General features: G+C 59.4%; 56 protein-coding genes, 1 tRNA gene and 2 pseudogenes. 28 read left to right on the top strand and 31 right to left on the bottom strand.

What is annotated here, in order from left to right; genetic code table 11:
- The first annotated feature begins 155 nt into the window (after positions 1–155).
- Positions 156–677 (top strand): DUF4142 domain-containing protein, encoded by a 522-nt coding sequence (locus AD659_RS12035; protein ID WP_053121476.1) that lies wholly within the window; start codon positions 156–158, stop codon positions 675–677.
- Between the two features lie 90 nt (positions 678–767).
- On the opposite strand, the gene AD659_RS12030 is transcribed toward AD659_RS12035, so the two are convergent.
- On the bottom strand, positions 768–1553 hold the full coding sequence (locus tag AD659_RS12030) for a pyrroline-5-carboxylate reductase family protein (RefSeq protein WP_053121473.1): 786 nt from the start codon (positions 1551–1553) through the stop codon (positions 768–770).
- Complete coding sequence (locus AD659_RS12025; protein WP_053121471.1) at positions 1543–2247, bottom strand: TetR/AcrR family transcriptional regulator; 705 nt, start codon at positions 2245–2247, stop codon at positions 1543–1545. Before AD659_RS12025 ends, AD659_RS12030 begins: the two co-directional genes overlap by 11 nt.
- A gap of 454 nt (positions 2248–2701) precedes the next feature.
- Between AD659_RS12025 and choW the strand changes: the two genes are divergently transcribed.
- From choW to AD659_RS12000, 5 genes are all read left to right on the top strand, one after another.
- Complete coding sequence (gene choW / locus AD659_RS12020) at positions 2702–3550, top strand: choline ABC transporter permease subunit (RefSeq protein ID WP_053121469.1); 849 nt, start codon at positions 2702–2704, stop codon at positions 3548–3550.
- Entirely contained in the window at positions 3547–4770 is a 1224-nt protein-coding gene (choV, locus tag AD659_RS12015; protein WP_053121467.1) for a choline ABC transporter ATP-binding protein, read from the top strand. Before choW ends, choV begins: the two co-directional genes overlap by 4 nt.
- 64 nt (positions 4771–4834) lie before the next feature.
- The gene (locus AD659_RS12010; RefSeq protein ID WP_053121465.1) at positions 4835–6091 is read left to right on the top strand and encodes an aromatic ring-hydroxylating oxygenase subunit alpha; all 1257 of its coding nucleotides are present in this window, start codon (positions 4835–4837) and stop codon (positions 6089–6091) included.
- A 9-nt stretch (positions 6092–6100) separates the two neighbouring features.
- Positions 6101–7237, top strand: a complete 1137-nt coding sequence (locus tag AD659_RS12005; RefSeq protein WP_053121463.1) for an FAD-binding oxidoreductase — start codon at positions 6101–6103, stop codon at positions 7235–7237.
- A gap of 84 nt (positions 7238–7321) precedes the next feature.
- Positions 7322–8236: a LysR substrate-binding domain-containing protein gene (locus AD659_RS12000; protein WP_053121461.1), complete on the top strand. Its 915-nt coding sequence runs from the start codon at positions 7322–7324 to the stop codon at positions 8234–8236.
- Positions 8237–8249: 13 nt separating this feature from the next.
- Here AD659_RS12000 and AD659_RS11995 read toward each other — a convergent pair whose 3' ends face one another.
- Positions 8250–8690: a hotdog fold domain-containing protein gene (locus AD659_RS11995; protein WP_053121459.1), complete on the bottom strand. Its 441-nt coding sequence runs from the start codon at positions 8688–8690 to the stop codon at positions 8250–8252.
- A 163-nt stretch (positions 8691–8853) separates the two neighbouring features.
- Here AD659_RS11995 and AD659_RS11990 point away from each other — a divergent pair, with 163 nt between their 5' ends.
- From AD659_RS11990 to AD659_RS11980, 3 genes are all read left to right on the top strand, one after another.
- The gene (locus tag AD659_RS11990; protein ID WP_053121457.1) at positions 8854–9486 is read left to right on the top strand and encodes a TetR/AcrR family transcriptional regulator; all 633 of its coding nucleotides are present in this window, start codon (positions 8854–8856) and stop codon (positions 9484–9486) included.
- A gap of 168 nt (positions 9487–9654) precedes the next feature.
- Positions 9655–10602: a glycosyltransferase family 2 protein gene (locus AD659_RS11985; RefSeq protein WP_167352867.1), complete on the top strand. Its 948-nt coding sequence runs from the start codon at positions 9655–9657 to the stop codon at positions 10600–10602.
- Between the two features lie 115 nt (positions 10603–10717).
- On the top strand, positions 10718–11464 hold the full coding sequence (locus tag AD659_RS11980) for an NAD-dependent epimerase/dehydratase family protein (protein ID WP_197676977.1): 747 nt from the start codon (positions 10718–10720) through the stop codon (positions 11462–11464).
- 56 nt (positions 11465–11520) lie between these two features.
- On the opposite strand, the gene AD659_RS11975 is transcribed toward AD659_RS11980, so the two are convergent.
- From AD659_RS11975 to AD659_RS30190, 4 genes and pseudogenes are all read right to left on the bottom strand, one after another.
- Complete coding sequence (locus AD659_RS11975; protein WP_053121453.1) at positions 11521–13686, bottom strand: glycosyltransferase; 2166 nt, start codon at positions 13684–13686, stop codon at positions 11521–11523.
- Positions 13679–14365: a 2OG-Fe(II) oxygenase gene (locus tag AD659_RS11970; protein WP_053121451.1), complete on the bottom strand. Its 687-nt coding sequence runs from the start codon at positions 14363–14365 to the stop codon at positions 13679–13681. Before AD659_RS11970 ends, AD659_RS11975 begins: the two co-directional genes overlap by 8 nt.
- Positions 14359–15720 (bottom strand): annotated as a pseudogene (locus AD659_RS30195) (polysaccharide pyruvyl transferase family protein); the annotation flags it as partial. The pseudogene AD659_RS30195 and the gene AD659_RS11970, both read right to left, overlap by 7 nt.
- A gap of 141 nt (positions 15721–15861) precedes the next feature.
- Positions 15862–17082 (bottom strand): annotated as a pseudogene (locus tag AD659_RS30190) (ABC transporter ATP-binding protein); the annotation flags it as partial.
- 185 nt (positions 17083–17267) lie between these two features.
- On the opposite strand from AD659_RS30190, the gene AD659_RS11960 reads away from it, so the two are divergent.
- The 13 genes from AD659_RS11960 to AD659_RS11905 all read left to right on the top strand — a co-directional run bounded on the left by AD659_RS11960 (position 17268) and on the right by AD659_RS11905 (position 33287).
- Positions 17268–18086, top strand: a complete 819-nt coding sequence (locus AD659_RS11960) for an ABC transporter permease (RefSeq protein ID WP_053121447.1) — start codon at positions 17268–17270, stop codon at positions 18084–18086.
- A gap of 147 nt (positions 18087–18233) precedes the next feature.
- Positions 18234–20681 (top strand): glycosyltransferase, encoded by a 2448-nt coding sequence (locus AD659_RS11955; protein WP_053121445.1) that lies wholly within the window; start codon positions 18234–18236, stop codon positions 20679–20681.
- 192 nt (positions 20682–20873) lie between these two features.
- Entirely contained in the window at positions 20874–23282 is a 2409-nt protein-coding gene (locus AD659_RS11950; protein ID WP_231987727.1) for a phospholipid carrier-dependent glycosyltransferase, read from the top strand.
- A gap of 12 nt (positions 23283–23294) precedes the next feature.
- Positions 23295–24317 carry a glycosyltransferase family 2 protein gene (locus AD659_RS11945; RefSeq protein WP_053121440.1) on the top strand — a complete coding sequence of 341 codons (1023 nt, stop codon included), beginning with the start codon at positions 23295–23297 and terminating at the stop codon, positions 24315–24317.
- 92 nt (positions 24318–24409) lie between these two features.
- Positions 24410–25096 (top strand): class I SAM-dependent methyltransferase, encoded by a 687-nt coding sequence (locus tag AD659_RS11940; protein WP_231987728.1) that lies wholly within the window; start codon positions 24410–24412, stop codon positions 25094–25096.
- Entirely contained in the window at positions 25093–25500 is a 408-nt protein-coding gene (locus AD659_RS11935) for a GtrA family protein (RefSeq protein ID WP_053121436.1), read from the top strand. The genes AD659_RS11940 and AD659_RS11935 overlap by 4 nt, the downstream gene beginning before the upstream one ends.
- Positions 25501–25502: 2 nt before the next feature.
- On the top strand, positions 25503–26786 hold the full coding sequence (locus tag AD659_RS11930; protein WP_082343545.1) for an NAD-dependent epimerase/dehydratase family protein: 1284 nt from the start codon (positions 25503–25505) through the stop codon (positions 26784–26786).
- Positions 26776–28362, top strand: a complete 1587-nt coding sequence (locus AD659_RS11925; protein ID WP_053121432.1) for an FAD-dependent monooxygenase — start codon at positions 26776–26778, stop codon at positions 28360–28362. Before AD659_RS11930 ends, AD659_RS11925 begins: the two co-directional genes overlap by 11 nt.
- Complete coding sequence (gene wecB, locus AD659_RS11920; RefSeq protein ID WP_053121430.1) at positions 28359–29468, top strand: non-hydrolyzing UDP-N-acetylglucosamine 2-epimerase; 1110 nt, start codon at positions 28359–28361, stop codon at positions 29466–29468. Before AD659_RS11925 ends, wecB begins: the two co-directional genes overlap by 4 nt.
- A complete protein-coding gene (locus AD659_RS11915; protein ID WP_053121427.1) occupies positions 29459–30565 on the top strand; it encodes a glycosyltransferase family protein in 1107 nt (368 codons plus the stop codon). Before wecB ends, AD659_RS11915 begins: the two co-directional genes overlap by 10 nt.
- A 59-nt stretch (positions 30566–30624) precedes the next feature.
- On the top strand, positions 30625–30888 hold the full coding sequence (locus tag AD659_RS11910) for a hypothetical protein (protein WP_003203536.1): 264 nt from the start codon (positions 30625–30627) through the stop codon (positions 30886–30888).
- 81 nt (positions 30889–30969) lie between these two features.
- Positions 30970–31056, top strand: a complete 87-nt coding sequence (locus tag AD659_RS30625) for a small membrane protein YohP (RefSeq protein WP_442087941.1) — start codon at positions 30970–30972, stop codon at positions 31054–31056.
- 209 nt (positions 31057–31265) lie between these two features.
- Positions 31266–33287, top strand: a complete 2022-nt coding sequence (locus tag AD659_RS11905) for a DKNYY domain-containing protein (protein WP_053121426.1) — start codon at positions 31266–31268, stop codon at positions 33285–33287.
- On the opposite strand, the gene AD659_RS11900 is transcribed toward AD659_RS11905, so the two are convergent.
- The 11 genes from AD659_RS11900 to thrS all read right to left on the bottom strand — a co-directional run bounded on the left by AD659_RS11900 (position 33284) and on the right by thrS (position 43998).
- Positions 33284–34324, bottom strand: a complete 1041-nt coding sequence (locus AD659_RS11900; protein WP_053121424.1) for a zinc-dependent alcohol dehydrogenase family protein — start codon at positions 34322–34324, stop codon at positions 33284–33286. The two genes, AD659_RS11905 and AD659_RS11900, sit on opposite strands and share 4 nt — an antisense overlap.
- Positions 34325–34423: 99 nt before the next feature.
- Positions 34424–36268, bottom strand: coding sequence for a hypothetical protein (locus AD659_RS11895; RefSeq protein WP_053121422.1), 1845 nt, complete (start codon positions 36266–36268; stop codon positions 34424–34426).
- Between the two features lie 265 nt (positions 36269–36533).
- Positions 36534–36610: transfer RNA gene (locus AD659_RS11890), tRNA-Pro, on the bottom strand.
- Between the two features lie 89 nt (positions 36611–36699).
- On the bottom strand, positions 36700–37056 hold the full coding sequence (locus AD659_RS11885) for a MerR family transcriptional regulator (protein ID WP_003179985.1): 357 nt from the start codon (positions 37054–37056) through the stop codon (positions 36700–36702).
- Positions 37037–37339, bottom strand: a complete 303-nt coding sequence (gene ihfA / locus AD659_RS11880) for an integration host factor subunit alpha (RefSeq protein ID WP_002553164.1) — start codon at positions 37337–37339, stop codon at positions 37037–37039. Before ihfA ends, AD659_RS11885 begins: the two co-directional genes overlap by 20 nt.
- Before the next feature lie 3 nt (positions 37340–37342).
- On the bottom strand, positions 37343–39721 hold the full coding sequence (gene pheT, locus AD659_RS11875; protein WP_053121419.1) for a phenylalanine--tRNA ligase subunit beta: 2379 nt from the start codon (positions 39719–39721) through the stop codon (positions 37343–37345).
- Between the two features lie 35 nt (positions 39722–39756).
- Positions 39757–40773, bottom strand: coding sequence for a phenylalanine--tRNA ligase subunit alpha (gene pheS, locus AD659_RS11870; protein ID WP_003203624.1), 1017 nt, complete (start codon positions 40771–40773; stop codon positions 39757–39759).
- 109 nt (positions 40774–40882) lie between these two features.
- Complete coding sequence (gene rplT, locus AD659_RS11865) at positions 40883–41239, bottom strand: 50S ribosomal protein L20 (protein ID WP_053121417.1); 357 nt, start codon at positions 41237–41239, stop codon at positions 40883–40885.
- A gap of 30 nt (positions 41240–41269) precedes the next feature.
- Positions 41270–41464, bottom strand: coding sequence for a 50S ribosomal protein L35 (gene rpmI, locus AD659_RS11860; protein WP_002553160.1), 195 nt, complete (start codon positions 41462–41464; stop codon positions 41270–41272).
- 60 nt (positions 41465–41524) lie between these two features.
- The gene (gene infC, locus AD659_RS11855) at positions 41525–42076 is read right to left on the bottom strand and encodes a translation initiation factor IF-3 (RefSeq protein WP_169432615.1); all 552 of its coding nucleotides are present in this window, start codon (positions 42074–42076) and stop codon (positions 41525–41527) included.
- Positions 42076–43998 (bottom strand): threonine--tRNA ligase, encoded by a 1923-nt coding sequence (thrS, locus tag AD659_RS11850; protein WP_014337550.1) that lies wholly within the window; start codon positions 43996–43998, stop codon positions 42076–42078. The genes infC and thrS overlap by 1 nt, the downstream gene beginning before the upstream one ends.
- A 371-nt stretch (positions 43999–44369) precedes the next feature.
- On the opposite strand from thrS, the gene AD659_RS11845 reads away from it, so the two are divergent.
- A complete protein-coding gene (locus AD659_RS11845) occupies positions 44370–44672 on the top strand; it encodes a hypothetical protein (RefSeq protein ID WP_053121415.1) in 303 nt (100 codons plus the stop codon).
- A gap of 289 nt (positions 44673–44961) precedes the next feature.
- Positions 44962–45174, top strand: coding sequence for a cold-shock protein (locus AD659_RS11840; RefSeq protein ID WP_003179963.1), 213 nt, complete (start codon positions 44962–44964; stop codon positions 45172–45174).
- 66 nt (positions 45175–45240) lie between these two features.
- Here AD659_RS11840 and AD659_RS11835 read toward each other — a convergent pair whose 3' ends face one another.
- A complete protein-coding gene (locus tag AD659_RS11835; RefSeq protein WP_053121413.1) occupies positions 45241–45555 on the bottom strand; it encodes an I78 family peptidase inhibitor in 315 nt (104 codons plus the stop codon).
- Between the two features lie 155 nt (positions 45556–45710).
- Positions 45711–46016 carry a hypothetical protein gene (locus AD659_RS11830; RefSeq protein ID WP_053121412.1) on the bottom strand — a complete coding sequence of 102 codons (306 nt, stop codon included), beginning with the start codon at positions 46014–46016 and terminating at the stop codon, positions 45711–45713.
- Between the two features lie 129 nt (positions 46017–46145).
- On the opposite strand from AD659_RS11830, the gene AD659_RS11825 reads away from it, so the two are divergent.
- Positions 46146–46343 (top strand): hypothetical protein, encoded by a 198-nt coding sequence (locus AD659_RS11825; protein ID WP_053121410.1) that lies wholly within the window; start codon positions 46146–46148, stop codon positions 46341–46343.
- Between the two features lie 45 nt (positions 46344–46388).
- Here AD659_RS11825 and AD659_RS11820 read toward each other — a convergent pair whose 3' ends face one another.
- From AD659_RS11820 to AD659_RS11790, 7 genes are read right to left on the bottom strand one after another with little or no spacing between them, the layout of a single operon-like run.
- A complete protein-coding gene (locus AD659_RS11820) occupies positions 46389–47417 on the bottom strand; it encodes a nucleoside hydrolase (RefSeq protein ID WP_003203636.1) in 1029 nt (342 codons plus the stop codon).
- Between the two features lie 30 nt (positions 47418–47447).
- A complete protein-coding gene (gene rbsD / locus AD659_RS11815; RefSeq protein ID WP_053121408.1) occupies positions 47448–47852 on the bottom strand; it encodes a D-ribose pyranase in 405 nt (134 codons plus the stop codon).
- Positions 47849–48763, bottom strand: coding sequence for a ribokinase (gene rbsK / locus AD659_RS11810; protein WP_053121407.1), 915 nt, complete (start codon positions 48761–48763; stop codon positions 47849–47851). Before rbsK ends, rbsD begins: the two co-directional genes overlap by 4 nt.
- Before the next feature lie 23 nt (positions 48764–48786).
- The gene (locus AD659_RS11805) at positions 48787–49806 is read right to left on the bottom strand and encodes a LacI family DNA-binding transcriptional regulator (RefSeq protein WP_053121405.1); all 1020 of its coding nucleotides are present in this window, start codon (positions 49804–49806) and stop codon (positions 48787–48789) included.
- A gap of 3 nt (positions 49807–49809) precedes the next feature.
- Complete coding sequence (locus tag AD659_RS11800) at positions 49810–50787, bottom strand: ABC transporter permease (RefSeq protein WP_053121403.1); 978 nt, start codon at positions 50785–50787, stop codon at positions 49810–49812.
- A complete protein-coding gene (locus AD659_RS11795) occupies positions 50784–52337 on the bottom strand; it encodes a sugar ABC transporter ATP-binding protein (protein ID WP_053121401.1) in 1554 nt (517 codons plus the stop codon). Before AD659_RS11795 ends, AD659_RS11800 begins: the two co-directional genes overlap by 4 nt.
- Positions 52338–52392: 55 nt before the next feature.
- Entirely contained in the window at positions 52393–53352 is a 960-nt protein-coding gene (locus AD659_RS11790) for a sugar ABC transporter substrate-binding protein (RefSeq protein ID WP_053121399.1), read from the bottom strand.
- A gap of 246 nt (positions 53353–53598) precedes the next feature.
- On the opposite strand from AD659_RS11790, the gene AD659_RS11785 reads away from it, so the two are divergent.
- Complete coding sequence (locus AD659_RS11785) at positions 53599–53898, top strand: DUF1654 domain-containing protein (protein ID WP_053121397.1); 300 nt, start codon at positions 53599–53601, stop codon at positions 53896–53898.
- Positions 53899–53903: 5 nt separating this feature from the next.
- Positions 53904–54593, top strand: a complete 690-nt coding sequence (locus AD659_RS11780) for an endonuclease (RefSeq protein ID WP_053121395.1) — start codon at positions 53904–53906, stop codon at positions 54591–54593.
- 90 nt (positions 54594–54683) lie between these two features.
- Here AD659_RS11780 and AD659_RS11775 read toward each other — a convergent pair whose 3' ends face one another.
- Entirely contained in the window at positions 54684–55049 is a 366-nt protein-coding gene (locus AD659_RS11775; protein WP_053121394.1) for a sporulation protein, read from the bottom strand.
- Positions 55050–55296: 247 nt separating this feature from the next.
- On the opposite strand from AD659_RS11775, the gene csrA reads away from it, so the two are divergent.
- Positions 55297–55491, top strand: coding sequence for a carbon storage regulator CsrA (csrA, locus tag AD659_RS11770; protein ID WP_003179932.1), 195 nt, complete (start codon positions 55297–55299; stop codon positions 55489–55491).
- Between the two features lie 190 nt (positions 55492–55681).
- On the opposite strand, the gene AD659_RS11765 is transcribed toward csrA, so the two are convergent.
- From AD659_RS11765 to AD659_RS30185, 3 genes are all read right to left on the bottom strand, one after another.
- The gene (locus tag AD659_RS11765; protein ID WP_053121392.1) at positions 55682–56137 is read right to left on the bottom strand and encodes a DUF2214 family protein; all 456 of its coding nucleotides are present in this window, start codon (positions 56135–56137) and stop codon (positions 55682–55684) included.
- 314 nt (positions 56138–56451) lie between these two features.
- Entirely contained in the window at positions 56452–57258 is an 807-nt protein-coding gene (locus AD659_RS11760; RefSeq protein WP_231987738.1) for an IS3 family transposase, read from the bottom strand.
- A gap of 26 nt (positions 57259–57284) precedes the next feature.
- Positions 57285–57593: a transposase gene (locus AD659_RS30185; protein ID WP_231987638.1), complete on the bottom strand. Its 309-nt coding sequence runs from the start codon at positions 57591–57593 to the stop codon at positions 57285–57287.
- Positions 57594–57671: the final 78 nt, after the last annotated feature.

Here is a 57671-nt window from a genome sequence, read left to right as displayed (position 1 = left end):
GGCCTCGTCGGCGGGGTTCTGTCGACCGTCAATCCGACCAGCGGTGACCGTTCGTCGTACCGGATCGCTTGGCGATCAAACCTTTGCCTGGGCGCAACCCTCCATTGATCAGAGACGACAAGAATCGCTCGTTCAACGTGGATGGAGACTTACCTATGGACACATTTATCCTGCGTCAACTCGGCCTGGCAGTGGCCCTGAGCACCAGCATGGGCATGGCCTGGGCCGCGTCTTTCAACGACTTCGTCGACAGCGCGGCGGTCGGTGGCATTGCGGAAATCGAAACCAGCAAACTGGCCTTGGAAAAGAGCCAATCGGCAGACATCAAGGCGTTCGCCAACACGATGATCACCGACCACACCAAGGCCAATGACGAGTTGAAGGCGCTGGCGCAAAAACATGACATCGAAGTACCCGACGACACCACGCTGATGAAGAAAGCCAAGGAGAAAATCCTTGAGGTGCGCGATGAATCCTTTGATGCGGCCTACGCCAACAACCAGGTCAAGGCCCACGAAGAAACCATCGAACTGTTCAAGAAAGAAGCCAACACCGTTACCGACGACAAGAAGGCTGGCAACACCGAACTCAAGGCGTTCGCCCAGAAGATGCTGCCGGCCCTGCAACACCACCTGGAGGAAGCCAAGAAACTTCAGGCGGCCCATCCAAGCAAGTAACGGCACCCCCCCTTGAGCGGCCACAGGACTCGCTCAAGAAAAAACGGCGCTTCCACAAGGACGGCGCCGTTTTCGTATCCCGAACCTCTATCAGGCCTGAAGCCCCTTGCGAGCAACCGCAGCACCTGCCTGCAACGCCCTTCCAACCTGCTCGTCGAAATCCCCCTGTCTCATCACCTGCAAGGCGGCGGCCGTGACACCCCGGTAGGCCACCAAGGCGTCGATCATTTGCTGGGCATCGTGGCTCGCCAGCAACTGGCTGCTGTTGACCACGACATTTTTCGCCGCCAACTGTGCGATGTCCCCAGGTATGCCGGCCAGCATCGCCTGATTGGCCAGCGCCGTCATCAACAAGGCCGGAAAGGCCGGGCCGGTGCCCGAGAGCGCAGAGAGGTAATCGATGAAGTCCTCTTCCTGGACCTCGGCAGCAGTGCCTACACATTCAAACAAACGCTGCACGAGACTTTTCGTTGTCGCCTCTACCCCGCCCGAACAATACCAAGGCGTAAAGGACTGCCCGATCTCCACCGCCGCGTTGGGCATCGCCCTTACGACCGCTGAAGCCAAGGTCTTTGCAGTAATTGACTGCGCCGTGATCCCGGCCATCAAGGAGATCAACGTTTTACCCGTCGCATTGATGTGCAAACTGGCGAAATGCTCGGGACGAACCGCGATGATCACCAGGTCGCTGCGATCCACCAGGTCCTGGTTGTCCGTGACCAGGCAAGCACCTTGTTGCGCCAATGGATATTTGCCCGAGCGATTGGAAATGATCAGTTTTCCCGCCGACACCAGTCCCTTCGCCAGGACCGCCTCGGCAATCGCCCCTCCCAACCAGCCGGTGCCGCCAATGATCCCAACGGTGTCATTGATCATCGGCCTGGCCTTCGAACGTGTCTGTCAAAGGAACAAAGACCCCGGGCTCTTTTTCGGCATAGCCGAACTTCCCGTAGAAACGATCCAGTTCACGCTGCTTGGGGACTTTGCCGGTGAAGATGCTCACGTAATGCGGGATGCGCTGGAAGCGCACGGTGATCAGCTCTGTGGTGTTCATGGTGATGTAGCCGATCTGCGTCAGGTAGATCGTTCGGGCCCGTGCGTCGGCCCCCTGACTGTCGTAGCCAAAGCGCTTGAACATGCTCGCCAGGGCGTTCATTCGCTGCTCGTCCACGACCGCCACCTCCTGGGCCACTTCAGCGGACTGAAGCGCCCAGCTGCGCACGGCGAACTCGAATTGCGAGTCGAACAATTGCGGGTTGAGCCAGCACTCGAACACATTCAGGATCGCCTCGGAAATGCTTTCGGCATAACTTTCACTTTGCCGTATCAGCCCCCCCGTATTGGTTTCCCGCCAGCGTGACAACAAGGCGGCGAGCAGCTGTTCGCGGTCCTCGAAGAACCAGTAGAAGCTGGTTCGCGATAACCCCAGGCGCTTGGCCAGCGGCATGACCCGAACCGCATCGATGCCCGACTCCTTCAACGCCTCGTAGGCCGCTTCCAGCCAGCCTTCCGGCGAGCCGCGCCAACCTGCGTCCTGGGCCTTGCCACGTGCCTTCCCTACCTGGGGCATCCTGCTTACCTTCTTTAAATAATGCGTAACGCGAATGTACTTGGATGACTGCCAAATGTACACATGAGTACATTTGATTGACTTTTCACCCTCTCAACCGATGATGAATTAATGAGAAAAACTCATCAAACGTCGACATAAAATGGTTTGTCAGCCTAATGCGCCTGGATAAATATCTCCCACAGGCAACGGACTCCAAACCACAACAACAACGAGCCGCCACTATGAACCCTGCAGTGCACCTTCCAGAAAGACCTTCGACAACCGGCCAAAGAACGCCGGAGCGACCGGCGTTGTCACGCGCTTCTTTTGTCACTTATCCCCTGCCCAAACTTCGATAACTGCTCATGCGACGCCTCGCGCAGTCGCTTTGTGTCGCCTGAAAACCTGGCGCACAACGCTGCGCCAGGGGATTGCTGACGCGCGGTTTCTTTCCATCAGCCGGATCAGTGATATGTGGATGACACAACAGAAGCTTCCACTGGGTGAACACATCGCCCGGTATGTCGAATGGTTGACTCAACATGGCGCAGGTATTTTCGACGCCATCTCGCTTTCACTGTCGGGCGTCATCACCGCGCTTACCAGCGTGCTCCTTTGGTTCAACCCCCTGGCGTTGATCGCCGTGTTCGCCTTGTTCGCCTATTACATCCAACGCAAGGTGAGCCTCACGCTGTTCGTGGCCCTCGCCTTCCTGCTGATATTCAATCTGGGTTATTGGCAGGAAACCCTGGAGACCCTGGCCCAGGTGACCTTCGCCACGCTTGTCTGCGTGGTGATCGGTGTGCCGCTGGGCATCGTCGCGGCACATCGGCCCTGGTTCTATGCAGCCTTGAGGCCGGTACTCGACTTGATGCAGACCGTGCCCACGTTCGTCTACCTCATCCCAACCCTGACGCTCTTCGGCCTGGGGGTCGTTCCGGGGCTGATCTCCACGGTGGTATTCGCCATCGCCGCCCCCATTCGGCTGACCTATCTAGGCATCTGTGACGTACCCGCAGAACTGATGGATGCCGGCAAGGCCTTTGGCTGTTCGCGTCGCCAATTGTTGGCGCGCATCGAGCTGCCCCACGCCATGCCCAGCATCGCCGCCGGCATCACCCAATGCATCATGCTGTCACTGTCCATGGTGGTGATCGCCGCGCTGGTGGGCGCCGATGGCCTGGGCAAACCCGTGGTCAACGCACTGAACACCGCCGATATCTCGATGGGTTTCGAAGCGGGCCTGGCGATCGTGCTGCTGGCGATCACGCTCGACCGCATCTGCAAGCAACGTGAAACCCTGAAAAGAGGTGACGCATGAGCATCATTCGTTTTGAAGACGTCGACGTCATCTTCGCCGCCCGTCCAAAGCCAGCCCTGGATCTGCTCGACCAAGGCTTTTCGCGTCCGGAGATTCTTCAGAAAACCGGTTTGATCGTCGGCGTGGAGAAAGCCAGCCTGGAGATCAACAAAGGTGAGATCTGCGTGCTGATGGGCCTGTCCGGCTCCGGCAAATCCAGCTTGTTGCGTTGCATCAACGGGCTGAACACGGTGAGTCGCGGCAAGCTGTTCGTCGAACACGAAGGCCGGCAAATCGACATCGCGTCTTGCACCCCCGCCGAGCTGAAAATGATGCGCACCCAGCGCATCGCCATGGTGTTCCAGAAGTTCGCCCTGATGCCCTGGCTGACGGTGCGCGAGAACATCAGTTTCGGCCTGGAAATGCAGGGTCGGCCGGAGAAGGAACGCAAGCAGTTGGTGAATGAAAAACTCGAGCTGGTGGGCCTGACCCAGTGGCGCAACAAGAAGCCCGACGAACTGTCTGGCGGTATGCAGCAACGGGTCGGCCTGGCCCGCGCCTTGGCGATGGACGCCGACATCCTGCTGATGGATGAACCGTTCTCCGCCCTCGACCCACTGATTCGCCAAGGCTTGCAGGACGAGCTGCTCGACCTGCAGCGCAAACTGCAGAAAACCATCGTGTTCGTCAGCCACGACCTCGACGAAGCCCTGAAGCTGGGCACACGCATCGCCATCATGAAAGACGGCAAGATCATCCAGTACAGCAAGCCCGAAGAGATCGTGCTGAACCCGGCCGACGACTATGTGCGCAACTTCGTCGCCCACACCAATCCGTTGAATGTGCTGTGCGCGAAAAGCTTGATGACCCCGCTGGGCCAGTGTGTTTTCGCCCGCGACGAATATTGCCTGGATACGCTTCAAAACCTGTGGATGGTGGTCAGCGCGCAGCGTCATTTGACCCACGTTCGGAAAGGCGCCACAGCCGCACCTGTCCAACCGTGGAATCCGACCAGGCCAATCGAGACCTTGGCTCGACAGCCCACGTGCGTGCCGCCAGCGACCAACATGCGCGACGCCTTGCGGATTCGTTACGAAACGGGCCATCCCCTCATCGTGCAGGACGAGGCCGGAACCGTCCTGGGCATATTGGGCGACGGCGAACTGTATCGGGCCCTGCTGGGACACAACCTGACGCAGCCCGTGCCATCTGACCCCATAAAAGAATTTTCGCTGGCGTGATGCGCCAGCCAACGGCTTCGCACCCACCGCCACCACCCCGTTTGAGTTTGAGCGAGATCGGAAAATGACCCTTAATACCGTGAAAACCCATCGTGAACTTCTGACCGATCGCACGCCCGGCCATGGCATGCCGGGTGGTTTGTTTGGTCGCCAGGATATTTTTGAAACCGACGTCGATATCTTTTTCACCAAGCACTGGATTCTGGTGGGGGTCACCAGCGATGTCCCCGAACCGGGTGATGTTTCCACCCTCGACATCGGCAAATCCTCCATCCTCCTGGTGCGCGATGACGACGAGCATGTGCAAGCATTCCGTAACGTCTGCCGCCACCGTGGCGCGCGCTTGAAACAGGCCGGCAAGTCGACGGTGGGCATGCTGGTCTGCCCCTACCATCAGTGGACCTACGACCTGGATGGCAGCCTGAAGCATGCCGCGCACATGGGCCAGGCCTTCGACCCCAAGTGCAAAAGCCTGATTCCCGTGCACACTCGGGTTGTCGGCACCCACGTCTTCGTCTGCCTGGGCGACGAACCGCCAGAAGACATCCTGTACCTTGACCAGGCCATGACACCGCGCTTCGCTCAATATGACATCGCCCATTCAAAGATCGCCTTCGAATCGGAAATCATCGAGAACGGCAATTGGAAACTGGTGATCGAGAATAACCGCGAGTGTTATCACTGCGCCGCCACCCATCCGGAATTGACCGCGTCTTTCCTGCCGGAAGATTTCGGTTTCTGCACCGATGGGCTGGGGGAGGACTCACTCCAGGCGCTGGCGGAGTATCACCGCCGCAATGCCGAGACCAAGGCCAACTGGGAGCGCGAAGGCTATCTCTGCGATGCCATCGAACACCTGGGTGAAGACGCCGTGACCCAGTTTCGCTCGCAGCGACTGGCCATCGCCGGCAACGGCGAATCCCAGACCCTCGACACCCGCGTGGCGTGCACCCGGCTGTTTGGCGACCTCACCCGCCGCGACCTGGGCGACGTGCATCTCTGGACGCACAACTCGTGGACCCATGTCATGAGCGACCATGCCGTGGTCTCCTACATCATCCCTCTGGCGCCCGATAAGACTCTGGTGCGCACCAAATGGCTGGTTCATGCCGATGCCGTCGAAGGCGTCGACTACCACGTCGACAAGCTGACCGAAGTCTGGGTCGCGACCAACCTGCAGGACGCCAGTCTCGTCGGCATCACCCACAGCGGCACCCAGGATCCGGCCTACAGGCCCGGGCCGTTCTCGGCCTTTACCGAAACCTATGTCGACCAGTTCTCGCGCTGGTACGCGGCGCGCCTGGCCGCCCACGGCGTGTGAGGAATGAACATGACGACTTATGAAAACCTGACGCGCCCTGGAAACGCCAGCGCGGTCCAGCGTTTTACCGACCCGACCACCTGGGGCACGTTCGGCGCGCAATGGCACAGCGGTGAACAGAAAACCCTGCAATGTTGTGCCGTGCACCAGGAAACCCATGACGTCAGGACTTTCATTTTTCGCTGTGCGGACTTCAGCGCGCTGAGCTTCGAGCCCGGTCAATTCATCACCATCTCACCGGTCATTGGCGGGCAAACCATTGCCCGCTGCTACACCCTGTCGTCCTCCCCGACGCGGCCCTTTGCGTTCTCCATAACGGTCAAGCGCGTGCCCGGGGGCGTGGTGTCGAACTGGCTGCATGACAACCTCAAGCCCGGCGATAGCCTGAAGGCGTCCGGCCCGGCCGGCAGCTTTACGCCGGTCGGCCATCCTGCGACGAAACTGTTGTACCTGTCGGCCGGCTCCGGCGTAACACCGCTGATGTCGATGACCCGCGCCGCCTGCGACATGGCCGGCAATCTCGACATCGTGTTCGTGCACAGCGCCCGTACGCCCACCGACATCATTTTCCACGCCCAATTGACACGCATGCAGGCCGCCATGCCGGGGCTGCGGTTCATCAGCATTTGCGAAGGGCTTGGCGACACCCCTCAATGGCAGCAGCCGATAGGCCGGCTCGACTTGTCGTTGCTGAGCCAGCACGTACCGGACTACCAGGACCGGGAAATCTTTACCTGCGGTCCCCAGGGGTACATGGAAGCGGTCAAGTCGCTGCTCAGGGACGCGGCGTTCGATTTCGCCCACTACCATCAGGAAAGCTTCGACATTGCCGCGCTGAATGAGGAGCCGTTGATCGAACAGGCCGCGTCGCTCGACCAGCAAGCCCTGTTCACGGTGACCCTGTCGCGCTCAGGCAAGAGCTTCAGCATGTCGGCCGACCAGACCGTGCTGTCTGCCGCGAAGAAAGCCGGCGCGATCGTGCCCTCCTCCTGCAGCCAAGGCGTTTGCGGCACCTGCAAGACCACCCTGCTGCAGGGTACGGTGGACATGAATCACAACGGCGGCATCAGGCAACGGGAAATCGACAAGGGCCTGCGTTTGCTCTGCTGCAGCAAGCCCACCTCCGACCTGGTCCTTGATCTTTAGCTTTGCCTCGCTTAATCAGGTAGTCACTGCACACCGGCTTCTGCACAATCTCCGTGCGCTTTAACCAACAAGGCAGTGACCCAGATGAAACCGCAACCCTTGCCGCCACTCAACAGCCTGGTGGCGTTCGAGGCCGCCGCCCGCCACCTGAGCTTCACGGTGGCGGCACGGGAACTGAACGTCACCCAGGGCGCCATCAGCCGCCAGGTACGCTTGCTCGAAGACTATCTGGGCACAGCGCTGTTCACCCGCACGACCCGGGAAATCAACCTCACCGCCACCGGCAGCCAGTATTACGAGAGCGTGCGCGACACGCTGCTGCAAATCGCCCAGGCCACCGCGGGAATACGCCATTGGCAAGGCGCGCAGCAAATCACCGTCGTCACCAGCACGGCAATGGCGTCGCTGTGGCTGCTGCCGCTGGTGTCGGAGTTCCAGCGCCAGAACGAGGAGATTGACCTGCGTATCATCGCGACGGATCAAGTCAGTGATTTTTCCCGGCTGGACTGTGACCTGGCGCTGTATTACTGCAGCACGCCGCCAAAAAACATGAAAGTCACGCCGCTGTTCAACGAAGAGATTTTCCCGGTGTGCAGCCCTGCCTATCTGGCGCAACACCCTGGAATAGATACGTTGGAGCAATTGGGTGGATGCACCTGGTTGTGGCTGGAAGACCAGCACCGGGACTGGATCGGCTGGAAAGAATGGTTCCGACGCCTAGGCTACCCGCCGCCAGAACCTCGGCGGCGCATCAACATCAACAGCTATGCCATGCTGATCCAATCGGCCCTGGCTGGCCAAGGAATCGCCCTGGCCTGGTCGGGTCTGCTCAGCAATCACTTGCAAACCGGCAACCTGGTGCGGCCGACGCAAGCCATCCTGCGTACCGACGCGCAGTTCTGCCTGCTGGAACCCCAAGGCCGGGCCCCGAACAGACAAAGCGTCAACCGCTTCCGCCAGTGGCTGATGGCCCATCTGGCAGAAACGGTCGACGCTTGATGGACCCGGCAACCTAGCCGATTTTCACATTCATGGTGATGCGCGCCGTGAAGACCTTCACCCCGGCCTCGTCGAAGATCTCGACCGGAACAATCTTGTCGCCCGAAGTCTGCCAGTCGATGTCGCTACCGTCGGCAATGGCGTGGATGGACGTCTTGGCCTTGGCCAAATATTCGACGGTCATGCCTTTGGGAATCCAGCGGGCACCGCTGGGGATGGACACCTCGGTCATCATGCCGCCGGCCAGTTCTGCCGCGTTGCACAGCGCGATCGCGTGAACGGACGCCAGGTGATTGGTGATTTCCTTGCGAAACGGCACCTTCACTTCACCGCGACCGGGAGCCAACACCGAAATTTCCGGGTTGATGGTGCCGAAGTATGGGGCCATCTGGCAGGCCATATTGCTGAAGGCGGACGGACCGACGCTTTGGTACATGCTGAGAGTCTGGCTCATGGGGTATCTCTGATCAGGTGGGCTGGAGTCATGAACGGAGCATGACTGATTTACAGAATATTACTCTGTTACAGAACAATATTCTGTAACTATCCACCCTGTCAATCACTCGTGCCGAGCCTTCGTTTCAATTACCATGGCCCCTTTTTGCCTGGGCCGAAAAATGGAACCTGTCGATCTCCTCGAGCGCTGCTACCCAGGGCGTCGTGCCGAGTCCAAGCGGCACATCCTTCGATGTGCCCTGACGTTGTTCAATCAACAGGGCATAGAAGCGACCACCATCGATATCATCCGTGCCGAAAGCCAGATGAGCGTGGGCGCCATCTATCACCATTTCGAGAACAAGGAAGGTTTGGTCGCGGCGTTGTACATGACCGCCCTGGATGACCAGGCGCGGCTCAGGGACAGCTACCTCGGCGCTGTCACGTCGACCCGGGACTGGGTGCATGCCCTGGTGTTCAGCTACGTGGATTGGGTGGTCAGCCAACCCGATTGGGCGCGGTTCCAGTACCAGGCGCGCTTTGCGGTCGCGCGCAGCAGCTTCAACGAGCGGCTCGCCGAGGCGAATCTCGCCAGGAACGCCGAACTCAAGAAATGGTTCAGCGACCCCGCCCACCGGCAGGATTTGCAGGACCTGCCTTTCGAGCTGATCCCGTCACTGATCATCGGCTCGGCGGAAAGCTACTGCCGCGCCTGGCTCTCTGGCCGCGTCAAACGCAGCCCTGAAGGCTACCGGCAGCAGTTGGCCGAGGCCGCCTGGCGCGCCGTTGGCAGGCCACCCAGCGCCTCGTCTTGATGTTCTGATCCACCCGAACAGATTCACTCGATAGCGGCCAGCCTCCGTCATGCACCATCGTCATGGGTGATGACCGGAACTGGTAGAAGGCTGCGGACCTGCTATCGTGGATAAAGACCTGAGTAGTTGCGACCCCATACGTATCCAGGTTCCGTGCATGGAGAGATGATGTTGGAAGCAGTGGAACTGCTCGCCATAGATGAATGGGCCAAGCCCTCGCCACACGGCGAGTGTGATGTGATCATCGTCAATTACAACGCCGGTGAACTGTTACTGGAGTGTGTCGAGTCGGCGTTTGTCGCCGGCGCTTCCAGAGTGATTGTGGTGGATAACGACTCCCACGATGACAGCCTGACGCGGCTGGAGCGAATCCACCCTGCCGGCGGCTCGCTTCAGATCGTACGCAATGCCGCCAACCTCGGCTTCGCCGTGGCGTGCAACCAAGGTGCTCGCCTGTCAGCGGCTCCCAACTTGTTTTTCTTGAACCCGGACAGCAAGCTGGCCGCTAATGCCATCGACCGCTTGTTGCTGGCGTTGCGCAGCGCGCCGGAAATCGGCATGGTCGGCGGGTTCCTGTGCAATCCGGACGGCAGCGAGCAAGCCGGTGGACGCCGGGTGTTCCCGACACCCAGGCGCGCCTTCATGCGGGCCTTCGGGCTTTCGCGGCTCTCGGCGCTTTTCCCGTCGGTGTTGTCGGATTTTTTATTGCACAAGGAGCCACTCCCCAACGTGCCCATTGCCGTTGAAGCCATCTCCGGGGCTTGCATGCTGGTCAAGCGCGAAGCGATCGAGAGCGTTGGGTTGTGGGACGAAGACTATTTCCTTCATTGCGAAGACCTGGACTGGTGCATGCGCTTCCATCAGGCCGGCTGGCGCGTGCTGTTCGTGCCGGACGCCCGGGTGATGCATGTGTTCGGTGCCTGCAGTCGTGATCGCCCCTATTTCGTCGAATGGCATAAACACCTGGGATTCCTGCGTTTCTATCGCAAGTTTTTCCGTCGCAAATACCCTGCCGCCCTGTGGATCAGCGTAGTGATCGGGGTCTGGTTTCGATTCGGCCTGGTGGTCCTTCGCCACGCGATTACCCGGCTCAAACAGGCATGGAGTCCATGGTAAGAGCGCTCAATTGCGAATAGGAATATTGGGCGCTTCGAGCTTCCTGGGCGAGCGCACCTTGCCATTGCTGGCTCACGCCGGTCACTCGACGAGCGCCTTCACTCGAAGCCCGCCCATGACCTCCTGCCCCGCCGTGTCGTGGCGACAGGCTGATGACTGGCGTGGGCTGACGCTGGACACCTTCCTGTCATTGGCTCCCCTCTGGGTGTTGCCCGACTATCTGGAGCGCCTCGCCAGCACCGACATCAAACGCGTTGTCGTCCTGTCTTCCACCAGCCGCTTTGCCAAACAAGCTTCGCCTGACGCGCGGGAAAGGGACGTGGCGCAACGCTTGATACGCGCAGAAGAGCAGCTTGCGCAGTGGGCGAACGAACGGCAAATCGAATGGGTGATCCTGCGACCGACCCTGATCTATGGCTTTGGCCGCGACAAGAACATTTCGGAGATCGCACGTTTCATTCAACGCTTCGGGTTTTTCCCGCTTATTGGCGGCGCGACAGGATTGCGCCAACCCGTGCATGGCGATGATGTGGTCCAGGCCTGTCTGTCGGCGCTGAGCATGCCTGGCTTGCCCAGTGGCGGCTATGAACTGTCAGGGGGGGAGGTTTTGCCTTATCACACGATGGTGAGCCGGATATTCCAGGCCATGGGACGCCCGGAGCGAACACTGCCCCTTCCCGCCAGGGCACTCAGCCTGGGCGTTTCGATCCTGCGCTGTTTGCCGCGGTACCGGCATCTTTCAAGCGCACTGGTGGGGCGGATGAATCAGGATCTGGTGTTCGATCATTCGGATGCCAGTGATCGGCTTGGTTTCGCTCCCAAGGGGTTTCATCTGAGTAGCGATGACTTGCCTGCGCGCTGAGGCGCCTGGCGGTGGGTCAGTTGCATGGATGTTGAATCGACCGGCCCCATCGCGAGCTAGCCCTTCTCCCCCGTCTCCACACCCGCCTCGTTGCGATGGACGTGGGCTTGCCAAGCGCCCCATTTGCTTTCGAAGTACGCCTGGTTCTTGTCCCAGAGGGCCTGGTACTCGCCACTGGCGATCAGTTTCCTGAACGAGGCCTGCCCGTAGTGATGGATAAACGCATCTTCGGCGCAGACCGTCCGGTAGCCGGCCGCCTGCACGCGACGGCTATAGTCGTCGTCTTCGAACATCCCGATCCCGAAAGCTTCATCCAGATACCCCACCTCTTCGAGAATGCCTCGGCGAAAAGCGACACAGAACATCGCGAGCATCGAGATATCGAACGAGCGTCCCTTGTGGGCTTCGGTGTAGTGGTCCGCGAACGCTTGCATCTGTTGAATATCAGTGTAGGAAACTTCAATTTTCGCTTCGTTTCCTACCGTATTCGTGACCGGTCCGACCAGGCCGATACTCGGATCCCTCAGACGCATGATCAGCGGATCCAGCCAGCCACCCGGCACGACCGTGTCGTTATTAAGCAACAACAGGATTTCACCGTCGGCTTCGCGTAAACCCTGGTTATTGGCCGCGGCGAAACCCCGGTTGTCCGGGTTGAGGATGACCTTTGCCATCGGCACCTCCTGGCGCAGGCGCTCCAGATAATCCCGCGTCCCATCCTCCGAACCATTGTCGACGACAATGAGCTGGTAATGGGGCCAGGTGGTATTGCGCAGGATGCTGTTTACACATTGGACCGTCAGATTGAGGTTGTTGTACGTCACAAGCACGATGGAGACTTTTTCGTACAGCCCGGCAATAGCCTGTTGCATGCTGTTGAATCGATCCTTCCAATCATTGGCCCGGGCGAGTTCCACCCGTCGCTTGTACAAGGCCAGGTCGCGCTCGGCCAAGGCACGTTCGATCTGCTCGATGAACTCATCGACCCCGGTTGCAAAGTACAGCAGGTCTTTATAGAGGCCCATTTCCGCCAGTGGCGTGGAAACGACCGGCTTGCCTGCGCTGACGTACTCGTAGAACTTCACCGGATCGACCGCATGAGTCACGTTGTAGAGCCTGAAGGGAATCAGGCAGGCATCGAAGTGATCCAGGTACAGCGGCATTTGCGAATACGGCTTGTGACCCAACAACTGCACATTGGGCTTGTGCTCAAGACCCGCCAGGTCGTCGACAAAAATATCCCCCACCAGGATGAAGTTCCAATCCGGTCGCCGATCCGCCAACGCCGCCAGCAAGGGATAATCAAGCCACTCCGCCAGGGCGCCGTAGTAACCAATGACAGGCCCGGTAAGTCCGCTCAACACATCATTGGTAAAACAATGCTGCCGGAAAAAAGCGAAATCCACCGCGTTCCGGACCAACACGCAACGTGGGGTGTAGGCGCACCATTTCTGGTAAAGCAACGCGGCGGAAACGGTCAGCAGGTCGGCCTGGGCAATCAGGGTCTTTTCCTCGCTCAGCAGCGGTTCGCCGATGTTCGGGAAACCATCCCAGTCATCCATGCAGTCATAGTGAATGCGCCAGCCATGCAGGGCGCGCAAGCTGAGTGCCACGGGGCTCCAGTAAGCGATATGCACCACCGAGAGGGCGGTTCTGATCTGCATGTCGGCGACCAATGCCGCCAGGGCGCGCAGCAGCGCCTGATGATTCTCAGGCGTCACGGTTTTTTCGTAATACGCCTCTTGGGCCCCGCGCTGCAGGGCGACTTCAAAGATATTGGGCGCCACTGACGTCAATCGATACAGCTCCCCCTGTTCTGGCACGCTGGAGGGGACGATGTAGAAAACCCGATAACCGTTGCTCGCAAACTGACTCATCAATTGCTGCGGTCGCTGGAAACGTGCGGCCCACTCGATGTTGGCGAAGCAGAGAATATCCAATCGCCCTTTCGTAGTGAAATCAGGTTCCGCCTCAACGTTCGGCAACGGCTCCGGGGCTGCCGGGTAGACAAGCGCCGCGGCCGGCTCGGGCAATTCCTCGGCGGCGGCAAAACCATGACGCATCACTCGGAAAAGCGAGCGCAGCGGCCGGGTAAAGCGCCACGACCGGGTGTTTTGCAGGAAGTCGACTTTTGCCAGGGCGATATCGCGCTCATTGATGGCCGCGTCTCTTTGGGCCAACGCGGCGTCGCGGTCGATCAAGGTGCGGTCGAGCTCAAGCACGTGGATACCCGTGCAGCGGAGTGCTGTCGCCCGGCGGCCACATGGAACTGAGGGAGCCCGGCCGGTAGAACGTGGCAGTCAGGCTGCGGCGGGAAGAATGGCATCCGCTCACCACAGGTGTGACGGCATGCCAGGAATGATCCGAGCGCACCAGGATCGCCGAGTTGCCCACCAGCGGCTCGATCTCGGCCGCCACGGCGGTGGGATCGTTGCGGTGCAGGATGTTCAGGCACCCACCGTCGTTACGGTCCCAGGACTCATTGAAATACAGGATATGGGTGACCAGTTTATCCGGCAGGTCCGGATGGGGCCCCAGGCTCGCACCGGGACCGTAATGAAAAACGTTGACTTCCATCGGAACGGTACGCAGATCAATCCCGGTCAGCTCTGACATTGCCTCTCGATAGCCAGCCGACCCAAGGTCCTGCGCGAGCTTCAGCCACACCTCGCTCAGTTCTTCAGGGAACGCAATGGTGTTGGTGCCCATGCCCACCAGGGCGCGGGCCTCATAATCATAATTCTTCTCACCACCATAACCGCTCACCGTCTTGAAGTGATCATGGGGAAAGGACGCCGCCAACGCGGCGGCATCCTCGACCGAATACAGGCCGCCAATTTCCGCCCATGAGAACGGATGAGTCTTTAGCGCCGCTGGCGTGAGACGAGTGAGATCTAGCATTGTCTGTTCTTGTTCGCTGTCAGGTTTCGGATACCACGGGCGATGGAACGCAGTGGCGCGGTCACTCGGAATGAGTTGGAGTTCTGCAACTCTCGCATCCTGGCATCACTGAGGGCCAGTTGCTGGCTGAGCTGGACAATTCGTTGTTGCTGGGTGAGCTCCTGTGCCGCCACGTTTTGTGCCGGTGAGATGATGTCCGGCTCCGGCACGACGGGGCTTGCTGGCGATTCAGCCGGTACTGGCTCACGCCCCTCGGCGGCGGCTTCGAGCAGAGTGGGCAGGTGCTGTAGAAAAGCCCCCAATACCGGCTGGGATGAGGTTTTACCCTGGCGAATGATCGCCGCGACCCGATCCCAATGCTCGACCAGTCGATCCGCCGCCGCAAGCGCCGCCGGGGATGGGCGGGTCTTGCCCACACGGGCGATGAACCATTGCGGGTCGACCGTCGCCACGTCCGGCAGCGCGTGAAGCGAGTCGAACCCAGCCAACGCCGTGTATTTGCCCGTGGCCAGGTCCGCCGAGCAAAACACCGGGACGCCAAACGCCAAGGCAGTGATCGCCAGGTGGTAGCTATGGCCGATCACCGCTTGGGCCTGGCTGAGCAGTTCCGCCATGAGCAACGGTTCCGGCCAGAACGACAAGGTAACGGCCCCGGGCAGGCGCCCGGCAATGACCGATGGATCGTCCCCCAGGACGGGACCGATCGGCACCACCAGGAACTGGTAGTCCTGGAACGCCTCGGCGTGGTCTTCGAACAGTTTTACAAAGGATTCCACCACGTGAATGGCGTGGATCACGATGTAGGGCCCGGTCAGTCCGGCGTGCTCGCGCAGGCGAATGAACTCGGCCGAGGGTCGCCGTTCATCGATCAGGCGGGGCAAGCCAAACGCGGTATCGGGCAGCACTTCGATCTCGGCCTGCCGGGTGAGCGCAGCGAGGGTGTCGCGTGTCAATGCGTCACGAACGCTCACGTACGGGCTTTGTTCAAGGGCCATTGTCAATAACGGCCTGGCCCAGTCGGGAATATTGTTGCAATGCATCCCGGGGGCATTCCACATCACCGGAATCCCGTGCTGCAACGCGATCAGCGCAGGCGTCAGCCAATAACCGGTTGGATGATGGATATCGGCGCTTGCCGGACCATAGCCGTGGGCAACGACTTTATCGAATCGGATCAGGAAACCGCCGCCGATCAAGACGCCATCCAGGCCCGCCGCTACACGAGGCAGTTCCGTCAGCGACGTCACCCCGTAGGGCCATTCAGGTCGGCTTTTGCCATGATAGGAAAACCGATGCAGCTCGACTGACCCCAAGCGTCGGGCCAGCTCCGCCTCGGCAATGATCGGGAACAGCAGGTCGCCGTAGTTTTCGACGTCAAAGGTGCCGAATATGGCGACCTGCCACGTGCGCTCGTCCAGGTGTTCCGTCAACGCTTCCTCTCCTCGAGTCCGACAGGCCTTGGCAAGTGGCTCAACCGGCCACGCATCGATCCGCCGCAGTCCCAGGTCCACCATGCCCAGGAAATCCCTGTGGTTCGGCAACATGTCGAACGCCAGGGGCGCGACCTGTTTCTCGATCAGCTGCGAGGTATCTTCCGTCGCGCCGTGCAGCAACTTGAGGGTGACATGATAGCGCCCCTGCGCGAGGTTGCCCGGGAAGCGCACCGTGATCTCGGTACGCCGCCAGCCGTCTTCGACGGGGCCCGGTTGCAGCGCGAAGTTGCCCCCACCAATCACCAGCAGCCTCGCCTCCTGGATGGTGAAGCTGATGCTGGGTTGAACGATCGACTCATGCAGCAACGCCTCGACGCGAATCTCGATGTCGTCGCCATACAGGTAACTGGACGACAGTTGCTGGGTGTTGGTGAAACAGGCAGCGCTGATGTGCCCCTCTTCAGTCCCAAAGGCAATCCCCTCGTGCTCGCCCATGAATGGCTTGCGCGTCACCGGTGTGACACCGCCACTGGCCCAGCGACGTTGCTCGTCGCGCATGTCAAGCAAATGCAGTTCGGCCATTTCATCGGGCGAGCCGCTGGCCACGATCCGGCCCGCACGCAGGTAGATGACCCGGTGGCAGAAACGCTTGACCATGCTCATGTCATGGGAAACGAACAGCAGCGTCGTGCCTTTGGCAGACAGTTCTTCCAGCCGATTCAGGCATTTGAATTGAAAGGATGCATCGCCGACGGAAAGTGCCTCATCGACGATCAGGATCTCCGGCTCCACACAAACCGAAACGGCGAAGGCCAGCCGTACCAGCATCCCGCTGGAGTAGATTTTGGTGGGCTGGTCGATGAAGTCGCCGATATTGGCGAAAGCGATGATGTCATCGAAGCGAGCGTCGATCTCCGAGCGACTCAAGCCCAGCACCGCCGCGTTCACGTAGACGTTTTCCCGACCGGTGAACTCCGGATTGAAACCGGACCCCAGCTCCAGCAACGCGGCAATCCGGCCATGCGCCTGGACGCTGCCCCGGGTCGGCATCAACGTGCCGCAGATCAGTTGCAACAAGGTGGATTTGCCACTGCCGTTACGGCCGATGATACCGACGGTCTCCCCCCTGGCGATGCTCAGGGAAACATCGTCCAGGGCCCAGAACTCGCGGTAGAAACGCTTCCTGCCGCGCACCAGCATCTGCAACAGGCGGTCCTTGGGTGCATCATAAATCTGGTAACACTTGCTCAGGTTTTCGGCGCGGATGGCCACTTCAAACGACATCGGCAAAACCCTTCCATGAATCACGGCCATTATTGCGGCGCTACTCAATCAGTCCTTCGTTGGGCGCTGCGAATGAGTTAAGCACAGATGGAAAAAAACCTTCGAATGAATCTGCTCGTGGTCTACCCTCCAATGAGGACGCGACTCCGAGAGCATCCGAATATTGCCTTAAGGATCAAGCATCAATGCAGTCGTTCAGCACGTCCCCCTCCGCCATGATCAAGAGTGTTCTGGTCAATCGAGCCCTGATCTACGTATTGATCCGCCGAGAAGTCATCGGTCGCTACAAAGGCTCGATACTCGGCATCTTATGGTCATTCTTCACGCCGGTTTTCATGCTGGTGGTCTACACGTTCGTGTTCAGTGTCGTCTTCAAGGCCCGCTGGTCTGGCGGCGGTGAGTCCAAGAGCGAGTTCGCCCTGGTGCTGTTCGCGGGCCTGCTGGTCTTCAACCTGTTTTCCGAATGCGTGAATCGTGCGCCGGGCCTGGTGCTGGCCAATACCAACTACGTCAAGAAGATCGTGTTTCCACTGGAAACCCTGCCCCTGGTGTCCCTTGGCGCCGCACTGTTCCACATGGCTATCAGCGTGCTGGCCTGGCTGGTCTTCTACGTCGCCCTGTTCGGCACCCCACCGATCACCGCTCTTCTGCTGCCATTGGTACTGTTTCCATTGGTGTTGCTGACGCTGGGGCTCTCCTGGTTTCTCGCCTCGATCAGCGTCTACCTGCGCGATATCGGTCAGTTCATCGGCATCATCATCACGGCAATGCTGTTTCTGTCACCGATCTTCTACCCACGCTCGACGCTTCCGCAAAGCTATCAGGCCGCCCTGCAGGCAAACCCGCTGACGCTGCCGGTAGAAATGGTTCGCGATGTACTATTCTGGGGCAGACCGCCGCAATGGGAACACCTGACCACTTACTCGGCGATCGCCGTGCTGATTGCCTGCGCCGGGTTTGCCTGGTTCCAGAGGACACGCAAAGGCTTTGCCGACGTCATATGAGGGTATTGGCGTGGCGCCCCGTCCAGCAGACGCTATGCTTGATTCATCCCACGGTCGGAGCTGGGGCCGGCATATGATTGCAGACAACATCGATCCTGAAAGACCGAGTGAGCGTTACCGTATTTGACCAAAGGACCAGAAAACCGCATGGACCAGATCAACCGTCTTGTTGATTGCATTGACCAACTGACTCGCTCAACACAATCCAAATCCATTGAAGCCTTGCAGTTGATCAGGGAAATCGAAAATCGAGATCGGCTCATCAAACAACTGAACCTTGGTTCACAAGCGCTTCGCACACGCCTGTCACTTCAAGAAGGCAAGACCGTGCGGCTGCGCGAGCAACTGCGGGTGGCCGAACAGCGCCTCAAGGATGCCGAGGCATTACTGCGGACAAAACACAGCGAGGCGGTCGCGCTTTCCGATTGGGCGGTGGATCTGCGCGCCAAACTGGCGGCGAAGCAGGCTGAGTTGTTCAAGCTGTCGGACTGGGGCAACGCCATCGAACGCGCGCCACTGCGTTATTCGATACGCAAGCAGCTGTATAAATTATCGCGCCGGGTCTACGCCTGGTTACCGCTCACCGCACACCAGAAGAGCAAGCTGGCGCATCGGCTTCGAAGCTGGTTGAAACCCACCAGGACAACGCCAGGCGAGCCAGCGCCCCCCAGCGCCACCCCACCGCAACCCTTGCTACCGCCCGTAAACCTTGCCGTGCCGTCTGAACACGGGCAGCCCATGGTCCTGATGTTCGGTGTGATTGACTGGCACTTCCGCATCCAGCGCCCACAGAACCTGGCCAAGGAATTGGCCCGGGCCGGACAAACCACACTGTATGTCTCGAACCACTTCATCGACGATGACGCCCCCGGTTTCGAAGCGGAGCCCTTGGAGGGCTCCAAACGGCTGTTCCAGATCCGTTTCAAGGTACGTGGCGCACCGGCCATTTATCACGCCCCGCCATCGGCGGCCGCGATCCGCCAGTTGCGCGAAGGCCTGGCCATGCTCCTGCAATCGGCGAACGTCGCTGCCGTGGATTGCATCGTCCAGCATGCCTATTGGTTTCCGCTGGCCAGGCGTGTCCCCAACTCCACGCTGGTCTATGACTGCATGGACCATCACGAAGGCTTCGGCAACGTCGCCCAGGAACTGCTCGACCTTGAAATCGCCTTGATGCGCAGGGCCGATCTGCTGGTGGCGACATCCGACTGGATCGAACAGCACGGCAAACGGGAAAACCGCAACGTGGAGGTGATCCGCAACGCCTGCGAATTCAGCTTCTTCAGCCAACGCCCCGACAGGGTCTACCAAGACCCCGCCAAGAGAAAGATCATCGGCTACTACGGCGTCATTGCCGAGTGGTTCGATCTGAACCTGGTCAAGCAAGTCGCCCAAGCCTTCCCGCAGCACCTGATCCTGTTGATCGGCAGCGATACCGTCCAGGCGAAAAAGCACTTCAAGGCCTGCCCGAATGTGCTTCTGGAGGGCGAGGTCCCATACGCCTCCCTGCCCTACTATCTGCACGCCATGGACGTGTGCCTGCTGCCGTTCAAGGTCATGCCTTTGACGCTCGCCACCAACCCGGTCAAGGTCTATGAATACTTGAGCGCTGGAAAACCGGTGGTGTCGGTGAAACTGCCGGAGTTGAGCCAGTTCGGCCAACTGGTCTGGACAGTTGAAAAGCCGCCTGAGTTCATCTCGGCCATCCGCAATGTCCTGAACACGTTGCCAGAGGCCGGCGCCATGCTGCAGGCGCGTCAATCGTTCGCCCGGGGCCAGACCTGGCAGCATCGGGCCACCCGCTTGCGCCAGGCCATCGCGACATTGCCGCTGCCTAAAGTCAGCGTGGTGGTGTTGACCTATAACAACCTCGAGTTGACCAAGGCCTGCCTCGACAGCCTGTTGACCCAGAGCCATTACCCGAACCTTGAAATCATCGTCGTCGACAACCACTCCAGCGACCAGACCCCGGCCTACCTCTCCGCCTGGGCCAAGGGACATCCGGACCGGATCGTCATCCTCAATTCAGACAACAAGGGATTCGCCGCCGGCAACAACCAGGGCCTCGCGGCGGCCAGTGGTGACTACCTGGTTATCCTCAACAACGACACGGTCGTCACCGCCGGTTGGATCAAGGGCTTGATCCGTCATCTACAGGACCACAAGGAAATCGGCATCATCGGCCCGATCACCAACAACATCGGCAATGAAGCCAAGGTCAGCACCCGCTATGACCGCATGGAAGACATGCCCGCCGAAGCCGCGCAAATGACCCGCGCGCGCATGGGCGAGTGGTTCGAAATCAATACCCTGGCGTTTTTCTGCGTGATGTTCCCACGCTCGACCTACGAGCAGATCGGTGGCCTGTGCGAAGAGTACGGCCTGGGATTCTTCGAAGATGACGATTACTGCCGCCGCGTGCAGCGTCGTGGCATGCGCGCGGCCTGCGCCGAAGATGTCTTCGTCCACCATCATTTGTCCGCCTCGTTCAACACCTTGGGTGCCCGGAAAAAACAGGCGCTTTTCGAAAGAAACCGGGCGATCTATGAGAGCAAATGGGGATCCTGGGTCCCGCACACGTACCGAGACGTATAAACAGCCCTTTGCACGCAACGCTATTTGCTTAAGGGAGCAGATGAATTTGTGGCGAGGGAGCTTGCTCCCGCTGGGCTGCGTAGCAGCCCCTTTTTATGAGCGCTTCGCACTCAAGCGGGAGCAAGCTCCCTCGCCACGGATATTTCGATGGCCCTAAGTGAGTAACGTTGTCCCTTTAGCCGAGACAATATTTTGCCCAGATACGACCTGAAGTACGCAGTGGTGTTGTTGGTTTTACTGGCGAGTACGGTGGTCGGCGTGTACGGGTTTTCGACGCTTGAGCTGGCGTCCATGAACAGCGGCACCCGGACCCTGTTGCTCTCAGTCGCGGTCCTGACTGCCCTCACCGTCTTCACTCGCAGGCCACCGGTCACGCTTTGCCTGGGTTTGTTGGCGTGCCTGTCCATTGCCTGCGCACAAGCTTGGCCAGTGATTGTGGTCGCGGTCTTCGCGCTGTCTGCCACCGTGCTCGGCAGGTGGATGCTCAGGCAAGCAACCTCGGTCGACTGGAGCGTCCATCTGCTGGTAGGAGCCGGTACGTTCGGTACGCTGACAGGGCTGGCCGCGTACGTTCCGATCAACTACCCCTGGCTGTATGGCGCGCTGCTGTCATTGCCGCTGTTACTCGGGCACAAACATCTCGCATCCACAGGTCGTGAACTGCTGCGGCACATCCAGGCCACCCGCTCAGCGCAACCCCCCCTCCAGACAGGGCTCGACGTACTGATCTGCAGCTTCGCCTGCCTTTACGTGTTGGTCGCCTTCATGCCAGAGGTCGGGCACGACGCATTGGCGATGCACCTCTTCGTCCCTTCACACCTGGCCCAGCGGCATCAATGGTCATTCGATGCAAGCACCTATGTGTGGGCGGTCATGCCCATGCTGGCCGATTGGATCTACAGCATCGTCTACATGCTGGCCGGTGAAACGGCAGCGCGCCTGAGCAACAGCGCATTCACCTTGCTGCTGGCGTGGCAGATCCGCAACATGACCCTCTGGGCCGGAGGCTCTGCCACCAGTGCCCGTTGGGCAAGCCTGATCTTTCTGTCGACGCCCCTCGCCTTCGCCGAAAGCAGCAGCCTGCACATCGAGTCGGCGTGGACCGCCTTCATGATGGCCGGGACCCTGGCGATCCTGAAGGTCTCACGCTTCACGCCGGATCCCAGGGAGCGCCTGTCGCAATTGCTCCTGGCCGGCGTCCTGCTGGGCTTTGCCCTGGCGACCAAGGCTGTGACCCTGAGCGTCCTGCCGGTCCTGCTGGTGATTCTGCTGCTGCAGCTCAAGGCCTGGGCTATTCCAGGCATCGCCAAGACGCTCCTGCTGGGCAGTGCCGGCCTGACACTGGCCGGTGCAACGCCTTACCTCTCTGCCGGATACTTGACCGGCAACCCGGTGTTCCCGTTTTTCAATGCCGTTTTCCATTCGCCACTCTGGCCGAACTTCAATTTCGAACCGCCGGCCACCTTCGGCACAGGGATGACCTGGGACACCCTCTATCGAATGGTCTTCAAGTCGCCTCAGTTCATCGAGGGGCGAGTCGGCGCGGCCGGCTTTCAATGGTTGCTGCTGCCCACGGCGGCCGTCGCCGTGCTGTTGAGTGGCAACAAAAAAGCCCTGTGCATCCTCCTGGTCGGTGCCGGCGCGATGTTCATGACGTTCCATTCAACGGCCTACCTGCGTTATGTGTTCCCCTCCTTCGCGCTGTTCTCAGTGATCCTCGCCCTGCCCTTTTCCGACGCCAGGATCTTCCCCCGCAGCCTCGCCATTGTGGCCGGCGCCGTGTTGGTCCTGACCAATACCCGTTTCATTCAGGCCGCGACTTATTACGGCGACATAAATCCCTCGGCACTGTCGAGCCAGGCAGGTCGGGACGCCTATCTGTTGGAACGCTTGCCTATCCGAAAAATGGTCGACACTGTCAACGCCTTGAACAGCGGTTATCAGCCCGTGGCGGTCTTTGCGTCGCCGCTGATGGCCGGCTTGCACGGCGATGCCCTTTACGCCTCCTGGTACAACCTGAAGTGGAAAAACGCATTCGATGCGGCGACCTCACCATTGGCGCTCACCCAGCACTTGCGCCAGCGTCAGGTGAAATGGCTGGTGATCGACCTCAAGTCCCTACCCCAGGCGCAACTCGATCGGCTGCTCACGGTGTCCACATCGTATGCCCGGCTGGGTGACCTGGACCTGCGCAAACTCAATGTCACGCACGATGAACGCCTGCTCAACCCGGAGCTGTCCAGCCTAGAGGGCTGGAGCCTGACGTCCCCCTCGACCTATGACGCGTCGCGCAAGATCCTGACCGTCAATGTCAAGACACCGGCCACACAGCGGGTCGAAGTGACGCCGGGGCTGACCTACATCAACAGCGTGTCTGCACGTTGCGCAACGACCGCCACCGCCGGAAGAGTCCAGGCCAACTGGATGGACGACCAAGGTGATTTCATTACCGCCAGCATCGAGACGTTTGACTGCACCAAGCAATGGGAGACCCATGAGATGAGCGTTGTTGCCCCTGCAAATGCCACGTCCGTGATCATTTATGCATCCGGCCATACCGACACTCCCTTGGAATTCAAGTCACTTTCCTTCAGGCAATAGTGGGCGATATCGATGAACTCAAAAACTGAGCTTTTCACGGATGAACAGCGAGTCGCCGTCGTCATCCCCAGCTATCGGGTCACCGCGCACATTGTCGGTGTCATCGACGCCATAGGGCCGGAGGTCTGGCGCATCTATGTCATTGACGATGCCTGCCCGGACGATTCCGGGGGGCATGTCCTGGCCTCTTGTGACGATCCCCGGGTCAAGGTGCTACCCCATGACGTCAACAAAGGCGTGGGCGGCGCGGTCATGACCGGCTATCGAGCAGCCCTCGCCGATGGTGCGAGCATCATTGTCAAAGTCGACGGGGACGGTCAGATGGACCCGGCCCTGATCCCGCTGTTCATCGAGCCGATCCTGGCCGGTGAAGCCGACTACACCAAGGGCAATCGGTTTTTCGATCTGGAAGAAGTCCAATCGATGCCACGGCTGCGCCTGTTCGGCAATGCCGTGTTGTCGCTGATGGCCAAACTGTCGACGGGTTACTGGGACCTGTTCGACCCCACCAACGGCTACACAGCGATTCACCGCGACGTTGCCCGGTTGCTCCCCCTGGACAAGGTCAGCCAACGCTACTTTTTCGAGACCGACATCCTGTTCCGCCTGAACACCGTGCGCGCCGTAGTGGTGGATATTCCAATGGAAGCCCGATACGGCGACGAGGTCAGTCACCTCAAGATCTCGAAAATCGTTGGCGAATTCCTGTTCAAACACCTGCGCAACTTCACCAAGCGCGTGCTCTACAACTACTATTTACGCGACATGTCCCTGGCTTCGATCGAACTGCCGATCGGCATCCTCATGTTCTTGTTCGGCATCGTCTTCGGCGGTTATCACTGGTATGAATCGGCGCAGAATGGCATCGCGACGCCAGCCGGCACCGTGATGCTCAGCGCACTGCCAATGCTCATGGGATTGCAACTGATCATGGCGTTCCTCGGTTACGACATCGCCTCGGTACCCAGCAGGCCACGGCAATCCAGGCGGGGTAAAACAACGTCATTGCGGGAAGAAAACTCATTAAAGCGCTAAGAGATTTTTTATCCGACCCGTCGCTCAAGACTTTGGATGTCGATGGCAGCGAACGCCTCGAACTTCACGGCAAAGTGCTTGAACGCAAGCGAATGCTGCGGGAAGTCTTCGTGGAGTTCCACCACGCGTTTCATCGCCTGGCCGACCGCTACTTCAAGGTCGAAGGCCATGAGGTGGAGTTGGGAGCGGGCATCGCGCCCATGCGCAATTCATACCCTGAAGTACTGGCCACGGACATTGTCGCCACCGAGCAACTGGACATGGCGCTCAATGCCGAAGCAATGAGCCTGGACGATCATTCGACCAGGGCCTTTTATGGCCAGAATTGTTTTCACCACTTCCCTCATCCCGATCGGTTTTTCATGGAATTGGAAAGAACGCTCAAGATTGGCGGCGGGGCCATTTTGATCGAGCCTTTCCACGGCCCCTTTGCCGCGTTCCTCTATAAGCGCCTGTTCAAGTCCGAAGGCTTCGACATGCACTTCCCATCTTGGGAAACACCCTCGACCGGTCCTATGAACGGCGCCAACCAGGCTCTCAGCTACATCATCTTCGTGCGCGACAGGCAGGTGTTCGAGCGCAAGTACCCAGGCCTGGAAATCGTCCATCAGGAAATCTGCGGCAACTATCTGCGTTACCTGGTTTCCGGCGGCTTGAACTTTCGCCAACTCCTGCCAGACGTGTTGATCCCGGTGCTCAAGGTCATCGAAAAACTGCTGTATCCGTTGCGACGGGTATTGGCGCTGCATCACATCGTGGTGATCCGGAGGACGTCTTGACCTTTATCCGGTATGGCGCCATCCAAGTTATGGCCTATGCATTGGACATGGGGGCCTTTTTGCTGTTGATCGCGCTATTCGACAGTCAACCCGTCCTGGCTAACATTGCCGGAAAAGGCGTGGCTGGGGTGTTCGCGTTCTTTTTGCATCGACACTTCACGTTCCAGTCGACCGGCGGCAGCAGCAAGGCTCAAGCCGTGCGTTATTTTTCATTGCTCGCCATCAATATCCCGGTCGCCTCGGCGCTGTTCGGCGTGGGGCTGTATGTCGTCGACAGCCCTGCCCCGGTGAAATTTGTCTGCGACGTGGTCTGCGTGGCCCTGACCTACTGGATCAGCAAACTGTTCGTGTTTCATTCCGACGCCCGCCCGCCCGCTCCCGCTGACCGCGCCGAGGGCGCTTGAGCATGAAACTGGTAGTTACCGGAGCGACCGGCTACATCGGACAACGTTTGTCAGCGCTCGCGGCGGCACGCGGACACGAGGTCATTTGCGCCACGCGCCAGCCATGTCCCACTCCTTATGCCTGGCTTCCCTATGACCTGCGAGGCCCTGCCCCCGAGTGTCCCGTCGGCACTCAGGCGCTGATCCATTTGGCTGCCGACACAGCAGGCACTGCCCACAGCGGCGCGGACGACGAAGTCAGGGCGGCCCAGGCGCTGCTGCGTTGCGCCGAACAAGGCTCAGCCAAGTTCATTTTCATCTCCAGTCAAACCGCCGAGGCAACAGCCACTGGTGCTTATGGCCGGACCAAGTGGCGTATCGAACAACACGTGCTGGCCGCCTTCGGCACGGTGATCCGCCCCGGCCAAGTGTATGGCGGCCCCGAACGCGGGCTCTTTGGCCTGTTGTGCAGGCTGGTTCGCCGAAGCCCGTTCATACCAATCCTCATGCCGGCGCCTTGCGTGCAACCCATTCACGTCGACGATCTCGCGGCCGCGATACTGGCCGTCGTCGAACGGGACGACATTCATGCCGAAATCTTCAATCTGGGGGCCGTGCAGCCGATTGCCTTTGGCCACTTCATGATGTCAATTGCGACCCACCGGGTCCGTGCCGCTCGCCTGCCAATCCCGGTGCCGGTGGGATTGCTCAGGCTAATGCGCCGGTCAGTCGGACTATCCTTGAGCACAAAACTGGGCCTGGAGCGGATTTTTTCCCTCATCCACCTGCCGCCCATGGACAGCGAGCGTTCCCTGCAAAAACTCGGCATCCAGTTGCGCGTCCTTGCCCACGGCCTGCATCGCTCCGGCCACGGGCAACGTCGTGGGCTTCTGCAAGAAGCCGCGGTGCTCTTGCACTACCTGCTCAAACGCCCGCCACAAAGAAGCCTGGTCAGTCGTTACGCCAGGGCGTTGGAAGGTGCGGGCAAAACCCGTCCCGTCATTCATTCACGCTTGCTGATGGGCTGGCCAATACTCCTGACACTCCTGGACAACCCCGGCGTCCTGCGCAAGCCCAACGGCCAGGAACTGGCCTGGCGCCTGCAGGTTGCGCTCGGTATCGCCGAAGCCAGCCCCCAGGGCGCGCAGGTGTTTCTTGGCGTCCAACAATCGCGCAGCCCTGTCGCCACGCTGGTTGCGCTGGGACTCTCCGCGGTCAAAGCGTTGGCGTGGAAGACAGTGGCGTTGTTAGGCCGCCCCGTTGCCCGGCGGCTGTTGCTTGGAAGCGAAACTCACCGTGAAGCCTGAATTCGATGTGATCATTGTTGGCAGTGGCCCGGCCGGGACGTCGGCGGCCTATCCGCTGGTCAAGGCGGGCCTCAAAGTCCTCATGGTCGATGCCCAGGCCGACACGAGCCCCTCGGTGCTACCAACCCGCCCGTTCCTCAGCGCCAGGGCCGACGACGCGCATCAGTGGAAATGGATGATCGGCGAAAATTTCCACGCCTTGAACCAGTTGGACGCGGTATCGCCCAAGCTGAAGACGCCGACCCACGCCCATGTCTTCGAAGGGTTCAGCGCCGGCAACCGCATCGAGACCGACAACTTTGTCGGCATTGGCTCCCTGGCCACCGGAGGCCTGTCCAATGCCTGGGGCTGCGGCGTGGCGACGCTGGGTACCAGCGACTTTGCCGGGCTGCCCATCGATTATGCCGAGATGCAGACGTCCTACGAAACGGTCGCCCGCCGGATCGGCATCAGTGGCCGGATCGACGATGATCTTTCAAGCTACTTCGGCCTCGATGAGTGGTCGCAACCGCCGCTGCCGCTGGATGCCCTGCACCAACGCCTGCTCGAACAGTACAACCGACGCCGACCGGGGTTTCCCGCCCCGGGGTTCCGCCTTGGCCGCTCCAGGGTCGCCGTCTTGAGCCAGCCACTGGACGAGCGCAAGGCCTGCGATCTGTCTGGGAACTGCTTGTGGGGCTGTCACAACCAAGCCTTATATAGCGCCTCGCAAGAGCTGCGAAAACTCAAGCAATACCCCGGGTTCCGGCACACCCAGGATTTCCTCGTGGAGGACCTGCTGGAACAGGACGGCTCATGGGCGATCGCCGATCATCGCTCCGCCCTGCGCTTGCGTGGTACGCGCCTGCTGCTGGCGGCAGGCACCCTGGCCTCGACCCGGCTCGCCCTCAAGCGCCTGAATCATTCGGCCCCGATACCCCTGCTGTCATCGCCGACGGCAGCCTTCCTGCTGTGGCTACCGAAAATGCTCGGCACCCCGAGGGCGTCGACATTTGGCTTGGGCCAGCTATCGTTCGCCCTTGAGCTGACGGCCGCTGCCACGGCTTTCGGTTCGACGTTCAGTACCACAGGCCTGCCCATGACCGAGTTTGTCAGCCGGATCCCCCTGAGCAAACGCTACAGCATCGAACTGCTGAAAAACCTGCTCAGCGCCTGCGTCGTCGGGAATATCTTCCTGCCCGGGCATCTGTCCAACAACACGGCGGTGTTGCGCCCCGACGGTTCGTTGCGCATCAGTGGTCAGGTGCATCCCGAGCTCCCCGGGCTAATGAAGACCGCCGAGGCGAAACTGCGCCGGATCTACTGGAAAATGGGCGCACTGTTGATGCCCATGAGCTTCACCGTCGGCAGGCCGGGGGCGGATATCCACTATGCGGGCACCCTGCCTATGCACTTGACGCCCCGGATTGGGCAGACTGACCGTCTTGGCGAAGTCGCGGGCTTGCCCGGTGTGCATATTGTCGACGGCGCCTGTCTGCCCAGCCTTACCGAGAAATCCCACACGCTGACCCTCATGGCCAATGCGGACCGGATAGCCCGCTCACTTGCCACCACGATAGGAAATCAAACGGCATGACTCGCAAGGTACTCTGCATCGTCGGTACACGCCCGGAAGCCATTAAGATGGCTCCCGTGATCAAGGCGCTCCAGGCCGAAAAAAATATCGATTGCCGGGTGCTCGCCACCGCCCAGCACCGAGGCTTGCTGGACCAGGTGCTGGAGGGCTTCGCAATCACGGCTGACCTGGACCTGGACATCATGCGCCCCAACCAGTCATTGGTGGCACTGACCTCCCGCTTGTTGCTTGAACTCGACGGCATGCTGCAAGCCGAGAAACCGGATGTCGTGCTGGCTCAAGGCGACACGACCACGGTCATGTGCGCGGCACTGGCGTGTTTTTACCTGCGGATTCCCTTCGGCCATGTCGAAGCGGGCCTGCGTACCGGGGATTTGTGCAATCCGTTCCCCGAAGAAGCCAACCGGGTGATCGCCGGCAAGCTGACCCGTTGGCATTTCGCGCCCACCCAGCGCGCGGTGGACAACCTGCTGCGCGAAGGCGTCGCTGCCAGCGATATCACCCTGACCGGCAATACCGTGATCGATGCCCTGCTGATGACCGCAGCACAGGACTGCGCCTTGGCTATTCCACTGGACGCCAGCAAACGCCTGGTGCTGGTGACCTCCCATCGGCGGGAAAACTTCGGCGAACCGTTCCAGAATATCTGCCAGGCCCTCAAGCACCTGGCCGAGCGGAACCCGGGCATCCAGATCCTCTACCCCGTCCATCCCAACCCGAACGTGAAGGATGTCGCACATCGATTGCTCGGCCAGACCCCGAACATCCTCCTCTACGCACCGCTGGATTACGCGCCGTTTATCGCGGCAATGAAGCGCTCCTACCTGATCATCAGTGACTCCGGGGGCGTGCAGGAAGAAGCCCCGGCCCTGGGCAAGCCCGTGCTGGTACTGCGGGAGGAAACCGAACGCCCGGAGGCGGTCGAGCTCGGCGTGGTCAAGCTGGTAGGCGCCAACCGGGACACCATCGTCGAACAGGCACAGCGCCTGCTCGATGACCCCGAGGCCTATCAAAGCATGGCACGTGGGGTTTCTCCCTATGGCGACGGCAAGGCCGCGGCGCGCATCGTCGACGTTCTCAGAAGGTACTTCCAGTCATGCGCATGATCTACCTGTCCCCGCTGCCGTGGGCGAGCTTCAGTCAGCGCCCCCATCACTTCATCAATTGGTATCACCACCAGACCGGGGCACCGGTGCTCTGGATGGATCCGTACCCGACACGCTTACCGACGCTGAACGATTTCAGGCACAAGCCGCCTGCGGCCGATCAGCAAAGCATCAGCGTTCCACCCTGGTTGCAGGTCCGCAAACCCCGCAGCTTACCCATCGAGCCCCTGCCAGGCTCGGCCATGCTGCTCAAGCGACTCTGGCGCAACCTGTTCGAAGAGGCCGCGGCATTTTCCGCGCAAGGGCCCTGCATGATCTGTGTGGGAAAACCTTCCGAGCTGGCCTTGCAACTGCTGGCACTGATCCCGCAAAGCCCTGCCGTCTACGATGCCATGGACGATTTCCCGGCCTTTTATCAGGGCCTGTCACGCAGGTCCATGGAACGCCGTCAGGCGCAGCTCATTCAACGGGTGGACACAGTACTGGCGTCCTCCCGCCCGCTTCGCGACAAACTTCTGGGCATGACCGACCAAGTTGAACTGGCCCTCAACGCCTGTGACATGCACGGACCGGCGCCGGTCGAAAGCCTGGACCTCGGTACCAAGCAACAGGTGCTGGGTTATGTCGGCACGCTGGGCCGCTGGTTCGATTGGGACTTGGTCATCGCACTGGCGCAGGCCAACCCCGGAAACCGCATCCAACTGATCGGCCCCGTCTTCACACCTCCGCCATGCGTACTGCCGGCCAACATCGAGCTGCTCCCCGAATGTTCCCACGCCAATGCAATCGCGGCCATGGCAAGGTTTTCAGTGGGTTTGATCCCGTTCAAGCTCAACCGCCTGACCGCTTCGGTCGACCCGATCAAATACTACGAATACCGCGCCCTCGGCCTGCCCGTCCTCTCCACCCGCTTCGGTGAAATGGCCCTGCGCGACCAAGAACCGGGGGTCTGGATCATCGATAAAGACACTGATTTGCGCAAAACCGCCGTCGAAGCGCTCGCCAGTCAAAGCGACTGCTCGACCGTTCAACAATTTCGTCAAGCGCACCTTTGGGCCCAGCGTTTTTCTGCGATCCATCTCAAAAACGGCCAATAACGGCCGATACCCAAGATAAGACCCCGCGACTGGGGCGCAGGACGAACGGTAGGTCAGTCATGACAGAGATTTATTTGCTGATAGCGCACGGCACGGATCAGGGCGAAGCTTACGTGCTGGGCTGGTTCGATGACCGGAGCAAAGCCCGGGAAGTGGCCGAGCAGAAAGAATGGGAAGCGTACCGGGCCAGCCTGAAGGAGAAACACCCTTGGTCCAGCCACAAACCGCTGGCGCCGGACCAGACCGACTATCGCCGCTACTGGATCAAGACCATCTCGAAATTCGAGCATGTACCGGTGCCAAGGTCCTTTGCGGTCCATTGATCATGGCGACTGAATATTCGACGAAACGAGCGTTATCGGTGGCGGTCTAGACGATTAAGCCCATCCGATGAGAGCGTTCTTATGTTGAAATTCCTTGGCGGCACCGTAGGTATCATTTTCCTGATTGGCCTGATCGTGGTAATTGCGCTGTTCAAGTTCATTTTTTGAGCGTGGCAGTGGCGGTCTTTGGCTTGACTCTGTAGGAGCTGGCGAAGCCTGCGATCTTTTGATCTTTCACTTGGGATTCAAGTGGCTGGGGAAAGATCGCAGCCTCGTTGCACTCGTCAGCTCCTACACGGCGGCTACAGGCTCGACGTCGAGCTCGCGGCAAAACTTGTAGTCCTTGGCCAACCATCAGACGTTCAGGTCGCATCGACATGACAGACATAGACACGGCTATTGCTGACTGGGAGCCACTACAGCTTGAATGGCATCAAGGCTTCGCGTTCATGGACGGCGTGCTGCTAGGCGACGGGCAAGTGCCTGATGTGTACATCATGCTCAGCCCTGAAGGCGCACGCCCCGGCGAGCTGGCACAATCTGCCAATGCCGGGCACTATCCGCCCTCGCCCTTGTTGGCCGGTCAACCAGTTTGGCGGCATCGACGCAACCCTCGGGTCTTGCGCGATGCCCTGCGTGATTACTACCTGCTTCCAGCCTACCGGGCGCGCCATGGCTACCACGCGCTCCAAGCCTTGCCGTTTCGGTTCGACAACGGCCTGGAAAGCCTCGGCCACCAGTACTGGCGTGACGCAACCGGCGCCTATTGGTTCGGCGACTACGCGATCAGCCAGATTCCCGAGGCACGACCCGACAGCCTGGCCCTGTTAGCAGCGTCGCCAGCCTCGGTGACTTCAGCGTCTGCCCTGTTCAGCGACGGGGTGAATATCTTTCTGCAAGGGCAGTTTATCGCCAGCGCCACGGCGCGGGTGCGCTATTGCAACCACCCGGCCTATCGAGTGATCGACGATCAGGTCTACAAGGGCTTCAAGCCCTTGCACCAGAAGAACGGCACGCCGCTGCCGGTGGCAAACCCGGACGACTTCCAGATGCTCGCCCAACGCTGGGGAACCGACGGACAGTCGATCATCGTGCAAGCGCAGCAAGGTTCAAGCATTTCCTACGAATACTTCTACCGCATCGACAATGCCGACCTGGCAACCTTCACCGTGCTGAATGAACGCTACGCCAAGGACAAGCAACGCGCCTATTACCTGACCGGCAAGAGCACCCGCTACGTTGGCGATTTCCACCTGCTCAAGTGCTGGCAGCCGACGTTCGATGAGTGCGGCCGCGTGGTCAGCGCCAGCGAATACGATGATGACTATTTTGCCGTGGACGACAGTTTCGTCTACGCCGCCGGGACCCGCGTGCGTGACGCCCATGGTCCGAGCTTTCGCCATTTGGGGTTCGACTATTACCGTGATCACCTGCGCGTCTACAGGCGCCAGAAACGCCTTGATGTCGACGCGCAAAGCTTCGTCGTGACCCAGCTCTGTCGCAATGATCAGGATTATTCACCTGTGCTGGCAGGCGACAAGCACGGCCCGCTGGGCTCTAGCGGGATCATCGATGCGGCCATGCAAGAGACCTGGGCACCTTACTTCGAGGCCCATCCGCAGTTGGAGGGCTATTGGTGGCACCGTTTGCAGGCAAACCCTGAAGCCGTGCCAACGCGCGAAGAAACGGCGCCGTTGCAGAACATCGGTCTCGGTTTTGAACTAGGTCGCCAGGTGTATTTCCATGGACGCGTGATCAACGGGCTGGACGCGGCCAGTTTCAAATTGCTCGACACGCACCTGTGCGGCGATGCTCAGGGCTTGTATCTGATCCCGTTTCATAACGCGCAAACGCAAGTGCCCGAACGGTTTTCCCAAGAACCCGCAGACCACTTCCGCTCACTCGGGACGCCCTACCTGACAGACGGAAAAACCGTGTTCTGCCACCGGGTTTTCTACCACCCCCCCGAACCGATTCGTAAGGCACATGCGGCCACTTTCGAGTCCTGTGGCCATGGCTGGGCCAAGGATCGGGACGCGGTGTATTACTACGGCGAGGCGAAAAAACGGCTACAGCCCTCTGATACCCGCATTCTCGGCACCTACGCCGTCAGCCCCGCCCTGATCCTCTCGGAAGGCAAGCCACTGGATGTGGCGTTCGACCCCGATGAGGTCTGCGTACCGCATCCCGATTTCCTGCAACTGGGCACGCGCAAGTTGTTCTGCCACCGACGGCCGCTGAGTGCCAAGCGTATCGACCTGGCGACCCTCGAATTCCTCAGTGAGCGCTATGCCCGAGACAAGCATCGAATCTACCACTACGACGGCTATGCAACCCTGACCGAGGTCGACGAAGCGCAGTATCGGGAATCCCTCGGCCAGCCGGCGGCCAATGTCTAGAACTGCGTCACCACCGTCACCCCAGCCGTATCAAACCGGTCCATGTTCATAAGCGCCTCAATGGACTGTTCGAGGCTGATGGTCTTGCCGACCAGTTTTTCCGGCGCCAGCTTGCCGGACGTGATCATGTCCATCATCGCGCCGTAACGGTGAGCCTGCATGCCATGGCTGCCACAGATATCCAGCTCGTAGGCGATGACTTTGCTCATGGGAATCGCCGGTGTGCTGTGGTCCGCCAGCATCAAACCGACCTGGACATGCCGGCCACGCCGTCTCAGATTATTGATGGAGTTGAAGCAAGTCGTGGGATGACCCAGGGCATCCAGCGAAACATGAGCGCCGCCCTTCGTCATCTCAAGCACCGCCTCGGTGACATCCGCCACGCGGCTTGCGTTGACCGTCGCGACAGCACCGAGCGACTGGGCCAGCTTGAGCTTATCGTCGGAAATATCAATCGCGATAACGTTCGCCCCGACAGCGTGGGCGATCATCACCGCGGACAGCCCCACACCACCACAGCCATGAACCGCCACCCACTGGCCCGCCGTGACCTTGCCTTGATCGACCACCGCGCGAAACGACGTGACGAACCGACAACCCAGGCTCGCCGCCGTGGCGAAGCCCATGTTTTCAGGCAGCGCGACCAGGTTCAGATCCGCCTTGTGGATCCCCACATACTCGGCGAAAGACCCCCAATGGGTGAAGCCCGGCTGAAACTGACTGTGGCACACCTGCTGGTTGCCGCTATTGCATTCCGGGCAAGCGCCACAGCCACCGACAAAAGGCACGGTAATGCGATCGCCGACCTTCCATCGGGTGACGTCCCGCCCCACCTCCGCCACGATCCCGGCCAATTCGTGACCGGGTACATGAGGCAGTTGAATGTCAGGATCATGGCCCTTCCAGCCATGCCAATCGCTTCGGCATACGCCCGTGCCGAGGACCTGAACAACCACGCCGTGACGCTCGGGGGTTGGGTCTTCTACCGTCATCAGGCGTGGGGGTTGGGAAAAGGCTTCGTAAACGACGGCTTTCATGAGGATCCCTCTTCTTCAAAGCCACCAACCAAGCGGGCATAGTAATCACTCGCTACGGACTGAAAATTCTACGCGAAGCTTTGGACAGCAGTTATCAGTCTAAAGTCGCGTAAGCACTAGCCAGAGCAACAAGAGATAGCCACTCAACGCAAAACCCTTCGCCAAGCCGCGAGCTTCAGCTTCGGGGATAGCGTTGCAGATACAGAGAATAACGGCCCATATCGCACATAGCAGTACCAGAATAGCTCCCCAAATTAATGGCGGAGCTCGTCCGATCAACTTAACAAGCCTATGTTGCTCATTCGCCTGGTTGGGAACCTTATCCATATCGATGCGCCCGTCTATCACGAATCTTGCGATGTGATCCCATACTTCTTCTGTCAATGCGGCACTGTGCCCTCCTTTGAGATAACGTACCTGAAATACCCCATTACTCTCGCTCGACGAATCAAACCCATCGTGGCCGGCGCTACCAAGGTCTTGTAAACCAGAAAACTGAAAAAACTTTGGAAAAAAAGCGACGACGGAGTCAGCCGTAGCGACGAAGTTCAGCACCGCATTAACGCGCGGAGGCGTAGAGTTCAGCAGGCCCTGCCAATCGTAGCCTGTCCGGACAACACTCCCGGCAAATACTATCTGGTCAAATCTGCAACACGGATAAAGCTCAATGGCTTTGGCGATCAAGTAAGTACCGTTGCTATGCCCAACATACGAAAACCTCGCATTAGGGTATCGCGCCAACGCCTCGGCGTATTGATCCATCAACCACTCCACTTTCCGCCGGCGGTACCAAGGCAGCATGAAAGGAAGCATCGGGAGGTATCCGTAACTGGAGGTCTCTGTTGCCCATTCGGCTGCTTCGGAACCTGCCAGGCGTTTCACCCGCCGGGCAATCTTGTGCGTCCAAAATCCTTGATCGCGAATGCCATGAATAACAAAAATGACGTTTTTTATGTGCGGGTTGGGTGCAAAGAACTGGTCATCTGCGGGAGTCGCGGCATATTCATGAAGCCCATCCTGAGAAAGACACAGCGCCTGCTCAAGAACATGGGCGCGGGCAGCGCCAAATTTCGGGTCGTTTAACTGAACGACATCTGCGTGACCGGAGAATGGTACGTCGAGATAGACAAAATCGCGTCCGGCAACAAGATCAATATTATCCTCGGGAGAAACGATGTCATCCCGCGACCCGAGCAACTGAACAGTAAGTGCTCTCCCCGCATGCGGTCCCTCAGGAGAGACTGATTGTTCCGCGCGCCGCCTTAACTGCAACCATTGAATCCGCAGTTGCGTGATGAATTCCGCTCCGCGCCGGAGCTTGAATATCAAGAGCCAACGACGGGTAAACAGCTTGATGACATAACCAATCAGTACACCTACACGCCAAGCCATTGCATTCAACGGTGAGAGGTGGTGGGAAATTTGCCAACCACGGTTCATACCGGCCAAGAGTACGATGCGATGAATCAATGGTGCCCATTGCCGAGGTTTGATGAGGCCAGCCCCATAAGCGTCGTGATAGACCTTTTCGAAGGGTGCGTCAGATGTCTCTCCGCAAGCTACAACGTATAGTTTACGTCCAAGCAACGAACCAACACTGTGGCCCAATATGATGATCGAGTGGATCGGTTTTTTTTCGGTAGCAGCCTCAGCGACAAGGTGATCCATATCCTCGAGGAGTTGAATGACGATTTGATCGGGATCAGCCAAGGAATAGGTCCCAACCGGCAACTCGGGACAGAACACACGCTCACCAGGCCAAAGTTTTTCGAGCTTCTCCCGGACGGCTCCGAGCGTGCTCGCGCCGTTCATGTAAGAGTGCAGCAAGACAAATAAAATGCCCTTCTGCTCGTCACCCTCGCGGCGGGCAGAAAAGTCTGCAGAATCGCCAGCAATGCTCTCGTACTGAGCCCCTTCAAAATTATCATCAATCCCTTGTGTCATTGCCGGTTCCTCCATGCAGTGGCCATTTGACGAGTGTAGAGCCCTTCTGAGTTACCGTTCCTGAATTGATGAGAGTCGGAGGATCGCCAACAGCCGCTTGGAGGTCGGTGAGCGCTTCAGGTTTTAACATTCAAGATTCGAACGAGCACCCAGCAAGTAAATCTCTTTTGGATACACTCAATGAAACAAAAGAATCTGTAAGGGTATTTTTTTCAGGCATGAAAAAGCCCAACCTTTTCAGATTGGGCTAAGTCATTGAAAAATATGGTCGGGACGGAGTGATTCGAACACTCGACCCCTAGCACCCCATGCTAGTGCGCTACCGGACTGCGCTACGCCCCGACTAGGCGTGAATCTTGTTTCGCTTCTCAGCGGAACGCTCAGGAATATAACGCAAGCTTTTGAAAACTGGAAGTATTTAAAAGCAGAAATTATTTCTTGAGCACCACCAGTACATCTTCAAGCTCGGCGATCATCTGGCGGATCATCTGTTTGTACTGGGTTGTATCGTCCTTGGCCTCATCACCGGAGAGGCGCAGGCGTGCGCCGCCGATGGTGAATCCCTGGTCGTACAGCAGCGCGCGGATCTGCCGGATCATCAGCACGTCTTGGCGCTGATAATACCGGCGGTTTCCGCGGCGCTTGACCGGGTTGAGTTGAGGAAACTCCTGCTCCCAATAGCGCAGCACGTGTGGTTTTACCGCACACAGCTCGCTGACTTCACCAATGGTGAAGTAGCGTTTGCCCGGGATGACGGGTAGTTCGTCGTTATGACTTGGTTCCAGCATAAGCCTCAACTCGGGCCTTCAACTTCTGCCCTGGACGAAAGGTGACCACACGGCGAGCCGTGATCGGGATTTCTTCTCCCGTTTTCGGATTGCGGCCAGGCCGCTGGCGTTTGTCCCGAAGGTCGAAATTGCCGAAACCGGACAACTTGACCTGTTCGTTGTCTTCCAGAGCGTGCCTGATTTCTTCGAAAAACAGTTCGACCAATTCTTTGGCCTCCCGTTTATTCAGGCCCAGCTCCTCATACAGACGTTCCGCCATCTCAGCTTTCGTCAGAGCCCCCATACGTCACTTCCTTAACGTGGCGTTCAACCTGGTTTCGAGCGAGGTGAGGATATTTTGCGTTGCGGTATTCACCTCATCGTCATTAAGAGTGCGCGATGGATGCTGCCAGGTCAAGCCAACTGCAAGGCTTTTTCTATGCGGATCAATGCCTTTACCCTGATACACGTCAAATAGCCTGAGGTCCGTCAGCCATTCGCCTGCATTTTCACGAATTACCTCCAACACAGCGCTGGAAGCAACCTCACGGTCAGCCAGCAACGCCAGGTCACGACGCACTTCAGGAAAGCGCGATAACTCCTGGAATTTCGGCATTTTTCCCTGCGCCACTTCGGCCAGGACCAGCTCGAAAACGAAGACCGGACGATCAAGGCCCAGGGTTTTCGACAGTTCCGGGTGAATGGCACCGACATAGCCGACTTCACGCCCGTCACGCTCGATGCGTGCGGTCTGCCCCGGGTGCAACGCCGGGTGCTTGCCCGGTACGAAAGTGAACGCGTCGAGTGCGCCGGCGAAGCCCAGCACCGCTTCCACGTCAGCCTTGACGTCGAAGAAGTCGACGACATCGCGACCTTGCGCCCAGCCTTCCGGCAGGCGACTGCCACAGACGACACCGGCCAGCATCGGCTCTTGCTTCAAGCCTTCCAACTGACCGACAAAACGCAGGCCGCTTTCGAACAGACGCACGCGATCCTGCTGGCGGTTCAGGTTGTGCTGGAGCGATTTGACCAGGCCTGGCCACAGGGACGAGCGCATGGCGGCCATGTCGTTGGAGATCGGGTTGGCCAGCAACAGCGGCTCGACGCCCGGATTGAACAGCTCGAACTGACGTGGATCGATGAAGCTGTAGGTGATCGCTTCCTGGTACCCACGGGCCACCAGCAGGCGGCGCAGTTCCGGCAGGTTACTGCGGGCTTCAGCCTTCGCTTGTGGGGCCAGGCGCGCTTGCGGGTAGCGAACCGGCAGGCGGTTGTAGCCGTACAGGCGGGCCAGTTCTTCGATCAGGTCGACTTCCAGGCTGATATCGAAGCGATGGCTTGGCACTTCGACGCGCCACTGCCCTGCCCCATCGGCGCTGATGTTCAGGCCCAGGGCGCTGAGCAGCCGTTCGACTTCGTCCGGAGCCATTTCCATGCCCAGCATCTGGGTGATGCGCTGGGCACGCAGGGTGACCGGTGCAATCTTGGGCAGGTGCTGTTCGCTGACGGTCTCGATGACCGGGCCGGCTTCGCCACCGGTGATTTCCAGCAGCAGGCCAGTGGCGCGCTCCATGGCTTCACGGGCCAGCTGCCAGTCCACGCCACGCTCGTAGCGGTGCGAGGCGTCGGTGTGCAGGCCATAGGAACGAGCCTTGCCAGCGACGGCGATCTGGTCGAAGAACGCACTTTCCAGGAACACATCGCGGGTGGTGGCGGATACGCCACTGTGCTCGCCACCCATTACGCCGGCAATTGCCAGGGCGCGGACGTGGTCGGCAATCACGAGGGTGTCGCTGCGCAGGGTCACTTCCTGGCCGTCGAGCAATACCAGCTTCTCGCCCTCTTCGGCCATGCGCACGCGGATGCCGCCGTTGATTTCGGCGAGATCGAACGCATGCAGCGGTTGACCCAGCTCCAGCATCACATAGTTGGTGATGTCGACGGCGGCGTCGATGCTGCGCACGTCGGCGCGACGCAGGCGCTCGACCATCCACAGCGGCGTCGGCTTGGACAGGTCGACGTTACGGATCACACGGCCCAGGTAACGCGGGCACGCCGCCGGCGCGAGGACATCAATCGAACGCACTTCATCATGCACGGCCGGCACGGTGGCGACCATCGGTCGCGTCACAGGAGCGGCATACAGCGCGCCGACTTCACGAGCCAGGCCCGCCAGGGACAGGCAGTCGCCACGGTTCGGGGTCAGGTCGACCTCGATGCTCGCATCGTCCAGGCCCAGGTATTCACGAATGTCCTGGCCCACCGGCGCATCTGCCGGGAGTTCCATCAGGCCATCGTTGCCTTCGCCAACCTGAAGCTCGGCCTGGGAGCACAACATGCCGTTGGACTCGACGCCGCGCAGCTTGGCTTTCTTGATCTTGAAGTCGCCCGGCAGTTCGGCACCGATCATGGCGAACGGAATCTTCAGGCCCGGGCGCACGTTGGGCGCGCCGCAGACGACCTGGTAGGTTTCCGTGCCATTGCTGACCTGGCAGACCCGCAGTTTGTCAGCGTCCGGGTGCTGCTCGGTGCCCAGCACCTCGCCCACCACTACACCACTGAAATCACCGGCGGCCGGCGTCACGCTATCGACCTCAAGGCCGGCCATCGACAGGCGAGCAACCAGCTCGTCCCGACTTACCTGCGGGCTTACCCAGCCGCGCAGCCATTGTTCACTGAATTTCATCCTGCTCTCCAAATAGATTCGTTACGGGCTGCGACCTAGCGAAATTGCGCAAGGAATCGCAAGTCGTTGTCGAAGAACAGGCGCAAGTCATTCACACCGTAACGCAGCATGGCCAGGCGCTCGACGCCCATGCCGAAAGCAAAGCCCGAGAATTCTTCCGGATCGATCCCGGACATACGCAGCACGTTCGGGTGAACCATGCCGCAGCCCATGACTTCCAGCCAGCCAGTCTGTTTGCAGACGCGGCAGCCTTTACCGCTGCACATCACGCATTCCATGTCGACTTCCGCCGAGGGCTCGGTGAACGGGAAGTACGAAGGACGGAAACGCACGGCCAGCTCTTTTTCGAAGAACACCCGCAGGAATTCTTCGATCGTGCCTTTGAGGTCGGCGAAATTGATGTCGCGATCAACCAGCAGGCCTTCGACCTGGTGGAACATCGGCGAGTGGGTGATATCGGAGTCGCTGCGGTACACACGGCCTGGGCAGACGATGCGGATCGGCGGCTGCTGCGATTCCATGGTGCGGACCTGTACCGGCGAGGTATGGGTGCGCAACAGCATGTTCGCATTGAAATAGAAGGTGTCGTGCATCGACCGGGCCGGGTGATGGCCTGGGATGTTGAGCGCCTCGAAGTTGTGATAGTCGTCTTCGACCTCAGGGCCTTCGGCAATGCCGTAGCCGATGTGGGTGAAGAACTGCTCGATGCGTTCCAGGGTCCGGGTCACCGGGTGCAGGCCACCGGAAGTCTGGCCACGGCCAGGCAGCGTCACGTCGATGGACTCGGCGGCGAGCTTGGCAGCCAAGTCCGCCTCCTCGAACAACGCCTTGCGCGCATTGAGGACTTCTGTGACACGCTCCTTGGCGACGTTGATCAGCGCACCGACCTGCGGACGCTCTTCGGCTGGCAGGTTCCCCAGGGTCTTCATCACCTGAGTCAACTCGCCCTTCTTGCCAAGGTAGTGAACCCGGATTTGCTCCAGGGCATTGATATCTTCAGCGCTTTGCACAGCCTCTAGTGCTTGAGCGACCAGCGCGTCCAGGTTTTCCATGTACAGACTCCAGATACAAAATAGGGGAAGAGCTTTAAGGCTCTTCCCCTATTTATGACGTTTGACACCTGGGCCCACAGAGGTGGACCCTGGTGACTGCCGGGGGTACTTAAGCCAAGATGGCTTTAGCTTTCTCGACAATCGCAGCAAACGCCGCTTTTTCGTTCACTGCCAGATCAGCCAGAACCTTACGGTCGATCTCGATGGACGCTTTTTTCAGGCCAGCGATGAAACGGCTGTAGGACAGACCGTTAACACGAGCACCAGCATTGATACGAGCGATCCACAGAGCGCGGAACTGACGTTTTTTCTGACGACGGTCACGGTAGGCGTATTGGCCTGCCTTGATTACCGCTTGCTTGGCAACACGGAATACGCGGGAACGCGCGCCGTAGTAGCCTTTAGCAAGTTTCAGAATTTTTTTGTGACGCTTACGGGCAATGACGCCACGCTTTACACGAGCCATGAGTTACTTCCTCTATTCTTGATCCAAAAATTAACGAAGGCGCAGCATGCGCTCGACTTTTGCCACGTCAGACGGATGCAGCAAGCTGCTACCGCGCAGTTGACGCTTACGCTTGGTCGACATTTTGGTCAGGATGTGGCTCTTGAAAGCGTGCTTGTGCTTGATACCGTTAGCAGTTTTCAGAAACCGCTTAGCAGCACCACTTTTGGTCTTCATCTTTGGCATGTTCGGATACTCCGCATTCAGTTGATAAACATAATCGCAAGGCCTGCCGTGCCCTGTTGATTACTTCTTCTTTTTCGGGGCGATGACCATGATCAGCTGGCGTCCTTCCATCTTAGGATGCTGTTCGACCGAACCGTACTCGAGCAGGTCTTGTTCAACCCGCTTGAGGAGTTCCATCCCCAGCTCCTGGTGGGCCATCTCACGGCCGCGGAATCGCAAGGATACCTTGGCCCTGTCCCCGTCACTCAGGAAACGTACCAGGTTGCGCAGTTTTACCTGGTAATCCCCTTCCTCCGTCCCTGGACGAAACTTGATTTCTTTTACCTGAATCTGCTTCTGGTTTTTCTTCGCCGCGGCAATCTGCTTCTTCTTTTCGAAGATCGACTTGCCGTAGTCCATCACCCGGCAAACCGGTGGGACTGCGTCTGCGGAAATTTCCACCAGATCAAGCTTGGCTTCTTCAGCAATACGAAGCGCTTCATCAATCGAGACGATGCCAATCTGCTCGCCGTCAGCGCCAATTAACCGAACCTCGCGTGCCGAGATATTCTCGTTGATCGGGGCTTTCGGTGCAGCTCGTTTATCTTGTCTCATTTCACGCTTAATAATAATTACTCCAAATCTGGGCGACCACGCCGGGAAACCGCTTGCGCGAGGAACTCAGCGAATTCGGCGACGGGCATCGAGCCCAGGTCAGCACCTTCACGAGTACGCACAGCGACAGTCTGCATCTCGACCTCCCGATCTCCAATAACCAAGAGAAAGGGAACCTTGAGCAAAGTATGCTCGCGGATTTTAAAGCCGATCTTTTCATTTCTCAAGTCGGACTTGGCACGAAATCCGCTTTGATTGAGAGTTTTTTCGACTTCGGCGGCAAAATCTGCCTGTTTATCAGTGATATTCATGATCACTGCCTGGGTCGGCGCCAGCCACGCAGGGAACGCGCCCTCGTAGTGCTCGATCAGAATCCCGACGAAACGCTCGAACGAACCGAGGATCGCGCGGTGAAGCATGACCGGGTGCTTGCGACTGTTGTCTTCGGACACATATTCAGCGCCCAGACGGATCGGCAGGTTGAAATCGAGCTGCAAGGTACCACACTGCCACACGCGACCGAGGCAATCTTTCAGCGAGAATTCGATCTTCGGACCGTAGAAGGCCCCCTCGCCCGGCTGCAGGTCGTACGCAAGGCCCGCGCTATCAAGGGCGGCGGCCAAGGCCGCTTCGGCGCGATCCCACAGCTCATCGGAACCGACGCGTTTTTCCGGACGAGTGGACAGCTTCATCTCGACTTCGGTAAAGCCGAAGTCCCGGTAGACGTCCATGGTCAGCTTGATGAAGGCGGCTGATTCGGCCTGCATCTGCTCTTCGGTGCAGAAGATGTGCGCATCGTCCTGGGTAAACGCACGCACGCGCATGATGCCGTGCAGCGCACCCGACGGCTCGTTGCGGTGGCAGGCACCGAACTCGGCCAGACGCATCGGCAGCTCGCGGTAGCTCTTCAAGCCCTGGTTGAACACCTGCACGTGGCAAGGGCAGTTCATCGGCTTGATGGCGTAATCGCGGTTTTCCGACTGGGTGGTGAACATGTTGTCGGCGTAGTTGGCCCAGTGCCCGGATTTCTCCCACAGGCTGCGGTCGACCACTTGCGGCGTCTTGATCTCCAGATAGCCGTTTTCACGCTGGACCTGGCGCATGTACTGCTCGAGCACCTGGTACAGGGTCCAGCCGTTCGGGTGCCAGAACACCATGCCCGGGGACTCTTCCTGGGTATGGAACAGGCCCAGGCGCTTGCCGATCTTGCGGTGATCGCGCTTCTCGGCTTCTTCGATGCGCTGGATGTAGGCCGCCAATTGCTTCTTGTCGGCCCAGGCAGTGCCATAGACGCGCTGCAACTGCTCGTTCTTCGCATCGCCACGCCAGTAGGCGCCGGACAGCTTGGTCAGCTTGAAGGACTTCAGGAAACGCGTGTTCGGCACGTGTGGGCCGCGGCACATGTCGACGTATTCTTCGTGGTAGTACAGGCCCATGGCCTGCTCGTCCGGCATGTCTTCCACCAGACGCAGCTTGTAGTCCTCGCCACGGGCCTTGAAGACTTCGATGACTTCGGCGCGCGGGGTGACTTTCTTGATGACGTCGTAATCTTTCTCGATCAGCTGCTGCATGCGCTGTTCGATGGCGGCCATGTCGTCCGGCGTGAAAGGACGCTCGAAGGCGATGTCGTAATAGAAGCCTTCGTCGATGACCGGCCCGATGACCATCTTCGCGCTCGGGTACAGCTGCTTGACCGCATGGCCAACCAAGTGCGCACAGGAGTGGCGAATGATCTCCAGCCCCTCTTCATCCTTGGGCGTGATGATTTGCAGCGTGGCGTCGCTGTCGATGACATCACTGGCGTCGACCAGTTTGCCGTTGACCTTGCCGGCCAGGGTGGCCTTGGCCAGGCCCGCGCCGATGGATGCGGCGACCTCGGCTACGGAGACCGGGTGATCGAACGAACGTTGACTGCCGTCGGGAAGAGTAATAGTTGGCATGGCGCCTCCTCTCCTAGTGGTGACCCCTACCAAAGGTCACGTGGGTTGGGATGAGCCAGTACAAGATCCAGTCCAGGCCATTCAATGACGAACGCCTGCCTTACAGCGGCAGGAGCCTTGCGGCCAACCGGGAAAACCGAACCAGAGTGACTGGGATTCAAATCAGGGTTATTCGGGTTCTTTGCCACCGGGACGAATGATCGTCCGCAGCCTGGAAATAGCCGAGCCCGGCATGCTAGCACAGATGAACGGTCATCGCCGCGCGGGAATTGAAGCAGGCGTAAATCCAGGGTTTTTATGCCAGAGTGCTGAACTGAAGCGAGCGCAACGCCTCAGATAACAAGACATCGACCCGAAAGGAGCATCTTCGCATGCGTCTGAATACATTGTTCGCAGTAGTCGCCCCCCTCGCCCTGCTGCTTCCACTGACCGCCCATGCCGACTGGCCCAAGGGCGAGCGCGAAAAATACATGGCCCAATGCACGGAGGCGGCAACACCCCAAATCGGCGCGGCGGCGGCCAAGTCCCATTGCGCCTGTGGCGCCGATGCGATCAAGTCCTACCCAGCCTCGGACATCCAGGCCTTGATGGACAACAAGGCCACCCCGGAACTGCAGCAAAAAGCGCTGGGCCAGATTGCAAAATGCAAGGCCGATAACAAGGCGAAAAAGTAAGAAAACAAGCTTCCTGCACAGGCCCGGCAGGGTCGAAAAACCCTGATTTCAGGCTTTTTCGAACGATTTATTCAGGTTTTACAGCTTTTTTTATCGTCTTTACTTTCGGCTGAAAGCCTTTAAAACCGGGCCTTTCAGCGGATAAAGGGGATAAAGCAAACACGACTGATTGGCAAACAGCGCCTGCGGGGGGCTCCCAAATCGAACATTTCGACTATGATACCCGGGTGTGCCCAGTTGGCCTGAGCAGCACAGTACACTGAAAATATATGTTTCTTGGAGATACACCATGTCTAATCGCCAAACCGGCACCGTTAAATGGTTCAACGATGAAAAAGGCTTCGGCTTCATCACTCCTCAAGGTGGCGGTGACGACCTGTTCGTACACTTCAAAGCTATCGAAAGCGACGGTTTCAAAAGCCTGAAAGAAGGCCAGACCGTTTCCTTCGTGGCTGAGAAAGGCCAAAAGGGTATGCAAGCTGCACAGGTTCGCCCAGAGTAATTTCTCGGCGCACTAAAAAAACCCCGTCCATGTGACGGGGTTTTTTATGGGCGATTGAAACCTCGATCAGCCGCAGTTCACCCGGTTGACCACCAGGTCGGCATCGGTATTGAGATTCAGGCGGTCGGAGCGGTACTCAAGCGTCACCATGTCGTTGGGCTTGAGGATCCGGGCATTCTGCGCGCCAGCACGCGTACGGGCCTGCTCCAGCAACTGTGGCGAGGCCTTCTTTCCAATGGCGAACTCGGCGGCCTTTGCTTCGCAGCGGCTGTGACCGGTCTCGGCCGTCACAGGTTCAGGGGTCGATTCAGAGGTGCTGCTGCAACCGCTCAAGAACATGGCGGCCAGCAAAGTACTCAATGACGCGAGCTTCCAAGGCATGAAGCCTCCTTTTTTCGATGAATAAACAGAGAGCGTGCGACAACCCAAACGACGCTTGGTTTCAACACCGCAGCCCTCAGGCTGGGGAAAGCTGGCAGTTTGCCTGAGCCCGCTCCCCTGTTCAGACCTGAATCGTGACTGGATATGAACGCAGCTCAGTAAACGTCGATGTAATCGAAGGGTGGATTGGGCCAGTTGTCCTTCAGTGCATTGTAGATCTGCATGACCCAGACCTCATCGCTGGCAGCGACCCGGCCAACGTATCCCGAGCCCTTTGCCCACGTCTCGAGCCGAAACTGCAAGCCGTCGATATCCGTGCCGCCGACCACCCCCGAGGACAAATAAGCGATACCGCCCTTGGTCACGCGCAGTTGCGTATGCTCGTCGTCACTGGCCGACGCCAGCAACTGACGAACCGCCTCGACGGTCAGGCCACCAGGAGCGCTCAAATCGATCTGCACGGCGGTGCTCCCTCAAAAAATAAAAAAACAAGTTTCGCACAGCCCTCCCCCAATGCCTAAGTCGCAGTGCCAAATCCCGGGCAAAAATGTTTAACTCAGCCTACAGACCTCCAACTCGCGAGCCCGACCATGAGCACCTTCAGCATCGAAGCCACCATCAATGCCAAATGGTCGGAGGGCCACAGCTCCTATAGCCCGGGCAGCGCGGAGGAACTGGCACTCATCTGTATAGATTTGTTGGTGAAGGAGTTGGGGACGGAGGTCGCCCGCGATTTCATCCAGCAGGCCTTCGAACGCTACCCGAGCATCGTCGACGCCGTGGATTGACGCGCATGCCCGCAGGTCCAGCCTGCGGGCGCGGAGCCAGGCAGATTACTTCAGGCGCGCCAGGCGCTCGGTCAGCAGATCGAAGAAGCCCTGGGCATCGCCATTCTCCACCCAGAACGCGTTCTTCGGCGCTTTCAGGCCGTCGTACCAGTCGACAATGGTCTGCCCGAATGTTGGCCCCTCGCGGCTGTCCACGACGACATTGACCGAACGGCCGGTGAACAATTGCGGCTTGAGCAGGTAGGCAATCACGGTCGCGTCATGCACCGGCCCGCCCGTCATGCCGTAGTGCTCCATGTCGCCCTTGACGTATTCGTTGAGGATATCGCCCACCAGCTTGCTGGCGTTGTTGTTCAGCGCCGCGATCTGCTTCAGGCGCGCTTCGCTGGTGAGGATCTTGTGGGTCACGTCCAATGGCAGGTAGGTCAGCTTCACGCCGCTCTTGGCCACCACCTCGGCCGCCTGCGGGTCGGCGAACAGATTGAACTCGGCCACCGGCGTGATATTGCCGCCGTTGAAGTGCGCGCCGCCCATGATCACCACTTCCTTGATGCCCTGGACGATGTCGGGCTCCTGGACCAACGCCAGCGCCAGGTTGGTCTGTGGACCCAGCATGGCAATGGTGATGCTGTGGGGCTTGGCTGCCTTCAGTGTGTCGATCAGGTAGTTGACGGCATTACCCTCGGCCAGGCCCTTCTTCGGCTCGTGCACAGTGACACCCGACAGGCCTTCCTTGCCATGGATGTTTTCTGCGTAGATGGGCGTGCGCATCAACGGTTTCGGCGCACCGGCGTAGACCGGCACGTCTTCGCGCCCCGCCCATTCACGGGCCAGACGAGCGTTGCGCGAGGTCTTGTCCAGGCGCACATTGCCGGCGACGGTGGTCAGCGCACGGATATGCAGCTCCTCGGGCGACGCCAAGGCAAACAATAGCGCCACCACGTCGTCAGCGCCTGGATCGGTGTCGATGATCAGGTCGATCTTTTCCGCCGCCTGGGCGCTCGTTGCGGTGATCAGTGACAAAAGCAGCAGACTCCGGATCAGTTGATGCATTTTCTGAGCATAGCGGTGCATGGCGCACTCCTTGTGCAGGGTTGAACAGGGTTAGAACGTCACTCCAGCCACCAGGACGATATTGCAGTATGGCGAGCACTCGCCTGTGCGAATGATCGCTCGCGCCTGTCGGCTGACAACCTTGAATTGTTCATGACTGACCAGCGCCCGCTCGCCCAGCGCACCCTCGGCATTCAGCGTCTCCAAGGTCGTCAGGGCCGATGGTTGCTTGTCGAGGATTTCCTCGGCCAGGACATGGCTTTCCACCTGCATTTCGCTGAGCACCACCTTCAAGGTGCTGATGAAATCCGGAATGCCATGGGTCAGGGCCAGGTCGATCAATTCGACCTGGGGCGGCACGGGCAGGCCGGCATCGCCGATGACCACCTTGTCGCCATGGCCGAGGGAAGCGATCAGCCGGGACAGTGCCACATTCAACAACGGCGTCTTTTTCATGATTTGAAAGCCTGTACTTCGAGCAGGGTGGGGATTGAAGGTTGCGCGCCGGACCGGGTGACCGACAGCGCGGCGGCGACCTGACCGAAACGAATCGCGTCGACCTCGCTCTTGCCGCTGGCCAGGGCTGCCGCGAAGCCGCCGACAAAGGTGTCTCCGGCGGCCGTGGTGTCCACAGCCTTGACCCGCGGGGCCGGGAAATGTTCGAAGCTGGCACCGTTGGCGAACATCAACCCTTGGGCTCCCAGGGTCACGATCACCTTACCGGCACCGGCGGCGATCAGATGCGCTGCAGCGGCTTCGGCGGTTTCCAAGGAGTCCACCGCCAGCCCGCTAAGCACCGCGGCTTCGCTTTCATTGGGAATCAGGTAATCGACACAGGCATACCAGTCGGCCGGCAACGCATGGGAAGCCGGCGCCGGGTTGAGGATGACGATCTTGCCCAACTCACGCCCGCGCTTGAGGGCATGGCCGACGGTGGCGTCCGGCACTTCGAGCTGGCAGATGATGACATCGGCGCTTTGCAGCACTGCATCGACACTGTCCAAGACCTCGGCGGTCAGTGCTCCGTTGGCGCCAGCGACGATAACGATTGCATTCTGGCTGTTGTCATCGACGACAATCAGCGCCACGCCACTGGAATCCTCCACCACGCGGACCGCCTGGCAGTCGATGCCCTCGACCAGCAGCGCGCCGCGCAATTGCTCGCCATAGGCATCGTTGCCCACGCAACCGACCATCGACACCTGCGCCCCCAGGCGCGCGGCGGCGACCGCCTGGTTGGCACCCTTGCCGCCCGGGATGGTGGCGAACGATTTGCCGATCAGCGTTTCACCGCCACGGGGCAAGCGCGGCGCCCGAGTCACCAGGTCCATGTTCAGGCTGCCTATTACCACTACTTTTGCTGGCATACATCACTACTCATCAATTCGGTTCAGCGGTATTGAGCGAATGCACCGGACAGCGGCGCAGTCGACTCTCGCAGGACAATACTCGGCGTCACGATCCGCTGGTCGGTGGCGAGGCTCGGCGTCGCGATCCGCCGCAGCAGCACTTCGGCCGCCATCTCGCCGAGTTGCAGGATCGACTGCCCTACGGTGGTCAACGCCGGGTAGACATAGCGGCTCATCTGGATGTCGTCGAAACCGATGACCGACAGTTCGCTGGGCACACGCACGTTGCGTTCTGCCGCGGCGCGCAGCACGCCAATGCCAATCATGTCGTTGGCCGCAAAAATCGCACTGGGCCGCAGCTGTTCAAGCAGTTGCGCAGCGGCGCGGTAACCACCGGTACTGGTGAAATCGCTCTCGAGCATGCGCTCGACGGGCAGCTCGATGCCCGCCTCTTTCAACGCACGGCAGTAACCGGCCAGGCGCATCTGCGCCACGCTGGTATTGGCCGGGCCGCCGATAAAAGCGATATCGTGGTGACCCAACTCCAACAGGTGCCGGGTCGCCAGGTAGGCACCGTATTCATGATCGATGCGCACCAGGTCCGCATCGACACCATCGAGCCCGCGGTCAACGATCACCATGGGTGTACGCACGTTGGCCAGCCCCTCGGCCAGGCCAACGTCACCGCCGGCGGACGCGAAGATCAAGCCATCGATGCGCTTTTCCAGCAGCACCCGCAGGTAGCTGCGTTGCTTGTCCGGGTTGTCGTCGGAGTTGCACAGGATCACGCAATAGCCGTTGCGTTCGCAGTAATCCTCAATGCCCCGGGCCAACTCGGCAAAGTATGGGTTGAGGCTGTTGGGCACCAGCAGGCCGATGGTCGCCGTGGTCTTGGCCTTGAGCGACCGGGCCACGGCGCTGGGCACGTAGTCCAGGCGCTCGATGGCCGCCTCGACCTTGAGCCGCACCTCCTCGCTGACCGGCCGCGTCTTGTTCACCACGTGAGACACGGTGGTGTAGGAAATCCCCGCGAGCGCCGCTACATCCTTGATCGTCGCCATGGCTCAGGCCCGCCGACTGGCGCGCTGGCTGCGATAGGTGTCGAGCACGACCGCCACCACGATCACCGCGCCGGTAATGATGCGCTTGGTCGGCTCAGTGGCGCCGATCTGCGCCAGGCCCGCCGCCAGCACGGAGATGATCAGCACGCCAAAGAAGGTGCTGATGACCGAGCCGCGCCCACCCATCAGGCTGGTGCCGCCGATGACCACTGCCGCGATCACTTGCAGTTCGAGCCCTGAGCCGGCGTTCGGGTCCGCGGCCTCCAGGCGGGAAATCTGGAACAGCGCCGCCACGCCGGCCAGCAGGCCCATCAGGCTGAACACCAGGATCTTGTAGGGCTTTGGGTTGATACCGGCCAGGCGCACGGCCTCTTCATTGGTGCCGATCCCGATCAGGTAGCGACCGAACACCGTGCGGGTCAGCACCGCCTGGGCAATGAAAATCACCAGCAAGGCGATGATGAACGAAGGCGAGATGCCAAAGGCGATGGGGTTGGACAGCCAGGCGAACGAGTCGCCGATGTAGGCGGTCCGCGAACCGGTCATCTGGTACGCCAGGCCCCGGGCCATTTCCAGCACGCCGAGGGAGACGATGAACGATGGAATCCGCCATGCCACGGTGATCGAACCAGTGACCGTACCCGCCAGCGCCGCCACGGCCATGCCGAGCAAGGCCGATGGCCAGACGCTCCAACCCCAGCCGAGCACGGCTACGCTGACCGTCGAGGCCGCAAGCGCCAGCACCGACCCTACCGACAGGTCGATACCGCCGATGATCAGGATGAACGTCATGCCAACCGCCAGCACCATGAGGTCGGGAATCTGGTTGGCCAAGGTGCTGAACGTGTCATAGGACAGGAAATGGCTGCTCAGGGTCGAGAACAGCGCGACCATGGCCAGCAGTGCGCCGGCCAGGCCGAGGTAGGTCCCGAGGCCATAGAAGTTGCCACTCGATTTGCCGACGGCAGATACGGTTTTCATGAAAGATCCCTAGGCGCTGCTTCGTTGAGCAACGCATCACGTTTCTGGTAGCCGGCGAATGCGGCGGCAAGCAAGTCATCCTGGGTCCAACTGTCGCGCTCGAAGGTGTCGATCAGGCGCCCGGCGGATAGCACGCCGATCCGGTCACAGATCAACATCAGTTCCCGCAGGTCACTGGAGACGACGACCAGCGCCTTGCCCTGGCGCGTCAACTCGCCGAGCAGCGCGTAAATATCGAATTTGGCGCCGACGTCGATGCCACGGGTCGGCTCGTCGAACAGCATGACCGCGCAATCGCGTTCGAGCCAACGACCGATCACGACTTTCTGCTGGTTGCCGCCCGACAGTTCGGACACCAATTGGGTCGGGCTGGAACTGCGGATGCGCATGGCATCGACCTGCCGCTGCGCCAAGGCCAGCTCGGCGCTGCCATTGACCAGGCCGGCGCTGGAAATCTCCGGCATGTTGCCCAGGGCAATGTTGGCGGCAATGGATTGTGTCAGCAGCAGGCCTTCACCCTTGCGGTCTTCGGTGATCAGCGCGATGCCATGGGCCACCGCATCGGACGGGGAGCGAATGCTCACGACCTGAGCCGGCGAACCCAGCGCCACCGTGCCACTGTCCGCCGGGTCGGCACCGAAGATCAGCCGCAACAACTCGGTGCGCCCCGCCCCGATCAGGCCGGAAATGCCGAAGATCTCGCCGCTGCGCACTTCAAAGGACACGTCGCGGACCTTGTCGGAACGGGTCAGGCCTTTGACGGTCAATGCCGGCGCGCCGATCTGGCGTGGGCCAAGGTCGATATGCTCGCCCAGCTCCCGACCGACCATCAGCGTCACCAATTGCTCGCTGTCGTAGTTGGCCATCGGCTCGACGCAGACCAGGTTGCCATCGCGCAGTACCGCAATGCGCTGGGCGACCCGCGCCAGTTCTTCGAGGCGATGGGAAATGTAGATGATCGACACGCCTCGCGACTGCAAGCGGGTGATCTGTTCAAAGAGCATCTCGACTTCGCGGGCCGTCAGCATGGCGGTCGGCTCGTCAAGAATCAGCACATGGCAATCGCCAATCAGGTTGCGGGCGATCTCGACCATTTGCTGGTGACCGATCCCCAGCTCGCCGACCAGCGTGTCGGGATCGATGGCATCGAGCCCCACCTGGGCCATGGCCTCGATGGCCGCCTTGCGCAATTGCTTGCGGCTGATCCAGCCGCCATGGCTGGGCAGGTTATCGAGAAACAGGTTTTCAGCCACGGACAAGGTCGGCAGCAGGTTGAGCTCCTGCATCACCATGCGCACGCCCAGCTCTTCAGCCTGGGTCCGACTGCCAGGGCGGTAATCCTGCCCCTGAAATTGCATCTGCCCGGTCGTCGGCGTCACCAGCCCGCCGATGATCTTGGACAAGGTGCTTTTGCCGGCACCATTTTCACCGGTCAGCGCCAGCACTTCACCGCGCATCAACGTCAGGGTGATATCGGTCAGTACCGGCTGGGCATAGGTCTTGCCTATACCGCTGACGCACAGGACAGCGTTCGGGTCGCGAACGGACATAACAAACTCTCCAATGCGCTCGCCCGGATGGGCGAGCACCGTTGTGTCGCCAGGATTACGGCTTGGTCACCAGCTCGACCGGAGTTTCGATAACGCCGTTGGTGCCGCTGTCGACTTTTTCACCCTTGAGGATCTTCAGCGCTGTTTCGATGCCGAACACCGCCTGCTTGGCGGCGAACTGGTCGGCAGTCGCCAGGACACGACCGTCCTTGAGCATCGGCTTGATGGCATTGATGTTGTCGTAGCCGACCACCTGCACCTTGCCGGCCTTGCCCGCCGCGCGCACGGCCGATACGGCACCGACCGCCATGCTGTCGTTACCGGCCAGCAGGGCCTTGATGTCCGGATATTCGCTGAGCATCGACGCGGCAACCTGGTTGCCCTTGTTGATTTCCCAGTCGCCGGATTGCAGGGACACGACCTTGATCTGCGCCGCCTCCATCGCATCCTTGAAGCCCGCGGTGCGCGCCTGGGCGTTGGTGGTAGTGGACACGCCTTCAATGATGCCGACTTCATCACCGGCCTTGAGCTCCTTGGCCAGGTACTCACCCACCAGCCGCGCGCCCTTGCGGTTGTCAGGGCCTACGAATGGAACGTTGATGTTCTTGCTCTTGACCACGGCCGGATCGAGCTGGTTATCGATGTTGATGACCGTGATGCCGGCATCCACGGCTTTCTTGATCACCGGCACCATGGCCTTGGAATCCGCGGGCGCGATGATCAGGGCATCGACCTTGGACACGATCATCTGCTCGACGATGCGGATCTGGTTGGCGGTGTCGGTTTCATCCTTGATCCCGTTGGAGATCAGGTCGAAATCGGCGGAATGTTCCTTCTGATAAGCCTTGGCGCCGTCTTCCATGGTCAGGAAGAATTCGTTGGCCAGGGATTTCATGACCAGGGCGACCTTGGGCTTTTCTGCGGTCTGGGCGAGTGCCGAGGAAATAGGCAGCGCAGCGGAGGCGGCCGCGAGCATGGCAACAGCGAGAAGGCGTCCAGCGAATGGCAACTTCATGGGTTCACTCCGATCTTATGATTATTGTGGGCAAATCAATGCACGGAATGCCGCGCAAACGTTTGCGTGAAGCGAACTATGGTAAGGCTTCCTGAATTTGTCAATGTTGCAGCTCCATCTTCGATAGTGTCGCGCCCCAGAGCGGCGAGACCTGTTTACGCCAGCCGATAAAAAATTCCTTTCTCCTACATCAAAACGAAAAAAGTGCTGTCAGACGATCTTCTTGAATTTTAAGTAGTTGCGTAAATGCCTACGGTTAAATACTGTATGCCCGTACAGCTTAATAAGGATAATCCTGTGGCCACTCCCTCCGCTGCAACTACTCCCTTAGATTCCTATACACGACTTGGCCTTCGGGTCTCGAAAATCATCAACGCCCCCACCGCGCAAAAAGCCAAGGCCGCGCTGATCTTCCGCCTTCCCGACGAGCCGGTGGATGAGTGGGAACGCCTCCTGGAAGAAATCGACGAGAACGACAACGTGACCCTCGCCTATCGCGACGACGGTGGCGTGCAGGTTTTCTGGGTAGTGCCGAAGGAAGATTGAGCCTGATGAGTGTTCGCTGTTTAGCTTTATTGCTTGTGCTTATCGCCACAGGCGCACAGGCCGGTGCCCCGCGCACCTTCAACGAAGCCAAGAAAATCGCCTGGAAACTCTACGCCCCACAATCCACCGAGTTCTATTGCGGCTGCAAATACACCGGTAATCGCGTGAACCTGGCCGCCTGCGGTTATGTACCGCGCAAGAATGCCAGCCGTGCCGCCCGCATCGAGTGGGAGCATATCGTCCCGGCGTGGCAGATCGGCCACCAGCGTCAATGCTGGCAAGAAGGCGGTCGCAAGAACTGCACCCGCTATGACCCGGTCTATCAACGGGCCGAGGCCGACCTGCACAACCTGGTGCCGAGCATCGGGGAAGTGAATGGCGACCGCAGCAATTTCAGTTTCGGTTGGTTGCCGGAGCAGAAGGGCCAATACGGTTCATGCCTGACCCAGGTGGATTTCAAGGCCAAGAAGGTCATGCCCCGCCCCTCCATTCGAGGGATGATCGCCCGGACCTATTTCTACATGAGCAAACAATACGGCCTGCGCCTGTCGAAACAGGACCGGCGCCTGTATGAAGCCTGGGACAAGACCTACCCGGTCGAAAGCTGGGAGCGTCAGCGCAACCAGAGCGTGGCGTGTGTCATGGGACGTGGGAATGAGTTCGTGGGGCCGGTGGACATGAAGGCCTGTGGCTGACCTCGCCTTTGCTAACACAGTCAATCAACTGTGGGAGCGAGCTTGCTCCCACAGGTTTTGTGGTCTAACTGACTTTTTTGTTCTGCCTGATTATTGAGCCGGCGGGTAATCCACCACCGACGCCTCGATGTTGCGTTTCTTCGCCCGGACCAACGCGGCCGTAACCTGTTCCTGCTTGGCTTTGGCTTCAGCCTCGGAGTTCAAAGGACCGACCAGGACGCGTTCCTTGCCGTTTTCCCGTACCACGGTTGACATGAAGCTGTGCTCGATGAGCCAACCGGTCAGGTCGCTGACAGCTTGCGGCGTCTGGCCGCGAACCTCGACGGCCCATTGCGGCGCGGCAGCGACGGCCGGTGCGGAGGTCGTGACGGGTTTCGGCTTCGGCGCTTCGACGTCACGCCCTTCACCACATCCTGCCAGCACCAATACCGCGATAACCCAAGCCAATTTGCGCACAACGTTTCCCCTGGAAGACATGAGGCATGGATTTTAGCACCCGTGCCCGTCAAGATCGCCGCAAACAATGCTCAAAACACGAGAATCCTGCCCGGCGTCTCTGTATAGTCGCACCCTGGGAATTAATGCTGCATCTGCACGTCAGAAAGAGGCACCCACATTGTGATACTTAGCACTAATCTATAAGCAGTACCGACATCTGCACTGTCTGAATCAGGTGCCCTATAAAGCAATCAAGGAGAACACCATGCTGATACTCACCCGCAAAGTCGGTGAAAGCATAAACATTGGTGACGACATCACGATCACCATTCTGGGCGTTAGCGGCCAACAAGTACGGATCGGCATCAACGCCCCGAAAAACGTTGCGGTGCATCGTGAAGAGATCTATCAGCGTATTCAGGCCGGCCTCACCGCCCCCGACAAGCCGCAAACTCCCTGAACATTGCCGCAGTCCGCAGCCAGCCCGTTTGCATCGTCGCAATGGCTGGCTAAAGATTCTGGTCGACCGCGCCATACCCTGCCTCACCCCGCCTTCTTTTCCACCCGTGAACCGATACTAATGGCATGTCGCTGAGCATGGCTGTCAGACGTTTCGTTTTAATGATGACGAAGCGGGCGTTCGCGGTCGGTCAGCCCAGGCCCACGCCGCGTGCCATGCCAGTGGCGGCGACGACCATCAAGATCAGCAACAGGGCTTCGATGTGGCTGATCCGCGCAAGTCGGCCAGCTTTCGAAGGATCGATCACTGCCCCTTTGCCCAGCGCCATCCGCCATTTGATCAGGGCGATCATTGGCACGATTTCAAGCAGCAGGATCAGCAGGAGCAAGGTCATCTTCAGGTGGAACAGCGGTTGATGCAGGTAATAGTCCGTGCCTTTTTCGAACCCGCCAAACGCCCGCATCCCACCGGTCACCAACAACACCAGCGCCGACAGGCCCCACACGTTGTCAGCGACCAAGACACCCCGAACCGCGTCCACACCGCCCGCCAGGCGTCGTAGCGCCGTCCCGCGCGTCAGCACTGCCCAGAACCCGAGGGCAAATGCCAGCAGGTGAATAGCCGCAAGCGACCAATGAGCCAACATGGAAGACTCCTGACAGAGGGAACGTCGAATCGACCTGACAGTACTAGCTCATAAAGAAATGATTGCCAGGGTTGGCATCTAAAAAAAAGTGGGGTATCAGTCGACAAAAATGCTGCCTGACACACCGCTATCGCGAGCAAGCTCGCTCCCACAGGGGATTTTTGGTGGATGAGATGCCCGTGAACCCTGCAAAAAACTGTGGGAGCGAGCTTGCTCGCGATGGCGGTGTATCAGCCGACAAACATGTTGTCTGACACTCCGCTATCGCGAGCAGGCTGAACTGGTCCAGTAATTTTGGACATTTTTTTCGGTTCTCACGCAGCCAGCTTTTCCGCTGCTACAGGTGAGTGGTAACCGTTGTAACTGTGGCGCCTGACATTGTTGTAGCGCGTCACATAGCGGTTTATATCAACTCGGGCTTCGTGTTCCGAGTTGTATCCCTCTTCAGGCACCCACTCGGACTTCAAACTGCCAAAAAAACGCTCCATCGGGGCGTTATCCCAGCATTGGCCTTTTCGACTCATGCTCTGCTTAAGCTCGTGCGCCACCAGTTCGTCCCGGAATTTATGGCTGGTGTACTGACATCCCTGGTCAGAATGGAACAGTACGCCTTTAGGTCGCCCTCTCAATTCGACGGCCATTCGCAGTGATTCGCGCGCCAGTGTCGCGTCGGCGACCAGTGAAAACGACCAGCCCACTACTCGTCGCGCAAATAGATCCAGAACGACTGAGAAGTAGAGCCAGCGCTTGCCCAGCTGGATATAGGTGATATCTGCGCACCAAACCTTATTGATATCAGCTACGTAAAACTCACGGTCCAGCTCATTCTCAGCCACCAGCGACTCAACGCCCGATGACTTGTACTTGTGAGGTCTGCGCTGACGGCTAGCGATCCCAGCTTCCTTCATCAACCCGCGGGCCATATAGCGGCCCACCTGATGGCCGTCGCCCCGCAGGTCTTCGGAGAGGGTTCGTGCACCTGCCGAGCCTTTTGATGCCTTGTGGTATTTAATTAGAACAACCTTGAGCGCTTCGCGCTCCGGGTTGGTTTTACCTTGGCGCTGACGCCAGGCGTAATAGCTGCTGCGGTTGACTTCAAACACGCGGCAGCAGTCTGTAATGCCGTACTGCTCGCCTAGCTCACTGATCAGAGGGAATGATCTTTGGAGTCTAAAAGCAGGAGAGCACTGGCCTTTTTTAGGATTTCGATATCCCGGTCTTTCTGCCTGAGCAGGGCTTTAAGTTCCTGGATTTGCTTCTGATCGGCGGTGATTGCCTTGGTACCGACAAGCGTCGATCCGGCGCGCTCTTTTCGCACCTGCTCGACCCAGCGGCGCAGGGCTGTTGGGCCGATATCCAAGCTGGCACAGATCTCGGGAATCGGCTGATCCTCATCGAGCACCATGCTTGCAGCTTTGAGTTTGAACTCACTGGAATAGGATTTTCGCATCATCATGCACACCTCAGATTTGGGCGCCATCATAGCGCCCTATTGATGTGTCCAAATTCATTAGGCCAGATCAAGCTCGCTCCC

This window comes from Pseudomonas thivervalensis (genome assembly GCF_001269655.1).
Lineage (GTDB): Bacteria > Pseudomonadota > Gammaproteobacteria > Pseudomonadales > Pseudomonadaceae > Aquipseudomonas > Aquipseudomonas thivervalensis.
Note: the sequence above shows the minus strand (reverse complement) of the source record. Positions and strands in the feature narration are given on the sequence as shown.

Bases quoted from the DNA above. Each gene is read 5' to 3' on its own strand.
- AD659_RS12035 (WP_053121476.1), top strand. From the start codon at position 156: ATGGACACATTTATCCTGCGTCAACTCGGCCTGGCAGTGGCCCTGAGC.
- AD659_RS12030 (WP_053121473.1), bottom strand. From the start codon at position 1,553: ATGATCAATGACACCGTTGGGATCATTGGCGGCACCGGCTGGTTGGGA.
- AD659_RS12025 (WP_053121471.1), bottom strand. From the start codon at position 2,247: ATGCCCCAGGTAGGGAAGGCACGTGGCAAGGCCCAGGACGCAGGTTGG.
- choW (WP_053121469.1), top strand. From the start codon at position 2,702: ATGTGGATGACACAACAGAAGCTTCCACTGGGTGAACACATCGCCCGG.
- choV (WP_053121467.1), top strand. From the start codon at position 3,547: ATGAGCATCATTCGTTTTGAAGACGTCGACGTCATCTTCGCCGCCCGT.
- AD659_RS12010 (WP_053121465.1), top strand. From the start codon at position 4,835: ATGACCCTTAATACCGTGAAAACCCATCGTGAACTTCTGACCGATCGC.
- AD659_RS12005 (WP_053121463.1), top strand. From the start codon at position 6,101: ATGACGACTTATGAAAACCTGACGCGCCCTGGAAACGCCAGCGCGGTC.
- AD659_RS12000 (WP_053121461.1), top strand. From the start codon at position 7,322: ATGAAACCGCAACCCTTGCCGCCACTCAACAGCCTGGTGGCGTTCGAG.
- AD659_RS11995 (WP_053121459.1), bottom strand. From the start codon at position 8,690: ATGAGCCAGACTCTCAGCATGTACCAAAGCGTCGGTCCGTCCGCCTTC.
- AD659_RS11990 (WP_053121457.1), top strand. From the start codon at position 8,854: ATGGAACCTGTCGATCTCCTCGAGCGCTGCTACCCAGGGCGTCGTGCC.
- AD659_RS11985 (WP_167352867.1), top strand. From the start codon at position 9,655: ATGTTGGAAGCAGTGGAACTGCTCGCCATAGATGAATGGGCCAAGCCC.
- AD659_RS11980 (WP_197676977.1), top strand. From the start codon at position 10,718: ATGACCTCCTGCCCCGCCGTGTCGTGGCGACAGGCTGATGACTGGCGT.
- AD659_RS11970 (WP_053121451.1), bottom strand. From the start codon at position 14,365: ATGCTAGATCTCACTCGTCTCACGCCAGCGGCGCTAAAGACTCATCCG.
- AD659_RS11960 (WP_053121447.1), top strand. From the start codon at position 17,268: ATGCAGTCGTTCAGCACGTCCCCCTCCGCCATGATCAAGAGTGTTCTG.
- AD659_RS11955 (WP_053121445.1), top strand. From the start codon at position 18,234: ATGGACCAGATCAACCGTCTTGTTGATTGCATTGACCAACTGACTCGC.
- AD659_RS11945 (WP_053121440.1), top strand. From the start codon at position 23,295: ATGAACTCAAAAACTGAGCTTTTCACGGATGAACAGCGAGTCGCCGTC.
- AD659_RS11940 (WP_231987728.1), top strand. From the start codon at position 24,410: ATGCTGCGGGAAGTCTTCGTGGAGTTCCACCACGCGTTTCATCGCCTG.
- AD659_RS11930 (WP_082343545.1), top strand. From the start codon at position 25,503: ATGAAACTGGTAGTTACCGGAGCGACCGGCTACATCGGACAACGTTTG.
- wecB (WP_053121430.1), top strand. From the start codon at position 28,359: ATGACTCGCAAGGTACTCTGCATCGTCGGTACACGCCCGGAAGCCATT.
- AD659_RS11915 (WP_053121427.1), top strand. From the start codon at position 29,459: ATGCGCATGATCTACCTGTCCCCGCTGCCGTGGGCGAGCTTCAGTCAG.
- AD659_RS11910 (WP_003203536.1), top strand. From the start codon at position 30,625: ATGACAGAGATTTATTTGCTGATAGCGCACGGCACGGATCAGGGCGAA.
- AD659_RS30625 (WP_442087941.1), top strand. From the start codon at position 30,970: ATGTTGAAATTCCTTGGCGGCACCGTAGGTATCATTTTCCTGATTGGC.
- AD659_RS11905 (WP_053121426.1), top strand. From the start codon at position 31,266: ATGACAGACATAGACACGGCTATTGCTGACTGGGAGCCACTACAGCTT.
- AD659_RS11900 (WP_053121424.1), bottom strand. From the start codon at position 34,324: ATGAAAGCCGTCGTTTACGAAGCCTTTTCCCAACCCCCACGCCTGATG.
- AD659_RS11895 (WP_053121422.1), bottom strand. From the start codon at position 36,268: ATGACACAAGGGATTGATGATAATTTTGAAGGGGCTCAGTACGAGAGC.
- AD659_RS11885 (WP_003179985.1), bottom strand. From the start codon at position 37,056: ATGCTGGAACCAAGTCATAACGACGAACTACCCGTCATCCCGGGCAAA.
- ihfA (WP_002553164.1), bottom strand. From the start codon at position 37,339: ATGGGGGCTCTGACGAAAGCTGAGATGGCGGAACGTCTGTATGAGGAG.
- pheT (WP_053121419.1), bottom strand. From the start codon at position 39,721: ATGAAATTCAGTGAACAATGGCTGCGCGGCTGGGTAAGCCCGCAGGTA.
- pheS (WP_003203624.1), bottom strand. From the start codon at position 40,773: ATGGAAAACCTGGACGCGCTGGTCGCTCAAGCACTAGAGGCTGTGCAA.
- rplT (WP_053121417.1), bottom strand. From the start codon at position 41,239: ATGGCTCGTGTAAAGCGTGGCGTCATTGCCCGTAAGCGTCACAAAAAA.
- rpmI (WP_002553160.1), bottom strand. From the start codon at position 41,464: ATGCCAAAGATGAAGACCAAAAGTGGTGCTGCTAAGCGGTTTCTGAAA.
- thrS (WP_014337550.1), bottom strand. From the start codon at position 43,998: ATGCCAACTATTACTCTTCCCGACGGCAGTCAACGTTCGTTCGATCAC.
- AD659_RS11845 (WP_053121415.1), top strand. From the start codon at position 44,370: ATGCGTCTGAATACATTGTTCGCAGTAGTCGCCCCCCTCGCCCTGCTG.
- AD659_RS11840 (WP_003179963.1), top strand. From the start codon at position 44,962: ATGTCTAATCGCCAAACCGGCACCGTTAAATGGTTCAACGATGAAAAA.
- AD659_RS11835 (WP_053121413.1), bottom strand. From the start codon at position 45,555: ATGCCTTGGAAGCTCGCGTCATTGAGTACTTTGCTGGCCGCCATGTTC.
- AD659_RS11825 (WP_053121410.1), top strand. From the start codon at position 46,146: ATGAGCACCTTCAGCATCGAAGCCACCATCAATGCCAAATGGTCGGAG.
- AD659_RS11820 (WP_003203636.1), bottom strand. From the start codon at position 47,417: ATGCACCGCTATGCTCAGAAAATGCATCAACTGATCCGGAGTCTGCTG.
- rbsD (WP_053121408.1), bottom strand. From the start codon at position 47,852: ATGAAAAAGACGCCGTTGTTGAATGTGGCACTGTCCCGGCTGATCGCT.
- rbsK (WP_053121407.1), bottom strand. From the start codon at position 48,763: ATGCCAGCAAAAGTAGTGGTAATAGGCAGCCTGAACATGGACCTGGTG.
- AD659_RS11805 (WP_053121405.1), bottom strand. From the start codon at position 49,806: ATGGCGACGATCAAGGATGTAGCGGCGCTCGCGGGGATTTCCTACACC.
- AD659_RS11800 (WP_053121403.1), bottom strand. From the start codon at position 50,787: ATGAAAACCGTATCTGCCGTCGGCAAATCGAGTGGCAACTTCTATGGC.
- AD659_RS11795 (WP_053121401.1), bottom strand. From the start codon at position 52,337: ATGTCCGTTCGCGACCCGAACGCTGTCCTGTGCGTCAGCGGTATAGGC.
- AD659_RS11790 (WP_053121399.1), bottom strand. From the start codon at position 53,352: ATGAAGTTGCCATTCGCTGGACGCCTTCTCGCTGTTGCCATGCTCGCG.
- AD659_RS11785 (WP_053121397.1), top strand. From the start codon at position 53,599: ATGCCTACGGTTAAATACTGTATGCCCGTACAGCTTAATAAGGATAAT.
- AD659_RS11780 (WP_053121395.1), top strand. From the start codon at position 53,904: ATGAGTGTTCGCTGTTTAGCTTTATTGCTTGTGCTTATCGCCACAGGC.
- csrA (WP_003179932.1), top strand. From the start codon at position 55,297: ATGCTGATACTCACCCGCAAAGTCGGTGAAAGCATAAACATTGGTGAC.
- AD659_RS11765 (WP_053121392.1), bottom strand. From the start codon at position 56,137: ATGTTGGCTCATTGGTCGCTTGCGGCTATTCACCTGCTGGCATTTGCC.
- AD659_RS30185 (WP_231987638.1), bottom strand. From the start codon at position 57,593: ATGATGATGCGAAAATCCTATTCCAGTGAGTTCAAACTCAAAGCTGCA.